The organism is Pseudomonas oryzihabitans, assembly GCF_024652905.1.
Taxonomy (GTDB): domain Bacteria; phylum Pseudomonadota; class Gammaproteobacteria; order Pseudomonadales; family Pseudomonadaceae; genus Chryseomonas; species Chryseomonas benzopyrenica.
On the sequence record NZ_CP102428.1, the window covers coordinates 3,883,604 to 3,939,857 of the forward strand.

Consider the following 56,254-nt stretch of genomic DNA (forward strand, 5'->3'; position numbering starts at 1 on the left):
TCCTGGCCCTGGGCGGTGGCGCGGCAACCCTGGTGGTGGCCACCACCCCGGCGGTGCTGGTGGCCGCGGGCGCGGTGCTGGCCCTGCTGCAACGGCGGACGGCGGCGCCGGCGGCTACCGCCCGCGTGGAGGCTCCCGGTCATGCGTAGCCTGCTGCTGGTCACGTTGCTGATGCTGACCGGCCTGGCCCGCGCGGCTACGGCGGACGGCGATCCGGCCACCGCCACGCCGCCGCCGCTGCAGCTCGAACCCCTGGCGCGCTTCGAGGTAGCCCTCGACGCGCCGGTGTGGGAGCTGGGCCAGACCAGCGACCTGGGCAAGCGGCGCATCATCCCCATCACCGGCGGTCGCTTCGACGGCCAGCGCCTGCACGGCCGGATCCTCGACAACGGCGCCGACTGGCAGGTGGTGACCGCCGATGGCCTGGCCATCATCGACACCCGCTATCTGCTGCAGACCGACGATGGCGCCCTGATCTATCTGCAGACCAAGGGCTATCGCTACGGCCCGCCGGAGGTGATGCGCGAGCTGGCCGCCGGCAAGCCGGTGGACCCGCGGCGCTACTTCTTTCGCGTCACCCTGACCTTCGAGACCGCCGCTCCGGCCTATGCCTGGCTCAACCGCGCCCTAGGCGTGGGCAGCGCCATGCGCCTGGGCAAGGCGGTGGTCTACGACGCCTATCTGCTGCAATAGAGGAGTACCCGATGCCTACCGGAATGAGTGCGCTCTACGACGATGTCCTGCTGCTGGATGGTGTGCGCACGCCCTGGACCGATCTGAATGGCGCTCTGGGGCAGGTATCACCCACCGACCTGGGTATCGCCGTGGCGCGGGCGCTGCTGGCGCGCGGGCATGAGGCCGGGGCGGTGGACTCCGTGCTGGCCGGCTCGGTGGCCCAAGCCAGCTTCGATGCCTATCTGCTGCCACGCCACATCGGCCTCTATGCCGGGGTGCCCGAGGCGGTGCCGGCGCTGCAGGTGCAACGGGTCTGCGGCACCGGCCTGGAGCTGCTGCGCCAAGCCGGTGACCAATTGCAGAGCGGCCAGGCCAGTCGGGTGCTGTGCGTGGCGGCCGAGTCCATGACCCGCAATCCCATCGCCGCCTACACCCATCGCAGCGGCTTTCGCCTCGGCGCGCCGGTGGAATTCCACGACTTCCTCTGGGAGGCGCTCAAGGACCCGGCGGCCGGACTGGACATGATCGCCACCGCGGAGCGCCTGGCGCAGCGCCACGGCATCGCCCGCGAGGCCGTGGATGCCTGGGCGCTGCGCAGTTTCGAGCGCGCCCTGGCGGCCCAGCGTCAGGGCTGGTTCGCGGAAGAGATCGTGCCGGTGGCGGCGGCGCGCTTCGAGGCCGCGGGGCTGGCGCCAAGGGAATTGCGCCTGCCGCGGGGCTGCGCGGTGGTCGAGCATGACAGCCATCCGCGCGAGACGTCGCCGGAGGCCCTGGCGCGGCTGACGCCGGTACATCCGGGCGGCGTCCAGACCGCCGGCAACAGCTGCGCGGTGGCCGACGGCGCCGCCGCCGTGCTGCTGGCGCGGGGCGCGACTGCCGCGTCGGCACGGGCACTGGCCTGGGTGCGCGGCAGTTGCGTGGTAGGCGTGCCGCCGGACGTCATGGGCAGCGGCCCGGTACCGGCCATCCAGGGCCTGCTCGACCGCGCCGGCCTGACCCTGGACGCCATCGACCGCCTGGAGATCAACGAAGCCCAGGGCGCCCAGCTGCTGGCGGTGCAGCAGGCCCTGGAGCTGGATCCGGCGCGCCTCAATGTGCACGGCGGCGCCATCGCCCTGGGTCATCCGCTGGCCGCCACCGGCCTGCGCCTGGCCATCACCCTGGCGCGTCAGTTGCGCGCCGAGGGGCTCAGGTATGGCGTGGCGGCGGTGTGCATTGGTGGCGGGCAGGGGATGGCGGTGTTGCTGGAGAATCCGGGGTGGCGGGGATAGGGCAGAGCACCGGGATTTAGCTCCGTGCCGCACAGCCCCCTCTCCCTTGGGGAGAGGGTTGGGGTGAGGGGATAGGCTCCGGCGTGTTGGGCTTCGCTGCGCTCAACCCAACCTACGAAGCCTCCACCGGCGGCACGACCGGGGGCGGGAAATGGATGGCCACCCGCAGGCCCTGGCCGCCTGCTGCGGTCGCCAGTTCGATGCCGGCGTCGTGGGCGGTAGCGATGTCGCGGACGATGGCCAGCCCCAGACCGGTGCCGTGGATGCCGCTGTCGAGGCGATAGAAGCGCTCGAAGATGCGTTCGCGCTCCGCCTCGGGAATGCCCGGGCCGTCGTCTTCCACCTCCAGTACCGTCGCTCCGGCCTGGCCACGCAGCCGCACCGTGACCTGGCCGCCGCGCGGGGTGTATCTGAGGGCGTTGTCGACCAGGTTGTCGAGCAGGTCGCGCAGCTGAAAGGCGTTGCCCTGCACGGTCTGCGGCTCCAGTTCGTAGCCCAGGTCGATGCCGTGGCCATCGGCCTGGGACAGCTGGCTGGGCATGGCTGCGCCGATCAGCTCGTCCAGCCGCAGGGGTTCGCGTGGCGGACTTTCCAGGCGTGCGGTGGCGGCGCGGGCCAGGGTCAGCAACTGGTTGGTCTGGCGGGTCATGCGCTCGGTGGCGGCCTGGAGTTGCGCCAGGGCCGCGGCGCTTTCAGCATCCCCGGCATGGCGCTGGCGCAGCCACTGGGTCAGGGTGCTGATGCCGGCCAGCGGGGTGCGCAACTGGTGCGCCATGTCATCGAGAAAGGCGCGCTGGTTGCGTGCGCCCTCGCGGATGCGCAGCAGCAGGCCGTTGAGCGCGGTGACGAAGGTGCCCAGTTCGCGAGGCGCACCCTCTTCGCGCAGTGGCGCCAGGTCATCGTAGTGGCGGCTGTCGAGCTGGCGCTCCAGCCGTTCCAGGGGCTTGAGGCCCCGGCGCACCGCCCAGAGCAACTGGGCGGCGATCAGCAGGGCGACCAGGATCTGCACCGCCACCAGGGTCAGCACCATGCGCTGCAGGGCGGCGGTGTGGCGACTCAGGGTCTGGGCCACGCTGGCCACCACCGGTTGCCCGGCTACCGCGCCGAGGCGGCCGACCATGAACACCGAGCGGTCGTTGATGCGGGTGCGCAGGGCGGTGGTATGGCCGTCGCGCATCTCGTCGGTGATCTCCTGGACGGGCATGGCCTCATCGCCGAACAGCAGCTGGCCATCGAGGGTGCGGACCGCCAGCCAGACGTGGTCGTGGCTGTTGTGGCGCAGCAGGTAGTCGGCTTCCGTCGGCAGCCACAGGCGGCCGTTGCCATCCACCTCCAGTTGTTCGAGCAGCAGGATCACCGCATCGGTGAGATCGCCGTCCAGGGCGCTGAACGCCGGTTTGCGGGCGAACTGATAGCTGACCACCGCGCCGGCGAGGTTTACCAGGAGCACCGGCAGCACCAGCCACTTGAGCAGCCGCCGGCGCAGGCTGGGCGCGGTGGCGGTCATGGCGCGGCTTCTTCCAGGCGATAGCCGAAGCCGCGCACGGTACGGATGCCGACCCCGGAGTCGGCCAGTTTCAGCCGTAGCCGCGAGACATAGACCTCCACGGCGTTGTGGGTCAGGTCCTCGCTGCCCCAGGGGGCCAGGGCGTCGATGATCTGCTGCTTGGAGACCACCTTGCCGGCCTGGCGCAGCAGGTGTTCGAGCACCGCCCACTCGCGGGCCGAGAGATCCAGTGAGGTGTCGCCAAGGCGCGCCTGGTGGGCGGCGGTGTCCAGGCGCAAGACGCCAAGGGTGAGGTCGGCGCTGCTCTGGCCACCGGCGCGACGGACCAGCGCCTTGATCCGCGCCACCAGCTCGGGCACGGCGAAGGGCTTGACCAGGTAGTCGTCGGCACCCACCTCGAAGCCATGTACCCGGTCGTCGATGGCGTCGCGGGCGGTGAGCAGCAGCACCGGCTGATCGCTGCCACGCTGGCGCAGGCGGCGGACCACCTCGAAGCCGTCCAGGCCACCGGGCAGGCCGATGTCCAGCACCACCACGGCGAAGCGGGTGGTGCGCAGCCAGGCGTCGGCCTCGGCGCCGGTGCGCAGGAGGTCGACCTGCATGCCATGGCCTTCCAGGACGCGGCGGATACCGTCGGCCAGGGTGGCGTCATCTTCGACGAGCAGGATGTGCATGTAGGGTCCTTGGATTCAACGCGGTTCGGTCGCCGTGCCGCCGATTATGCACAGGCTCTCAGCGCGGCAGGGTGCAGAAATCGCCCAGCGCCCGCACCAGGGCCAGGCGGTGGAGATCATCGGGGCGTGCGGCGGCGAGATGGGCGGCGAGGGCGCGCTCCAGCTGCGCCGGGCAGTCCGCGGCGGCGCGCAATTCGCCGGTGGCGGCGAGACCGCCGAGCAGCCTGGCCTGGAGTTCGTTCAGCTGGGTCCTGAGTGCCGTGAGGTCCGTCGTGCTGGCGGGCAGCGGCTGTTCGTTGCGCCGCCAGGCCTGCAGCAGGCCGTATTGCACCAGCTTGTTGGCTTCCATCTGGGCGGCGAAAAAGATCTGGGCGGTGGCCGGGGAGACGGCGGCGCCAGGCGCGGCCTGAGCGACGTCCTGCAGCACCTGGCGTTCGCGTGTTTCGTCCAGCACCGGCTTGCCGCTGTCGTGCTTGCTGCGGGCCACCTGATCGGCCAGCGTCAGGCGCTGGGCCATGGCGTCCAGCAGGGCCGGCAGCGGTGCCGGCGCGGCCTGGGCGCCGAGGGCGAGACTCAACAACGGCAAGGCGAGCCAGCGAATACCCGACATGACGGACCTCCAGGGCAGGGGAAGGGCACCGAAGCTCGCATGGGCCAGCGGGGTGGTCAAGATTAGCGGGGCAGGGCGGTGTGGCTTTCGTAGGTTGGGCTGAGACGGCCCCATCGTCGAAGCCCAACACGGCGGAGTCGAGCGTATGCCGGCGGCTTCGCGCGGAGCGGCGCCCTCACCCCACCCCTCTCCCCAGGGGAAAGGGGGCAGAGCGGCGTGGGTGGCGTGCCTCTGTGGATGAGGCTAGGCCTCCTGCGTCGCCCGTACCTCGGCGGTCAGGGCCTGGAGGCGGGTGTCGAGGGCGCTCAGGGCGCCGGCGTCGGCGGCAGTGTCCAGGCTCAGGCGCAGGGCGGCCAGCACCAGTAGCTCGATGGCATCACCGCGGCGGCGATCGCCCTGGATGGCGACCAGTTCGTCGCGCAGGCGGGCGGCGGCCTGTTGCAGGGCGGCGCGGTCGCCTTCGGCCACCTTGAAGCGGTAGCGGCGACCGAGCACCTCCACCTCGTCGTTGGCGCCTGCGCCTGCGGTCTTCACTCGACGCTGGCCGCGTGGCGCTGCTCGGCGTCGGCGGCTACGGTCTGCTCCACCGACTGCGCGGAGAGCAGGGCCAGCAGGCCTTCCACGCGCTGGCGGGTGCTGGCGCCGTGTTCTTCCTGCTCCAGCAGACTCAGTTGCAGGGTGTCGTTTTCCTCGCGCGCGGCCAGCAGGGCCTGCTCCAGTTCCTGGGTGCGGGCGGTCAGGCGCTGGTTGCGCTGCAGCAGGTCGCGGATGGCGGTTTCCAGTTCGCTCAGGGTGTTGTCCAGCATGGGCGCGGTCGTCTCTCGTGTCAGGTTCGGGACTGCCAAAGGGGCAGGGATCAGCATTCTAGGCCTCTCACCGACCACCGGCACCCCATTCGTAGCAGGCTAAGCCCTTGTTTTGCCAAGGGGTTCACGGGGGTGGCCGGCGAGCTGACCGGCTGTCAGGCAGTTGTCAGGTTGCGCTAAGGGGGCCGTAAGGCAAGACGCCTTAGCCTGGGCTCATCGCGTCGGCTGTCCTGTCCCGGCGCCCCTCGCTTCGGATGAGCCGCCATGACCGATCTGTCCCAGAGCACCGCCCCGCGTCAGCTGGACGAGCCTTTCCTGCCGTTCTCCCGACCCAGCATCGGCGCCGAGGAAGTGGCCGCGGTGAGCCGGGTGCTGACCTCGGGCTGGATCACCACCGGGCCCCAGGCCAACCTGCTGGAAGAGCGCTTCGCCGATTCGGTGGGCGCCGCCCACGCCGTGGCCCTGTGCTCGGCCACCGCCGCCATGCACGTGACCCTGCTGGCGCTGGACATCGGCCCGGGCGACGAGGTGATCACCCCCTCGCTGACCTGGGTCTCCACCGCCAACATGATCACCCTGATCGGCGCCACCCCGGTGTTCGTCGACGTCGATCGCGACACCCTGATGGTCTCCGCCGAGCAGGTGGCCGCCGCCATCACCCCGCGCACCAAGGCCATCGTGCCGGTGCACTACGCCGGTGCCAGCTGCGACCTGGCCCCGCTGCGCGCCCTGGCCCGCAAGCATGGCGTGGCGCTGATCGAAGACGCCGCCCACGCCGCCGGCACCCGCTACCAGGGCGAGCCCATCGGCCAGCGTGGCACCGCCATCTTCAGCTTTCACGCCATCAAGAACCTGACCTGCGCCGAAGGCGGCATGCTGGTGACCGACGACGCCACCCTGGCCGAGCGGGTGCGCCGCTTGAAATTCCACGGTCTGGCGGTAGATGCCTTCGACCGTCACGCCCTGGGCCGCAAGCCCCAGGCCCAGGTGCAGGAGCCCGGCTTCAAATACAACCTCTCGGACATCCACGCCGCCCTGGCCCTGGTGCAGCTGGATCGCCTGGGCGACATCAACAGCCGCCGGCGGCTGCTGGCCCAGGCCTACACCCAGCGCCTGGCCCAGCTGCCGGTCGCCCCGCTGGCGCTGCCCGACTACGCCCAGACCCACGCCTGGCACCTCTACATCCTGCGCATCTGCCCCGAGCGTTGCGGGCTGGAGCGCGAAGCCTTCATGGCCGGCCTCAAGGCGCGCGGCATCGGCACTGGCATCCATTTCACCGCCACCCACCTGCACCCCTGGTACCGCGAGCGCTGGCCGGAGCTGGCGCTGCCCAACAGCGAATGGAATTCGGCCCGGCTGTGCTCCATCCCGCTGTTTCCCGACATGACCCTCGCCGACGTCGACCGCGTGGTCGGCGCCATCGAAGACCTGCTGGAGAAAGGCGCATGAAGCCCTATGCCATCGACCGGGTATCCGTGGTGATCCCCGTCTACAACGAAGAAGCCAGCCTGCCGGAACTGCTGCGCCGCACCCGCGCCGCCTGCCGCCTGCTGGATTGCCAGGTGGAGATCATCCTGGTCGACGACGGCAGCCGCGACCGCAGCGCCGAACTGCTGCAGCAGGCCGCCAGCGAGCCGGACAGCCCAGTCGTGGCGGTGCTGCTCAATCGCAACTACGGCCAACACTCGGCGATCCTCGCCGGCTTCGAGCAGGCCCGGGGCGATCTGATCATCACCCTGGACGCCGATCTGCAGAATCCGCCGGAAGAGATCCCGCGCCTGGTGCACACCGCCGCCCAGGGCTACGACGTGGTCGGCACCGTGCGCCAGCAGCGCCAGGATTCCTATCTGCGCACCCTGCCGTCGCGGCTGATCAATCGCGCCGTGCAGCGTTCCACCGGCGTCGCCATGCGCGACTACGGCTGCATGCTGCGCGCCTATCGTCGCCAGGTGGTGCAGTCGATGCTGGCCTGCCACGAGCGCAGCACCTTCATCCCGATCCTGGCCAACAGCTTCGCCCGCCACACCACCGAGATCGAGGTGGCCCACGCCGAGCGCGAACACGGGGATTCCAAGTACGGCTTCCTCAAGCTGATCAACCTGATGTTCGACCTGCTGACCTGCATGACCACCACCCCGCTGCGCATGCTCAGCCTGTTCGGCGGTGGCCTGGCCATCTTCGGTTTCCTCTTCGCCGCGCTGCTGCTGGTGCTGCGCGTCACCCACGGCGCCGAGTGGGCGGCCGATGGCGTGTTTTCGCTGTTCGCCGTGCTGTTCATCTTTACCGGCGCCCAGTTCGTCGGCCTCGGTCTGCTCGGCGAGTACCTCGGCCGGGTGTACCACGACGTCCGTGCCCGGCCCCGGTTCCACGTGGAACAAGTGATCCGCGCCGCCACCCTTTCTCCTTCGCCGGCGCCGCTGCGCCAGGTCCAGTAACAGGAAAGCCCCTGATGAAAACCGCCATCGTCTTCGCCTACCACGACATCGGCTGCGCCGGCCTCGCCGCGCTGATCCAGGCCGGCTATCCCATCGCCGCCGTCTTCACCCACCCGGATGACCCGAGCGAGAACCGCTTCTTCGGTTCGGTGGCCCAGCTCTGCGCCCGCCACGGCATCCCGGTGCACGCGCCGGAAGACGTCAACCACCCGATCTGGGTCGAGCGCATCCGCGCCCTGGAGCCGGATTTCATCTTCTCCTTCTACTACCGCAACCTGCTGTCCAACGACGTCCTGGCCTGCGCCAAGCGCGGCGCCTACAACCTGCACGGCTCGCTGCTGCCGCGCTATCGCGGTCGCGCCCCGGCCAACTGGGTGCTGGTCAACGGCGAGACCGAGACCGGTGTGACCCTGCACCGCATGGTCCAGCGCGCCGACGCCGGCGCCATCGTCGCCCAGCAGCGCGTCGCCATCGCCGCCGACGACACCGCCCTGACCCTGCACGCCAAGCTGCGCGAAGCCAGCCAGACGCTGCTGCGCGACAGCCTGCCGGCCCTGGCCGAAGGCCGCCTGACCGAACGCGAGCAGGACGAGAGCCAGGCCACCACCTTTGGCCGCCGCAGCGCCGCCGATGGCGAGCTGGAGTGGAGCCGTCCGGCCGTGGAGCTGAACAACCTGGTGCGCGCCGTGACCCAACCCTATCCGGGCGCCTTCGGCTGGATCGGTGATCGCAAGCTGATCGTCTGGAGCGCCCAGGCGCGTCAGGAAAGCCATGACCAGGCCCCCGGCAGCGTGCTGAGCCTGGAGCCGCTGCGCATCGCCTGTGGCGAGGGTGTCCTGGAAATCCAGGCCGGTCAGCTGGGCGACAACGGCCTCTATCTGTCCGGTCCGCAACTGGCCCGCGAGGCCGGCCTGGTGGCCGGTGCCCGCCTGCACCGCCAGGATCGCCGCGCCAAGCGCCGCACCCGGGTGCTGATCCTGGGCGTCAACGGTTTCATCGGCAACCACCTCTCCGAGCGCCTGCTGGCAGACGGCGAGTACGAGGTCTATGGCCTGGACATCGGCTCCGACGCCATCGAGCGCCTCAAGGCCAATCCGAATTTCCACTATGTGGAAGGCGACATCTCCATCCACACCGAGTGGCTGGAATACCACATCAAGAAGTGCGACGTGGTGCTGCCGCTGGTGGCCATCGCCACCCCCATCGAATACACCCGCAATCCGCTGCGCGTGTTCGAACTGGACTTCGAGGAAAACCTCAAGATCGTTCGCCACTGCGTGAAATACGGCAAGCGCGTGATCTTCCCGTCCACCTCCGAGGTGTACGGCATGTGCCAGGACGAGCGCTTCGACGAAGACCGCTCCAACCTGGTGGTCGGCCCGATCAACAAGCAGCGCTGGATCTACTCGGTCTCCAAGCAGCTGCTCGACCGGGTCATCTGGGCCTACGGCGCCAAGGGTCTGAAATTCACCCTGTTCCGTCCGTTCAACTGGATGGGCCCGCGCCTGGATCGGCTGGACTCCGCGCGCATCGGCAGCTCCCGCGCCATCACCCAGCTGATCCTCAACCTGGTGGAAGGCACCCCGATCAAGCTGGTCGACGGCGGCGCCCAGAAGCGCTGCTTCACCGACGTCGACGACGGCATCGAGGCGCTGTTCCGCATCATCGAGAACCAGGGCGGTCGCTGCGACGGCCAGATCATCAACATCGGCAACCCGGACAACGAAGCGAGCATTCGCGAGCTGGCCGAGGAGCTGCTGGCCCAGTTCGAGGCCCATCCGCTGCGCCACGAATTCCCGCCCTTCGCCGGCTTCCGCGAGGTGGAGAGCAAGAGCTTCTACGGCGACGGTTACCAGGACGTGGCCCACCGCAAGCCCAGCGTGGAGAACGCCCGCCGCCTGATCGACTGGCAGCCGAGCACCGCCATGGCCGCCACCGTCGGCAAGACGCTGGACTTCTTCCTGCGCGAAGCCATGGCGCAGCGGGAGGCCTGATGAAAGCCCTGATCCCGGCCAGCCTGCGCATCGACGTGGACACCTATCGCGGCACCCGCGAAGGAGTACCGCGGCTGCTCGACCTGCTGGACGAAGCCGGGGTCAAGGCCAGCTTCTTCTTCAGCGTCGGACCGGACAACATGGGCCGCCACCTCTGGCGCCTGGTGAAGCCCACCTTCCTGTGGAAGATGCTCAGATCCAAGGCCGCCAGCCTCTATGGCTGGGACATCCTCTTGGCCGGCACCGCCTGGCCGGGCCGCCCCATCGGCCGCGACCTCGGTCACCTGATGCGCGAGACCCGCGCCCGTGGCCACGAGGTCGGGCTGCACGCCTGGGATCACCATGCCTGGCAGGCCCACACCGGCAGCTGGAGCCTGGAGCGCCTGGGCGCGGAATTCGGCCGTGGCCTGCAGGCCCTGGAAGACATTCTCGGCGCCCGGGTCGACTGCTCCGCCGCCGCCGGCTGGCGCGCCGATCCGCGGGTGGTGCTGGCCAAGGAAGCCTTCGGCCTCAGGTACAACAGCGATTGCCGCGGCAGTGCGCTGTTCCGCCCGCGGCTGGGCAACGGCAGCCACGGCACCCCCCAGGTGCCGGTGGACATGCCGACCTTCGACGAGGTGGTTGGCCCGGAGCTGGCCGCCGGTGACTGGAACGACTATCTGCTCAAGCGCTTCCGTCCGGGTGCGCTCAACGTCTACACCCTGCACGCCGAGGTGGAAGGCATCGCCTTCGCCGAGGACTTTCGCGCCCTGCTCAAGGCGGCGCGGGAAGAGGGTGTCCTGTTCCTGACCCTGGGCGACCGCCTGCCGGCCGATCCGCGCCAATTGCCCGCGGGCAACCTGGTGCGTGGCAGCCTGGCCGGACGCCAGGGCTGGCTGGGCGTGCAGGCATGAGTCGGCGCCGCCTGTGGATGCTGCTGCCGCTGGCGCTGCTGGCCTATGCCCTGCCGCTGGCCTGGCGCGGCCTGTGGATTCCGGACGAGTCGCGCTATGCGCAGATCGCCCAGGAGCTCTGGCGGCGTGGCGACTGGGTGGTGCCGCACTTCCTCGGCCTGCCCTATTTCGAGAAGCCCATCGGCGGCTACTGGACCCAGGCCATCGCCCAGGCCTGGCTCGGTGACTCGCTGTTCAGTGTGCGCCTGGTGCCACTGCTGGCCAGTCTGGCCACCGCCGCCCTGGTGGTGCGCCTGACCCGGCTGATCTGGCAGGACCGCCCGCTGGCGCTGCTCGCCGGGGTGGTCTATCTCTCCTGCGTGGCCGTGGCGGGGTTGGCCACCTACGTGACCCTCGACGCCCAGTTCGCCTTCTGGATGGCCCTGGCGCTGCTCGCCCTCTGGCAGGCCCAGGCCGCCGCGACCCGCGGCGCGGCCCTGGTGCAGTGGGCGCTGCTGGGGCTGGCCTGTGGCTGCGGCCTGCTGACCAAGGGCTTTCTCGCCCTGGTGCTGCCGGTGCTGGTGGCCGTGCCCTTCTTCCTCTGGCAGCGGCGCCTGGGCGAGTTGCTCTGCCGCGGTCCCCTGGCGGTGCTGGTGGCGATCCTGGTGGTCGCCCCCTGGGCGCTGCTGGTGGCCCAGCGCGATGCGGACTTCTGGAATTTCTTCTTCTGGCACGAGCACATCCAGCGTTTCGCCGGCCAGGATGCCCAGCACGAGCGGCCGTTCTGGTTCTATGGCCCGGTGCTGCTGCTGGCCATCCTGCCCTGGGCCGGCCTGCTGCCACGTACCCTGGGCCGGACCTGGCAGGAGCGCCGCCATGCTGGTACCGCCTTCCTCGGCATCGCCGTGGTCGGCCAGTTGCTGTTCTTCAGCTTCAGCCGCGGCAAGCTGCCCACCTACCTGCTGCCGACCCTGGCCGCCCTGGTGCCGCTGCTGGCGCGCACCCTGCTGGAGGCGGGCCGCCGCGGCGCCACCGGCGCCCTGCGCCTGAACGGCCTGTGCAATCTGTTGCTGGGTCTGGCCGGCGTTGCCGCCCTGCTGATCTATGGCGGTCACCTCTATGAGAGCGGCGAAGGCCTGACCCGCGCCCTGGCCCTGCTGGCGCCCCTGGCGCTGCTGCTGGCCGGTCTGGCCGCCCTGGTCTGGCCGCGGCGCACCCTGCTGGCGCCGGCCCTGGCGCTCTGGGTGCTGCTGCCGCTGCTGTCCATCGCCCTGCCCAACAGCCTGGTCGACAACAAGCTGCCGAGCAGCTTCATCCAGGCCCAGCTCGGCCACTTCAAGAATGCCGGCCTGCTGGTCAGCAACGACCTCGGCGTGGCCGCTAGCCTGGCCTGGGCCACTCACCGCGACGACGTGGTGCTGGTGGGCGGTCCGGGCGAGCTCAAGTACGGCTTCGCCCGCGAGCCGGCCAGCGGTCGCCTGATCGAAGAGCGCGACCTGGCCGCCTGGCTCGCCGCCCATCGCGACCAGGGTCCGGTGGCCATCCTCTTGCGGGTCGACGGTCCCAGCGATCGCCAGCTGCTCGACAGCCTGCCCGAGCCCGGCGAGAGCATCGCCAGCGAGCGCCTGGTGCTGCTGGTCTATCCGAGGCCGACACCATGACCGCCCTCGACGGCCTGCTGATCGCCGTGGTGATCGGCCTCACCTGCGCCGGCCAACTGGGCCAGAAGCGCGCGGTGGCCGCCGGCAACGCCCTGGCCGCACGACTGCGCTCGCCCTGGCTGTGGGGCGCCCTGGTCTGCCTGGGCCTTGCCCTGCTGGTCTGGTGCGCGGTGCTGCAGCGGGTGCCGGTGGGCGTCGCCTATCCCTTGCTCTCGCTCAACACCCTGGCGGTGACCCTGCTGGCCCGGCTGGTGTTCGGCGAGGCGGTGGACGCCCGCGCCTGGTGCGGCTGCCTGTGCATCGTCGCCGGCGCCGCGCTGCTGGGGGGCCAGCTATGAACGGCCTGTTCCCGCTCGGCCTGAGCATCCTGCTCACCACCCTCGCGCAACTGTCTCTGCGCGCCGCCCTGGTGCGGCTGCCGGCGATGGCCACGTGGCTGAGCACGCCGTCGGCGCTGTTCGGCGCGGCCGGTCTGCTGCTGGCCCTGGGCATCCTCTGCTATGGCCTGTCGCTGCTGGCCTGGTTGGCCGCCCTGGCGCGTCTGCCGCTGGGCCGCGCCTATGCGGCGCTCGGCCTCTCCTATGTCTTCGTCCACCTCGGCGCGGTCTGGTTGCCAGGCGCCGCCGAATCCTTCACCCCCTGGAAAACCCTGGGCGTCGCGCTGGTCGTGGCCGGCGTCGCCCTTGTCGGCGGGCCCCGGGCCAGCGCCGCTCCCACCCTGAGGAATACCCTATGAACATCAGCGTTTTCGGCATCGGCTACGTGGGTCTGGTGCAGGCCGCCGTGCTGGCGGAAGTCGGCCACCAGGTGGTGTGCATGGACATCGATCGCGCCAAGATCGACAAGCTCAAGCGTGGCGAGGTGACCCTCTATGAGCCGGGTCTGGAAGAACTGGTGCGCAGCAACCTGGCCGCTGGCCGCCTGGTGTTCACCCACGAGGCCGCCGAAGCCGTGGCCCATGGCGCCGTGCAATTCATCGCCGTGGGTACCCCGCCGGCCGCCGATGGCTCGGCCGATCTGTCCGCCGTCTTCGCCGTGGCCGAGACCATCGCCCGCCTGCGCCGCGAGCCGCTGATCGGCCAGCCGGTCTCCCGCGATCCGCTCTTGGTGGTGAACAAGTCCACCGTGCCGGTGGGCACCGGCGACCGCGTCCGCGCGCTGATCCACGAGGTGTTCGCCGAAGAGGGTCGCACCCTGCACGTGGAGGTGGTCTCCAACCCGGAATTCCTCAAGGAAGGCGCCGCCATCGCCGACTGCAAGAAGCCCGATCGCATCGTGGTGGGCACCGATTCGCCGGTGGCCCGCGACCTGATGCGCGAACTCTATGCGCCCTTCAACCGCAACCATGACCGCATCCAGTGCATGGACCTGCGCAGCGCCGAGCTGGCCAAGTACGCCGCCAACAGCCTGCTGGCGGTCAAGATCAGCTTCATCAACCAGATCGCCGAACTCGCCGAGCACGTCGGCGCCGACATCGAGGCGGTACGCCAGGCCATCGGCGCCGATCCGCGCATCGGCCACCACTTCATCTACCCGGGCTGCGGCTACGGCGGCTCCTGCTTCCCCAAGGACCTGCAGGCGCTGATCCGCACCGGCGAGGAAAACGCCGTGGAGCTGGATCTGCTGCGCGCCGTGGAGGCCATCAACGTGCGCCAGAAGACCAAGCTGTTCGAGCGCATCAACACCTACTTCGACGGTGACCTGCGCGGCCGTACCTTCGCCCTCTGGGGACTGGCCTTCAAACCCAACACCGACGACATGCGCGATGCGCCCAGCCGGGTACTGATGGAAGCCCTCTGGGCGGCCGGCGCCAAGGTGCGCGCCTTCGATCCGGTGGCCATGGCCGAGGCCCAGCGTCTCTATGGCCATGACGAACGCCTGGCACTGATGGGTACCCCCGAGGCCGCCCTGGCCGGGGCCGATGCCCTGGTCATCTGCACCGAGTGGCAACAGTTCAAAGCGCCGGACTTCGATCTGATCGCCCGCCAGCTCAACCAGCCGCTGATCTTCGACGGGCGCAACCTGTTCGATCCCGAGCGCATGGAGCGCCGCGGCATCGAATACTTCGCCATCGGGCGTGGCGCCGCCCTGGGCGGTCCTCAGGTCACCCGCCGCGTGGATGCCGCCTGATGGTCTCGCCCATGCCCCTGACCCCACGCAGCGCGCCCCTCTACGCGCTGCCGGCGGCCAGTCGCCTGCGCCGTGAAAGCCTGCTGCTCGGGGTGGTCGCCACCCTGATGTTCACCCTCGGCATCTGGAACCAGGCGCCCCAGGGCTTCGACGGTCGCTGGGCGGTCTTCCTCGGCGAGATGTTTCGCCATGGCCCGTCCTTTTTCGCCACCACCTACGGCCAGCCCTATCCGGACTATCCCGGCACCGCCACCTGGCTGAGCTGGCTGGCCGCGCGGGTGATCGGCGCGCCCAATCACCTGGCCAACGTGCTGCCCACCGCCCTGGCCTCGGCCGCGGTGCTGGCGCTGACCTATCGGCTGCTGGCCGACACCCGCCGCGCCTGGGCACTGCTCACGGTGCTCCTGGTGGCCCTGACCCCGCAGTGGCTGGAAAAGGCCCGCGCGGTCTGCCTGGACCAGCTGGTCGCCCTGGTGGTGGTGCTCTGCTTCTACCTGCTCCATAGCGCCGACCGCGACGGCCGCCCGCTGCGCCGCCTGCTGGTGTTGCCGCTGTTCGCCCTGGGCTTCGCCATCCGCGGCCCGTTGGGGCTGATCGAGCCCTGTGGCGTGGTCTGCCTCTACTGGCTGGTGGTCGCCTGGGGCGAGCCGGCGCGCCGCACCTTCGCCCTGCAGCGCCTCTTTGGCTATGGCCTGGCCGGTCTCGCCTTGCTCGCCCTGGGCTGGTGGACGCTGATCCAGCTGGCCCATCACGAGGGCGGGGCGGCTTTCGCCGCCGAGGTCTGGCACATGCAGGTCACCGGCCGGCTGGACGAGAGCGGCAAGCCGTTCTGGTTCTATCTGCAGCTGGGGCTGTATCGCTATCTGCCGGTGCTGCCCCTGGCGCTGCTGGTGCTGCTGGCCGAGCGCCGTCGTCTGCTGACCTGGCCGCACACCGCCCAGCGCCGCCTGCTGCTGGGCCTCGCCGGGAGCGGTCTGCTGATCCTGGTCGGACTGTCCATCCCGCACTTCAAGCGCGCCTACTATGTGGTGCCCATGGTGCCTTTCCTGGCCGCCATCGCCGCCCATGGCCTGCTGCGTGCGGAGAGCTGGTTCCGCCGGGTCGCGCCGCTCTACACGGCGCTGGTACTAGCCCTGCCGGGGCTCGCCCTGATCGCCATGCTGGTCTGCCGTCACCTCTGGCAGCGCCACGGCTACTGGCCGGACGTCTCCCTGGCGCTGCTGGTGCCGGCCTTCGTCCTGCTGCAGATCGCCGCCCTGGTCGGCTGGCGGCGCCTGACCGGCAGTCGCCGGCTGCTTGCCCTGAGCGCCCTGGCGCTGGCCGCTCAGTGGCTGATGCTGGTCACGGTGGTGGAGCCAGCCCAGGACCTGCAGTACGACACCCGCGGTTTCGTCCAGCAGGTAGAGGGTCTGCGTCAGCAGCAGCCGGGTCCGCTGGTGTTCTTTGGTCTCGGCCAGGACAGTTGGGCGATCCGCTACATGATGAACCTGGACCACGACGAGCAGCCGATCTTCATCGCCCGACCCCAGGTCGCGGACCTGGCGCACCTGCCGTCCGGTGCCTGGATCATCCTCGCCCGCGACGACCGTGAACTGCTGGCGGGTACCCCGCTTGCCGACCTGACCCCGGTGCTGGGGCGCCGGCTCAACGGCAATCCCTGCCTGGTGTATCGCCTGCCCTGAGGCCCCCGGAGCCGACTTAGAGCCTGTTCATAATCTCGCGAGCTAGAGCCAAACAAGGCGAAAAGGCTTGAGGAAGCGGAGTTTACAGATCGTAAATGAGCATTCCGAAAGCCTTTTCAACGTGGTTTGGCCGACGCGCAGCAGATTATGAGCAGACTCTTAGCGAGCGGCTCCGGCTTCTCGCGACAATTCCAGGATGCGGTTGCGCCCCTGCTCGGCGACCAGATAATGGCCGTCGCCGCGAGGGATCAGGGTCTGCGCCGAGCGTAGGTGCGAGAGCACCGTGACCAGTCGGCCGTCGGGCTGCACCAGCAGCACCCGGGCGCCGTGGGTGGCGTCTTCGGTGATCCACAGGCCGTCGGCCGAGCACTGCACGAAACCGGGGGCGTCGAGGCCCGTGGCGACCAGGGTGTCTGCACCCCCGGGTTGCCACTGCTTGACCCACCCCTTGGCCTTTTCGGTATAGAACAGCCGGCCATCCGGGCAGCGCGCCACCCCTTCGCCTTCTTCCAGGCCCTCGCGCAGCACCGCCAGGCGGCGTTGCAGCAGGTCGTAGCTGAGCAGGCGACCGCGCGGCAGGTCCTCGATGGCATAGAGGGTCCGGCCATCGGTGGCGATGCCCTCGACATCGTTACCGTCGAACAGGGCGTCGCGGTGCCCGTCGCGCAGGAGAAACACCGGCAGCGGCCCGCCTTCCTGGCTGACCACCAGACCGCCCTGGAACATGACCAGACCATCGGGCTTGGACAGCTCGCCCAGCACCGGCTGGCGCTCGCCCGTGGGCAGCAGCCGCAGCAGACTGCCGCGGCGACTGGAAAATTCCTGGGTCACGAACAGGCTGCCATCGGCATCCAGGGCCAGGGCGCTGACCATGGGGATGTCGGCGGCGAATTCCCGATAGCGCCAGCCCTCGGCCGCACTGACCGGATGGAAATGCCGCCAGGCCGGATAGGCGAAGCCTGCGGCCAGCACGGCGACGCCCAGCGCCAGACCCTGGCGCCAGCCCAGGCGCGGAACACGACGCATGGCGATCTCTCTGTGGCTGAACGATGACCGGGCAGTCTAGCGGCCCGCGCGTGAAGAATCCGTCGCCGGCACCCTGGGTGAGGGGGCCGGCGGGGCGGGGTCTCAGGCGGTGAGGAAGGCCTCGGTCAGCTTGACCCAGTAGCGCGCGCCGACCGGCAGCAGGGCGTCGTTGAAGTCGTAGGCCGCGTTGTGCAGGTTGGCACTGGGGCCGTTGCCGACGAACAGGTAGCAACCGGGTACCTGCTGCAGCATGTAGGCGAAGTCCTCGCTGGCCGGGATGGGCGCGAAGGGATGCAGGGCGTCGGCGCCGAAGTGCTCGACCGCCACCTGGCGGGCGAAGGCGGTGGGACCGTCGTGGTTGACCAGCACCGGATAGCCGCGCTGGTAGTCCAGTTCGGCGGTGGCGCCAAAGCTTTCCGCCTGGGCGCGCACCAGGGCGCCGATGCGCTGCTCCAGCAGGTCGCGGGTGCTGTCCTGGAAGGCGCGGATGGTCAGCTTCATCTCCACCGCGTCGGGAATGACGTTGGACGCCTCGCCGCCGTGGATGCTGCCCACGGTGATCACCGCCGTATCCAGCGGCGCCACGTTGCGCGAGACCACGGTCTGCAGCGCCATCACCGTGGCCGCGCTGGCGACGATGGGATCGACCGCCTTGTCCGGCACCGCGCCATGGCCGCCCTGGCCGCGGATGCGCAGCAGGGCGGTGTCGGACGAGGCCATGGCGGCGCCGTCGACAAAGCAGAACTTGCCGGTGGGCACGCCGGGCATGTTGTGCAGGCCGAACACCTGGTCGCAGGGGAACAGCTCGAAGAGGCCGTCCTGCATCATCTTCAGGGCGCCGCCCAGGCCTTCCTCGGCCGGCTGGAAGATCAGGTGCAGGGTGCCGTCGAAGGCGCGGGTTTCGGCCAGGCAGCGGGCGGCGGTGAGCAGGGTGGTGGTGTGGCCGTCGTGACCGCAGGCATGCATGCGGCCCGGGTGCTGGCTGGCGTAGTCGAGCCCGGTGGTTTCCAGGATCGGCAGGGCGTCCATGTCGGCGCGGATGCCCAGCACCTTGCTGCCGCTGCCGGCGCGCAGGGTGCCGACCACCCCAGTGCCGCCCAGGCCGCGATGGACTTCGTAGCCCCAGCCCGCGAGGGCGGCGGCCACCAGGTCGCTGGTGCGCTGTTCCTGGTAACCCAGTTCGGGATGGCGGTGGATGTCGCGGCGCAGGGCGACCATTTCCGGTAGGTAGCCGGCGATATGACGGGCGGTGGCGTCTTGATCCGCAGCAGTGGCAAGGCTCATGGCGATCTCTCTCAATCCAGGTGGCGTTCGGGATAGCTCAGCAGTGCCAGCCATCCTATCAGCAGCATGACGATCAGGTACCAAGCCGGGGCGAGCGGGCTGCCGGTGGCCTCAATCAGCCAGGTGGCGATGAACTGGGCGGTGCCGCCGAACAGGGTCACCGCCAGGGCGTAGGTCATGGCCAGTCCCGTGGCGCGCACCGGCCGCGGCAGGCCGGCGAGGATCAGCAGCAGCCCGGCGGTCATGTTGACGCTCATGGCGGTGATCACCACGAAGCGGGCGGCGAAGGCCAGGCCCTGAGTGGTGGGGTCATTCAGCCAGACGAAGGCCGGGTAGATGCCCAGCAGGGCCACCGCCAGGCTGACCAGGGCCACCGGCTTGTAGCGCCCGAAGCGATCCAGCAGCAGCCCGGCGGCCAGGGCGGCGGCCATCTGCACGGCGCTAGAGGCCACCCCGGCCAGGTAGGCGCTGGTGGCCGGCAGGCCGACGATGCGGGTCATGTAGGTGGGCATGTAGAACTGCATCAGGTAGGTCAGCAGGGTCGCCGACATCACGATCAGCAGGCCCAGGCCGAAGCGCCGCGGATGCTCGCGCAGGAAGGCGCGCACCGGACCGCCCTCGACCGTGCCGGCGCCGCTCCAGGTCTCGTCCACCTGACGGCGGATATAGAGGCCGACCGGAATGATCAGCAGGCCGACCAGGAAGGGGATGCGCCAGCCCCAGGCATGCAGCTCGGCCTCGGACAGGCTGCGGGTGAGCAGGGCGCCCAGACCGGCGCCGAGCAGGGCACTGCCGCCCTGGCTGATCACCTGCCAGCTGACATGGAAGCCGCGCCGGCCGGGGCTGGCCGACTCCAGCAGCAGGGTGGTGGCGGCGCCGATCTCGCCGCCCGCGGAAAAGCCCTGCAGCAGGCGCCCCACGAGCAGGATCAGCGGCGCGGTGATGCCGATCTGGGCATGGGTCGGGGTAAAGGCGATCAGGGCGCTGCCCAGGCCCATCAGCGAAATGGTCAGCAGCATGGCCTGTTTGCGCCCGTGGCGATCGGCATAGGCGCCCAGCACCATACTGCCCAGCGGCCGCATGACGAAGCCGACGCCAAAGACCCCGACCGCCATCAGCAAGGAGCCATAGGGGGTGTCCGAGGGGAAATAGAGCTGGCCGATGATGGCGGCGAAAAAGCTGAAGACGGTGAAGTCGAACATCTCCAGGCCGTTGCCGAGGCTGGCTGCGGCAATCAGCTTGGCGCGCGAGGGCGGGGCGGTGGTTGCCTGAGCGGCCGGGGTGGAGGACGTCGGAAGAGCCTGGGCCATGGTGCGTTCCTCTGCACTGAGATGAATGCTTAGCTGTGCAAATGTTGGTCCGGTCCATCAAGGCCGCCAGCGAGAGCGATCAGGGCAGGTCCGGAGGCCAGGCCTGCGCCAGGGTGGTGCAGCGCAGGTCCTCTTGCAGCCTAGTCGAACCCGCCACCTTGGCTGGCGGTCTCTCATAAATCCGTCACAATGCCCGGCTAAAGTGCCAGGTCGCGTCTGAGCGTCGCCGGCCCAGGCCCGTCTCCCATCCCCGCGAGGAATCCGGTATGGACATCAAAGGTCCGCTGACCGCTGTGGCGCTCGCCCTGGCGCTAGGTGGCACGACCGCTCGGGCCGAGGGCGTCGACCCGGCCATCCCCGACTACCAGAAGGTGAGCGGAATCTCCGGCAATCTGTCGAGCGTGGGCTCCGACACCCTGGCCAACCTGGTGACGCTCTGGGCCGAGAGCTACAAGCGCCAGTATCCCAATCTCAATATCCAGATCCAGGCGGCCGGCTCGTCCACCGCGCCGCCAGCGCTCACCGAAGGCACCGCCAGCATCGGCCCCATGAGTCGCAAGATGAAGGACGCCGAACTCCAGGCCTTCGAGCAGCGCTTCGGCTACCCGCCCACCGCGGTGCCGGTGGCCATCGATGCCCTGGCGATCTTCGTCAACAAGGACAATCCCCTGCGGCAGCTGACCCTGGAACAGGTCGATGCGATCTTTTCCAGCACCCGGCTGTGCGGCGGTCCGCACGAGATCAAGACCTGGGGCGACCTGGGCCTGACCGGTGACTGGGCCAAGCGCCCAATCCAGAGATTCGGCCGCAACGCGGTATCGGGCACCTACGGCTACTTCAAGGAAGCGGCGCTGTGCCGTGGCGACTTCCGTGCCAACGTCAACGAGCAGCCCGGCTCGGCCTCGGTGGTCCAGGCCATCAGCCAGTCGCTGGGTGGCATCGGCTACTCCGGTATCGGCTACCAGACCGCCAGTGTCCACACCCTGGCGCTGGCCCGGCAAGGCACCACCGACTACGTCGAGGACAACCAGGAAAACACCCTGTCCGGGCGCTATCCGCTGGCGCGTTATCTCTACGTCTATGTCAACAAGGCGCCGAACCGCCCGCTCAATCCCCTGGAAGGGGAATTCCTGCGCCTGATCCTCTCGCGCAACGGTCAGGAGGCCGTGCTCAAGGACGGCTATATTCCCCTACCGGCCCCCGTGGTGCAGCAGGCGCTGAAGACGCTGGGTTACTGAGCGGCCGGCGCTCAACGCCCGCACTGGGCGGGGCGCCCCTGGCCGCCCATTCGCTGTAACCTTTCTGTCACACGACGTGATTAGGCTCTGCGCCATGAAATCCCCGGTACCTCCGTCCCCGCCTGATCCTCGCGGCCCTGCTCGGCTGGACTTCAACACGCCTGCTCTGCGCCGGCGGCGACGTTGGCGGGCGCTGCAGGATCGACTGGTACGGGGCTCGGTGCTGGCCGGCGGCCTGGCCGTGCTGGCCACCATCACCCTGATCTTCTTCTATCTGGCCTATGTGGTGCTGCCGTTGCTACGCGGTGCCAGTCTCGAAGCCGAGCCGCTGTCGCAACCCGCTTGGCTGGCAACGGCTGGGACGCCGCTGCTGTTGGGTGTCGACGAACAGAATCGCCTCGGCCTGCACCTCTCCCAGGGCGGCGAAGCGACGTTCTTTACCCTGGCCGACGGCCAGCCGGTCATCCGCGAGCGCCTGCCGTTGCCGCCTGGCGTCACCATCAGCAGCCAGGCCCAGGATGCCCCCCGTGGGCTGATCGCCCTGGGTCTGTCCGATGGTCGCGTGCTGGTGGCGCACAAGCGCTATGTTTCCCGCTATCCCCAGGGCGAGCGGGTCATCACCCCTGAATTGGACTTCCCCTACGGGCGCGAGCCCCTGGACCTGGGCGCGCCGCGCGCGGCCCTGGAGCGGGTCGCCATCGCTGGCGACGAGGGCCTGCTGGTGCTGGCCGGGGCCCAGGGCAACCGGGTGACGGCGCTGCGTCTCGGCGGGTTGGCGACTCCGGTGACCGGCGACCAGGCCACGCCGGTCCGCACCTCGATCACACTCGGGCCGCTCAATGCCGCAGTCAAGGCCATTCACCTCGATCCTCGCGGCCGCTGGCTCTATACCCTCAATGGCCGCGCCCAGGCGGATGTCTTCGACCTGCATGACGGCAGTCTCAACGGCCACTACAAGCTGCTCGATGCCGCCGACAACGAGGTCACCGCCAGCGCCCAGCTGCTGGGCGGCGTATCGCTGCTGGTGGGTACCGCCAAGGGTGGCGTCAGTCAGTGGTTCATGGTCCGCGGCCAGGATGGCGAACCGGTGCTGAGGCATATCCGCGATTTCCAACTAGGCACGGCGCCCATCGTCCAGCTGGTGCCCGAGCAGCGGCGCAAAGGCTTCGTCGCGCTGGATGCCGCCGGTGAACTCGGGGTCTTCCACAGCACCGCCGGGCGCACCCTGCTGCGTGAGCAGCTCGCCCCCGCCGCCGGGGTGCTGGCGCTGTCGCCGCGCGCCGACCGGCTGCTGCTGGAAGAGAACGGTCGGCTGCTCGGCTTCCGCCTGGATAATCCGCACCCGGAAGTCTCCTGGTCGGCGCTCTGGGGCAAGGTCTGGTACGAGAATTACGAAGCACCGGCGCGGGTCTGGCAGTCCAGCGCCGCCACCGCGGACTTCGAACCCAAGCTGAGCCTGGCGCCGCTGACCTTCGGCACCCTCAAGGCGGCCTTCTACGCGATGCTGTTCGCCGCGCCCCTGGCCATTGCCGCAGCGATCTATACCGCCTACTTCATGGCGCCGCGCATGAGGCGCACGGTCAAGCCGGTCATCGAGCTGATGGAGGCCCTGCCCACGGTGATCCTCGGCTTCTTCGCCGGACTGTTCCTCGCCCCCTTCGTGGAAAATCACCTGCCGGGGCTGTTCAGCCTGCTGTTGCTCCTGCCGCTGGCCATCCTCGCCGCGGGCTTTGGCTGGTCGCGCCTGCCGCTCACGCTACGCGAGCGGATCCCGGAAGGCTGGGAAAGCCTGCTGCTGTTGCCGGTGGTGCTGCTGACCACCGCCCTGGCGCTATGGCTCAGCCCCTCGCTGGAAGGGCTGCTGTTCGCCGGCGACCTGCGCCTCTGGCTGAGCCAGGAGCTGGGCATCGCCTATGACCAGCGCAACGCCCTGATCATCGGGCTGGCCATGGGCTTCGCCGTCATCCCCAACATCTTCTCCATCGCCGAGGATGCCATCTACAGCGTGCCACGCAGCCTGACCCTGGGCTCCCTGGCGCTGGGCGCCACCCCCTGGCAGACCCTGACGCGGGTGGTGCTGCTCACCGCCAGTCCGGGCATCTTCTCGGCGTTGATGATCGGCCTGGGCCGCGCCGTCGGCGAGACCATGATCGTGCTCATGGCCACCGGCAACACCCCGATCATGGATGCCAATCTGTTTGAGGGCATGCGCACCCTGGCGGCCAACATCGCCGTGGAGATGCCGGAATCCGAGGTGGGCGGCACCCATTACCGGCTGCTGTTCCTGGCCGCGCTGGTGCTGCTCAGCTTCACCTTCCTGATGAACACCCTGGCCGAACTGATCCGCCAGCGGCTGAGGAAAAACTATGCGGCCCTCTAGCACCGGCGCGCCGCAGCGGCAGGGCGTTGGACAGCGGCGCTCCCTGGGCGTCTGGCTGCGTGGCGGCGCGCCCGGGGTCTGGCTCAGCGGCGGCGCCGTGGCCATCGCCGTGCTCATGACCCTGGGGCTGATCGGCATCCTCGCCGTGCGCGGCCTGGCGCATTTCTGGCCGGCCGAGGTGGTGCAGGCGCGCTACACGCCGCCGGGCCTGGAAGCGCGCCTGGTGCTGGGCCAGGTGGTGGAACAGGAGACGATCCCGGCCGAGCGGCTGCGCAGCGCCGGGATAGCCCTGCCGCCGGACAGTGGCGAAACCCTGACCCGCGAACTCTTCAAGCTGGGCAATCGCGATCTCTATGGCAGCGACTTCGTCTGGCTGGTCGGCGACTGGCTGCAGGATCGCCAGACCCCGGCCGACGCCCTGGTGCTGGAGCGCCGCGAATGGGGCAACTTCTACGGCTATGCGCTGGAAGTGCGCGAAGAGGGACGCCAGGTGGCCAAGGGCGCCGCGGCGGTGCCCGAACTGCAGCGCCGCCTGCTGCGCGCCCGCGACCTGAGCGAGCGCCTGGAGCGCCTGGAAAAGCAGGACATCGGCGGCGTCAATCATGCCCTGGAGCGGCTGCGCCTGGAGGGCCGCGGCCTGGAGCTGGACGGGCGTCTCGACGCCGCCGCCCAGGCCGACCTCGCCGCCCGCCGCGCCGAGCTCGAAGCCCGTTACGGCGAGCTGGAAGACCAGTTGGCCAGCCTGCGCCAGGAGCGTCGCCGCGACAGCGTGGTGCTGCGCGACGTCGAGGGCCGCACCCTGGAACTCAATCTCGCCCGCATCGTGCGCGCCTATCAGCCCAACGCCATGGGCCTGGGCGCCAAGCTCGGCTTCTATGGCAGCAAGCTGTGGGAATTCCTCAGCGCCGATCCGCGCGAGGCCAATACCGAGGGCGGGGTCTTCCCGGCCATCTTCGGCACCGTGATGATGACCCTGCTGATGGCGGTGATCGTCACCCCCTTTGGCGTCATCGCCGCCATCTACCTGCGCGAGTACGCCCGCCAGGGCCCGCTGACCCGTACCATCCGCATCGCGGTCAACAACCTCGCCGGGGTGCCGGCCATCGTCTATGGCGTCTTTGGCCTGGGCTTCTTCGTCTATGTGCTGGGCGGCTCGCTGGACCAGCTGTTCTTCCAGGCCAGCCTGCCCACGCCGACCTTTGGCACCCCGGGGCTGCTGTGGGCCTCGCTGACCCTGGCGATCCTCGCCGTGCCGGTGGTGATCGTCGCCACCGAAGAGGGCCTGGCGCGCATTCCCCGCAGCATCCGCGAGGGCTCCCTGGCGCTGGGCGCGACCCAGGCCGAGACCCTGTGGAAGGTGGTGCTGCCGCTGGCCAGCCCGGCGCTGATGACCGGGCTCATCCTTGCCGTGGCCCGCGCCGCCGGCGAGGTGGCGCCGCTGATGCTGGTGGGGGTGGTCAAGCTGGCGCCTTCGCTGCCGCTGGACGGCAACTATCCCTATCTGCACCTGGATCAGAAGATCATGCACCTGGGCTTCCACATCTATGACGTCGGCTTCCAGAGCCCCAACGTGGAAGCCGCCCGCCCGCTGGTCTACGCCACCGCCCTGCTGCTGGTGCTGGTGATCGCCGGGCTGAACCTGTCCGCCGTGTTCCTGCGCAACCGGCTGCGCGAAAAGTACCGGCTGCTGGAAGACTAGCGCCCGCGGCCGAGGAGACCCCATGCCTTCCGATTCCTCCATCTTCAGAACCGCCGCCGCCTACGCGGCCAGCGCCCAGCCTGCGGCGAGCGAAGGTGGCGTGGCCCTGTCGGTGCCGCGGCTCAATCTGTTCTACGGCAAGAAGCAGGTCTTGCAGGACATCGCCCTGGAGATCCCGCGCCAGCGCGTCACCGCCTTCATCGGCCCCAGCGGCTGCGGCAAGTCGACCCTGCTGCGCTGCTTCAATCGCCTGAACGACCTGGTGGAAGACTGCCGCATCGACGGCGAGATCCTGCTCGATGGGCAGAACATCTATGCCCGCGGCACCGAGATCGCCGAGCTGCGGCGGCGGGTGGGCATGGTGTTCCAGAAGCCCAATCCCTTTCCCAAGAGCATCTACGAGAACGTGGTCTACGGCCTGCGCATCCAGGGCATCAAGCAGAAGCGGGTGCTCGACGAAGCGGTGGAGTGGGCGCTGCACGGCGCGGCGCTGTGGGACGAGGTCAAGGATCGCCTGCACGAGTCGGCCCTGGGCCTCTCGGGTGGCCAGCAGCAGCGCCTGGTGATCGCCCGCACAATCGCCGTGCAACCCGATGTGCTCCTGCTCGACGAACCCTGCTCGGCGCTGGATCCCATCTCCACCCTCAAGGTGGAAGAGCTGATCCATGAACTGAAACAGCGCTACACCATCGTCATCGTCACCCACAACATGCAGCAGGCGGCGCGGGTGTCCGACTACACCGCCTTCATGTACTTGGGCCAGTTGGTCGAACACGGCGACACCGACACCCTCTTCACCAATCCCGCGAAGCGGCAGACCGAAGACTACATCACCGGCCGCTACGGCTAGTTCCAGGCAGGCCGGTGCCCCACCCGGCGACTCGATCCTCTCAGGCAGGACTGACAGCATGATCAACAAAGAAGGCCACACGCAGCACATCTCCCAGCAATACAACGTCGAACTGGAAGAGGTCCGCAGTCACCTGCTGGCCATGGGCGGTCTGGTGGAAAAGCAGGTCAGCGACGCCGTGCGCGCGGTGATCGATGCCGATGCCGGCCTGGCGCGCCAGGTACGCACCATCGATGACCAGATCGACATCATGGAACGCGGCATCGACGAGGAATGCCTGCGCATCCTCGCCCGTCGTCAGCCGGCGGCCTCCGACCTGCGCCTGATCATCAGCATCTCCAAGTCGGTGATCGACCTGGAGCGCATCGGCGACGAAGCCTCCAAGATCGCCCGCCGCGCCATCGAGCTGACCGAGGACGGCGAGGCCCCGCGCGGCTACGTCGAGGTCCGCCACATCGGCGAGCAGGTGCGCAAGATGGTCCATCAGGCGCTGGACGCCTTCGCCCGCTTCGACGCCGAGCTGGCCCTCTCGGTGGCCCAGTACGACAAGCTGATCGACCGTGAATACAAGTCCGCGCTGCGCGAACTGGCTACCTACATGATGGAAGATCCGCGCTCCATCTCGCGGGTGCTGAGCATCATCTGGGTACTGCGCTCTCTGGAGCGGGTCGGTGACCACGCCCGCAACATCGCCGAGCTGGTGATCTACCTGGTCCAGGGCACCGACGTACGGCACATGGGCCTCAAGCGCATGGCCGAAGAGGTCAATCGGTCGCGCGAATGATCCGCCCGGTCACTCCCCGGGTGGCGCTGCGGAGCCGCCTGCTATGCTGGAAGACTTGGCATGGAGTGACCGATGAGCAAGTTGAACGTACTGGTGGTGGATGATGCGCCCTTCATTCGCGATCTGATCAAGAAGGGTCTGCGCAATCTGTTTCCCGGGCTCGTGGTGGACGAGGCGGCCGATGGTCGCCGCGCCCAGACGATGCTCGGCAAGCAGCGTTTCGACCTCATCCTCTGCGACTGGGAAATGCCCGGCATGACCGGTCTGGAGTTGCTGTCCTGGTTTCGTGCCCAGCCGGACCACCAGGGCGTGCCCTTCATCATGGTCACCAGCCGCGGCGACAAGGAAAACGTCGTCCAGGCCATCCAGGCCGGCGTGTCCGACTACATGGGCAAGCCCTTCTCCAACGAGCAACTGGCGGCCAAGGTCAAGAAGGCCCTGCAGCGCACCGGCAAGCTCGCCGAGTTGCAGGCCGGCGCCCAGCCGCGTCCGGCCACCGGCTTCGCCAATGACTCCCTCGGCGCCCTGACCGCCGGCCGCAGCGATGTGGTCCAGCCCGCCGCCGCACCGGTCGCGGCGCCAGTCGCTTCCTCCAGTGCCGCTCTGCTCACCGGCGCCGCGCCGCCGGCACCTGCCCGCGGCAAGGCGGCCGCCAATTTCGGCCAGGGCCAGCTGCGCCTGCCCAACGCCAGCATGGCCTGCCTGATCAAGGCCATCAGCCTCAAGGAGGCCCTGCTGGTGGTCCGCCGCGGCGATCCGCTGCCGCAGATCCTGGAAACCGCCGTGCTCGACCTGGAGCAGGGCGAAGACGGCAACGACGTGGCGCGCCTCAACGGCTATCTGCATTCCCTCGCCGCGCTGGAAGCGACGCCGGCCAGCGAGTGGGTGCAGGTCAACTTCCGCTTCATCGACCGGGACCCGGCCAAGCTCGACTACCTGTCGCGGCTGATCGCCAAGGGCACCGCCCAGCGGCACTACGTGCCGGGCGCCTGAAGAGGGCGACGCCATGAGGGGGCTGGCACGGAGACTGCTTCGCGCTCAGGTATCGCGGATTTCTGACGCCCTGCCCATGCCCCTTGCCCGTCACCTGCTGCTGCTGTCGTTGACCCTTGCGGGTCCCGCCCTGGCGGCGCCCATCTACAAGTACGTCGATGCCAATGGCGTGGTCACCTACACCGACAAGGCGCAGAAGGGCGCCAAGGTGATGACCTTCAGCGACGACCCCATCGAGCGGCTGGACCAGCGGGTCAAGTTGCAGCCGCGGCACTATGCCGGCGGCACGGTGCTGGAGGTGCGCAACGACAGCTTTCTGCCGGTGACCGTCACCCTGCGCCTGTCGGCGCTGCAGAATGTCAGCGGGGTGGGCGAGGCGCCGATCCGCAAGGTCCTGCCGGCGCGCAGCCTGACCCGCCTGGCGACCCTGATCGCGCCGGATCCCAGTCGTCCGCAGCGCTACACCCCCCAGCTCACCACCCTGATGGGCAGTGTCACCCCAGTCTTCGCCTCCGGTTTCGCCTATCCGCTGCCCTGGCTGGGCGGGCCCTTCAACGTCAGCCAGGGCGCCGGCGGTGGTTTCAGCCACAACACGCCCAAGAGTCGCTATGCGGTGGACATCGCCATGCCCGAGGGCACGCCCATCGTGGTCTCGCGCGCCGGCCAGGTGGTGGAGGTGGAGAACGCCCAGGACGGTCGCGGCAACCACCCCTCCGGCAACTTCGTGCGCATCCTCCACGACGACGGCACCATGAGCGTCTACCTGCACTTGCAGCGCGGTTCGATCAAGGTCACCGAGGGTCAGTGGGTACGCACCGGCCAGGCCCTGGCCGCTTCAGGCAACACCGGGCGCAGCACCGGGCCGCACCTGCACTTCGTGGTCCAGCGCAACACCGGCGAGGCGGTCGAATCCATTCCCTTCCGCTTCGCCCAGGCGGTGGACAGCTTGCCCAACTTCGCCGTCGGCGGACCTTAAGAGCCTGTTCAAAGGCTGCTGCGCGTCGGTCGAACGGCGTTGAAAAGCCCCTGGAAGGCCAGCCCCGCCTGGGCGGCCCCGTCGCCATGCTCATTTACCATCGGTAAACCCGAGCGCGGGTCCGATCCGCTTCCTCAGGCCTCTTCGTGGGTCGCCTAGGCGTTGTTTGGCTCTGGCTCGCGAGCCTTTGAGCAGGCTCTTACCCTCGTCCAGTTTCAGCCCTGGGCGTCGAGGTACTCGCTCGGCGACACTCCCAGCACCCGGCGAAACATCCGGGTAAAGGCCGAGGGCGAGGCGTAGCCGAGATCCAGGGCCACCCGGGTCACCGGCTCGCCGGCGGCCAGCCGCGGCAGGGCCAGCATCAGCCGGGTGTGCTGGCGCCAGGTGGAAAAGCTGGTGCCGGTTTCCTTGAGGAACAGTCGGGCCAGGCTGCGCGAGCAGAGGTGCAACTGCTGCGCCCAGGTCGCCAGGGCCGTATCGTTGGCCGGATCGGCGTGCAGCGTGGTCTGGATGGTCTGCAGCCGGCGATCGGCCAGCGCCGGCAGGTGCAGGGCCGTCTCTTCGAGAAACACCAGTTCCGCCAGCATCAGCGCCCGCACATGGCTGCCCAGCTCGGCCTCGCCATAGGAGGTACCGCCGCGTCGCAGGCAACGCAGCAATTCGCGCAGCAGCGGCGAGATGAGCACCATGCGGGTGGCCGCCTCGGGGCAGGGCAGGCCGCTCGGCAATTCGATGATCACCACCTGCAGGGTGGCCTCGCCGTTGGCCCGCGCCTGGTGCTCGACGCGGGGCGGAATCCAGATCGCCTGCTTGGGCGGAACGTACCAGACCCCTTCGTGGGTGGTGACCTCCAGCACGCCGTTGACCGTGTACATCAGGTGCGCCTGATCGTGCACATGCGGCGGCCACGCCTGGCCGTGGGCGAAGGTGCCAAGCTGGGATACCAGCGGCCCGGCGGGCGGGATAGGCGCATCCGCAGCCACGCTTCGCGTCGGGTCGATTGTCTGTTCCTGCATAGCGGCTGTCCGTTTCGGTTGGGCAGGGTCAAGGTGCCAGGACCTAACCTGCAGCACTATGGCCGGAGCATTGGGCGCGCCCAAGGGGCGATCCCCCTGCACGCCGAAAACCTGCCTCTTGCGGGAGTGTCGCACAGAACACCCGCCGCTTGGCTGACCTGCCTGAACCATCAGGCCTGTATTTGAACTACCGTCCGATCGGTGGCAGCGTGGCACAGGGATTTGAGTGCCACGCTTTTTTATTCGCGACGATGCTTTGCCAGCGGCTTCACAAAGCCGCGGTTTGACCATCGCCCGCCTCGCGCGGCTTTGTTAGGTTCTGTCCTTGCCCATCATGGTGGCCCTATGCCATGGACCGACGCCTGACCGCCCTGATCACCTGCCTGACCCTCGCCCTGGCCGTACCTGCCGTTGCGCCGGCTGCCGAAAAGGCGACCCTGACCAAGACCTCCGCCAAGAGCCCGGCCCGCAAGGGGCAGGTCAAGCTCAAGGTCCGCAACGGCAGCGAAGGTCGCATCTTCGAAGTCCGCAACGATTTCGACGTGCCCGTGCGTGTCGAACTGCGCCTGCAACGCACCGTCAACGTGGCCGGTGCCGAGCGCCCGATCCGCCAGGTCATCGAGCCGCGCTCCACGGTGCAGCTAGCGGTGATCCGCAAGCGCCAGCAGGGCTTTCCCATGCACTTCGACCAGGCCTTCAGCTATAGTCCGCAGCTGCCGGTCGGCACCCTGCCGTCGCTGGCGACGAATGTCGCGAGTGGTGCCGACAACGGCATCGGCTATGGTTACGCCTGGCCCTGGCGGCAAGGGGTCTACTACGTGACCCAGGGCGCCGGGGGCGATTTCAGCCACAACACGCCCAAGGGGCGCTATGCGGTGGACATCGCCATGCCCGAAGGTACGCCGATCAGCGCCGCTCGCGCCGGCACGGTGATCGACGTCGAAAACGGCCAGTTCGGCCATGGTCCCAACCCCTCCGGCAACTTCGTGCGCATCGCCCACGAGGACGGCAGCCAGAGCGCCTACCTGCACCTGCGCCGAGGTTCGGTCAAGGTGCGACCCGGGGAGCGGGTGGAGATCGGCACGCCCCTGGCGGAGTCGGGCAACACCGGTCGCAGCACCGGTCCCCATCTGCATTTCGTCGTCCAGGCCCACACGGGCGGTGAAATGGTCTCCATTCCCTTCCGTTTCGTGCGGCCGCTGGCGGCCCTGCCCAACATGGCGCTGGGCGACCGCTGAGTCCGCGCTTCCGGGCGTTCCAGACAGGCTGACGCCACCGGGCCCATCCAGGGCCCAGGCACCCTGTCGCCTGTAGAAATCCCTTGGCAGGACCAGGCTTGGTGGCGTTATGCTATCACCACGTTATTTCCTCCAGGGCGCGGGCTCTACCGCGGCCTTTCCTTCCTTCAGGCTCTGGATGCCGCCCTTATGAAAGGATTCCTGGCCGCCCTGTGCGCCGGTGGGCGCAATCGGGCTTTGCACCTGCTGGTCCTGTTGCTGATCGCCCTCGACGGTCAGGCGCAGGTGCTGCGCCTCGACGATCCGGCGCGCAGTTACGATCCCCGACCGGCACTGGAGATTCTCAAGGCGCCCGCCAGTCTGACCTTTGCCGAGGCAGCCGCGCGCCCAAGCGGTGGCGAGGACGGCTGGCATGCGCCCGATGAACTGGAAATGCTGCTCCATGACGGCCGCCAGGGCCTCTGGCTGCGCTTTGCCATCCAGAGTCGCGACGACCAGGCCTGGTGGCTGATTCCGACCTGGCCGGTGCTGGATCGCCTGGACCTGCGCACCCGCGGAGCCGATGGTCGCTGGAGCCCGCTGCAGCGCAGCGGCCTGGCGCTGCCGGCGACGCAACGGGCGCTGCCCGGGCGCCAGCTGATGTTCGCCCTGGCGCCGACCGCCGGCGCCGTGGAGGAGGTCTACCTGCGGCTGGATTCGCGGGAGACCTTTATCCTGCCGCTGCGCCTGGTCACCCCGGCCACCTATCTGCGCGAGGCCCAGCAGGATGCCTGGCTGGTCGGCAGCTTCTTTGGCTGCCTGATCACCATCCTGCTGCTGACCCTCACGCTGTGGGGTTTCGGCCGCCGCTCGGGTTTTGGCTGGTATGCCCTCTATCTGCTCAGCGTCATCGGCTATCAGGCGGTCACCAGCGGCTATGGCGCCTGGCAACTCTGGCCGGAGAGCCCGGCCTTCGCCCTGCGTGCGCACCTGGCCTTCGCCGCCCTGTGCTTTCTGAGTGGCGGGTTGTTCGTGCGCTATCTGCTCAGTCTCTATCACGGCGGCCGCTGGATCGACTTTGGCAATCGTCTGCTGATCGGCTACTGGAATGTGGCGCTGGTCGTCACGCTGATCTGGCCGCACCTGCTGAGCTTCCAGGAAATGCTCGGCATGATGGCGCTGAGTTGCCTGGGCCTGCTGGGCACCACCACCTACCTGGCGCTGCGCGGCAGCCGCATGGCGTTGTGGTTCAGCGCCGCCTGGGCCCTGCTGTTGCTGGGCAGCGCGATCCAGCTGCTGGCTGTGGCCGGCTGGCTGGCCGCCGACAGTCCGGCTTTCCATGGGCAGATAGCCGGTTTCACCCTGGGCTTCGTGATGCTGTCGCTGGGGCTCACCGAGGGCCTGAGTCTGCAGCGGCGGGCGCGAATCGAGGCCCAACGGCAGGCCCTGGAAGCCTCCAACGCCCTGGCCCGCGAGCGCGAAGCCTCCTTTGTCGAGCTGGAATTGCGGGTGGCGCTGCGCACCGTGGAGTTGCAGCAGGCCAAGGCCAGCCTCGAGCGGCTGAATCGCGAACTCTTGCACCAGAGCCAGACCGATTCCCTGACCGGGCTCGGCAATCGCCGGCATTTCGAGCGGGTCTTCCAACAGGAGATCCGCCGCGCCATCCGTGCCGAACTGCCGCTGGCGGTGCTGCTGGTGGACCTCGATCACTTCAAGGCGGTCAACGACACCCATGGCCACACCCTGGGCGACGAATGCCTGAGGTGCGTGGCCGAGGTGTTGCGCCAGCACGTCCAGCGCGCGGGGGAGGTGGCGGCGCGCTATGGCGGCGAGGAATTCGTCATCGCCTTGCCCGGCAGCGACCGGGCGGCGGCCGAGCTCCTGGCCGAGCGTATCCGCCAGGAGGTGGCGGGGCTGGAGTTGCAGACCGAGCAGGGGCGCTTGCGACCGTCGGTCAGCATCGGTGTCGCGGTGAGCGTGCCGAGCAATCTCGAGCACGGCCTGGGCCTGCTGGAAGACGCCGACCGGGCGCTCTATGCAGCCAAGCGAAATGGGCGAAATCGCGTCTGCCTGAGCGACGGTCTGCCGGAACTGGGCAGCGGACGCGGCTGAGGCCGCGTCGCCTCAGCGCTCCTCCGGCTGGCGCCGGCGGACGTCCTTGGGATCCAGCTTGATGACCTTGGCCAGGACGATCTTGGGACCCTTCATCTTCTTGACGATGATGCGCAGGCCTTCGGCCTCTAGCACCGTCTCCTCTTCGGGAACGCGCTTGAGGCTGTCGTAGATCAGGCCGGCCAGGGTCTCGGCCTCGACGTGGTCCAGGTCGATGCCCAGCAGGCGCTCGACCTTGAACAGCGGGGTGTCGCCACGCACCAGCAACTTGCCCGGCTGATAGGCGACCACGCCGCGTTCGGTCTTGCGGTGTTCGTCCTGGATGTCGCCCACCAGCACCTCGAGCACATCCTCCATGGTCAGGAAGCCGATGACCTTGTGGTCGGCTTCCTCCACCAGCACGAAGTGCGCGCCGCCGCGACGGAACTGCTCCAGCAGGTCGGACAGCGGCATGTGCTTGGTCACCCGCTCCAGCGGATGCACCAGGTCGTCGAGGTCGAAGGAGGCGGCTTCGCTGTCCAGGCCGGCGATGGCCAGGAGCAGGTCCTTGATGTGCAGCACCCCGGTAAAGGTCTGGCTATCTTCGTCATAGACCGGGTAGCGACTGTACTTGGAGCGGCGGATCTGGGTGAGGATCTCCTCCAGGCTGGCCTTGCTGTCCAGGTAGATGAGGTCTTCGCGGGAATTGGCCCAGTCCACCACCTCCAGCTCGCCCAGCTCCACGGCCGAGGCCAGCACCCGGGCGTCCGGGTCGGTGGCGCGGTTGGAGTGCAGGATCAGCTTGAGTTCGTCGCGGCTGTAGTGGTGTTCGTGGTGCGCGCCCGGCTCGCCCTGGCCGGCGATGCGCAGGATGCCATTGGCACTGGCGTTGAGCAGCCAGATGGCCGGGTACATCAGCCAGTAGAAGAGGTACAGCGGCACCGCCGTCCACAGCGACAGCAGATCGGGCTTGCGGATCGCCCAGGACTTGGGCGCCAACTCGCCGACCACGATGTGCAGGTAGGAGATGATGAAGAAGGCCGAGAAGAAGGCGACGCCGTGGATCACCTCGGGGCTGCGGACGCCGGCGGCGCCGAGCAGGGGTTCGAGCAATTCGGCGAAGGCCGGCTCGCCGACCCAGCCCAGGCCAAGGGAGGCCAGGGTGATGCCGAGCTGGCAGGCGGAAAGGTAGGCGTCGAGCTGGTTATGCACCTTCTTGAGGATGCGCCCGCGCCAGCCGTGCTTCTTGGCGATGGCCTCCACACGGGTGGCGCGCAGCTTGACCATGGCGAACTCGGCGGCGACGAAGAAGCCGTTGAGCAGCACGAGGAAGAAGGCGAAGAACACGAGGCCGAGATCGGCGAACAACGTCGAGGCGAGACTGGTGGAAGGGTCCATTAGGGCCGGGAGCTGGAAAAAGGTCGGCTAAGCATGGGGGCGGGGCAGGGCAGTTGCAAGATGTTACGCCTGCCGAGGGGACGGGGGCGTGCTGCGGGCTGACGGACAGCGGCTCTGGCACTGACCTTTGCCGGCGGGACCTTTTATCTAGGTCCAGCCTTCCAGACGCATGGTCGCCCGCACCAGCCGCTGCTCTTCCTGCTCGATCTCGCGCAGACTGTCCCTCACGCTGTGGATATGCTCGCGGGCGGCGGCATGTGCTTCGTCGGGCAGGCGTCCACTCACCGCGGCATAGAGGCGGGCGTGCTGGGCATCGATCTCGCGGCGTTGCGGCGGGCGATGGTAGAGATTGGCGATGCAGGCGAATACCGAGCCCAGCAGCAACTCGTTGAGCGACTGCAGGGTGTGCACCAGCACCGGATTGTGCGAGGCCTCGCTGATCGCCAGATGGAAGGCGTGGTCGAGGCGGGCATGGGTTTCCGCCGGCAGGCTGGCCGGATCCTGGCAGGCGGCGCAGAGCTCCTCGTAGCGCCGCCCGATTAGTACCAGGTCGGCGGTGGTGGCGCGCAGCGCGGCCAGGCGCGCGGCTTCGCCCTCCAACAGGGCGCGTACCTCCAGCAGATCGTAGAGGGTACGCGGCTGGCTGCTGAACAGGTGCAGCAGGGGATTCTCCGCCGCCGGCGCCGCCAGGCGGGCGACGAAGCTGCCCTGGCCGTGGCGCGTTTCTATGATGCCGCGGGCGCGCAGCAGGCCCAGGCCTTCGCGCAGGGCGGTCCGGGAGACACCGAGCTTGTCGCACAGGCGCCGCTCGGACGGCAGCGGCTGGCCGACCTTGAGCACCCCGTCCACCACCAGACGTTCGATCTGCTGACTGACGTTCTCGGCGACGGGAAGGCGGGGGGCGGGTGCAGACATGGATGTTCCTGCTGGTATGACCACGAGATTCAGCTCTAGTGAGCCACCGGCCGGGTTCGCCGTCAAGCAGGCTGAAAGCGGGTAATCCTTTGGTCGAAGAGTATGAAAAAACTGGTATGACCAGTGGTTTGGGCGATGGACTCGCCGTCAAGTCTCGGGGTACAACGAAGCCTTTCCAGCCAGAACAACAACAATGGCGGTTACCCGATGAGCCTGGTCTACGACGAACGTCTCGACGGCGCCTTGCCCCGCCCGGACAAGGCGCAACTGCTGCAGCGGTTGCGCGCTGCGCTGCCCGAGCACTGCCTGCTGCACGACAGGGAAGACCTCAAGCCCTACGAATGCGACGGCCTGGCGGCCTATCGCACCACGCCACTGCTGGTGGTGCTGCCGGAAACGGTGGAGCAGGTGCAGGCGACCCTGCGTCTCTGCCATGAGCTGAACGTGCCCCTGGTGGCGCGCGGTGCCGGCACCGGGCTTTCCGGCGGCGCCCTGCCACTGGAGCAAGGCGTGCTGCTGGTGATGGCGCGCTTCAATCGCATCCTCGACGTGGACCCCGATGGCCGCCGTGCCCGGGTCCAGCCTGGAGTGCGCAACCTGGCCATCTCCCAGGCCGCGGCACCCCACGACCTCTACTACGCCCCCGATCCCTCGTCGCAGATCGCCTGCTCCATCGGCGGCAACGTGGCCGAGAACGCCGGTGGCGTGCACTGCCTGAAATACGGCCTGACCGTGCACAACGTGCTGGCGGTGGAGATCGTCACCCTGGAGGGCGAACGCCTGACCCTGGGCAGCGCTGCCCTGGACAGCCCCGGCTTCGACCTGCTGGCGCTGTTCACCGGCTCCGAGGGCCTGCTCGGCGTCGTGGTGGAGGTGACCGTCAAGCTGCTGCCCAAGCCGCCCTGTGCCCGGGTGGTGATGGCCAGCTTCGCCGACATCGAGCGTGCCGGCGCCGCGGTGGCCGACATCATCGCCGCCGGCATCATCCCCGGTGGGCTGGAGATGATGGACAACCTGACCCTGAGAGCCGCCGAGGACTTCATCCACGCCGGCTACCCGGTGGACGCCGCGGCCATCCTGCTCTGCGAGCTGGACGGGGTGGAAGCCGACGTGGCCGCCGACATCGAGCGCGTCAGCAGCCTGCTGGCGGCCGCCGGTGCCACCGAGATCCGCCTGGCCCGCGACGAGGCCGAGCGGCAGAAATTCTGGGCCGGGCGCAAGAATGCCTTTCCCGCGGTGGGGCGGCTGTCGCCCGACTACTACTGCATGGACGGCACCATCCCACGCCGCGCCCTGCCCGAGGTGCTGCGCGGCATCGAGGCGCTGTCCGCGGAATACGGCCTGGCGGTGGGCAACGTCTTCCACGCTGGCGACGGCAACCTGCATCCGCTGATCCTCTTCGATGCCAACCGGCCCGGCGAATTGGAGCAGGCCGAGGCCCTGGGCGGGCGCATTCTCGACCTCTGCGTGGCGGTGGGCGGCACCATCACCGGCGAACACGGGGTGGGTCGCGAGAAGATCAACGCCATGTGCACCCAGTTCCAGCCGGGCGAGCTGACCTTCTTCCATGCGGTGAAGGCGGCCTTCGACGCCCCCGGGCTGCTCAATCCCGGCAAGAACGTGCCGACCCTGCACCGCTGCGCCGAATTCGGTGGCCTGCACGTGCATCACGGCCAGTTGCCCCACCCCGAACTGGAGCGTTTCTGATGGACAGCCTGGAACTGCTCCTCGATCAGGTCCGAGAGGCCCTGGTCCGTCGCCAGCCGCTGCGCATCCATGGCGGCGATACCAAGGCTCATCTGGGTCGTCCGGTGGACGGCGAGCCGCTGGACGTCAGCGGCCATCGCGGTCTGGTGCACTACGACCCCACCGAGCTGGTGGCCACGGTGCGCACCGGCACGCCGCTGGCCGAACTCAATGCCGCCCTGGCCGAGCAAGGCCAGATGCTGCCTTGCGAACCGCCGCAACTGGGGGAGGGCGCCACGGTCGGCGGCACCCTGGCCTGCGGCCTCTCCGGTCCGCGCCGGCCCTGGGCCGGCAGTCTGAGGGACTTCGTCCTGGGCACGCGGTTGATCACTGGCACTGGCGAACACCTGAGATTTGGCGGCGAGGTGATGAAGAACGTTGCCGGCTACGACGTCTCTCGCCTGCTGGCCGGCAGCCAGGGTTGCCTGGGGGTGGTCACCGAGGTGTCCTTCAAGGTCCTGCCCAGGCCGCGCTGCACCCAGAGCCTGAGTCTGGAACTGGACGCCGAACGCGCCCTGCAGCGCCTCGCCGTCTGGGGTCGCGAAGCCCTGCCGATCTCGGCGGCCTGTCATGACGGCCAGCGGCTGCAGCTGCGCCTGGAGGGCGGCGAGGGCTCGGTGCGCTCGGCCGTCGATCGCCTGGGCGGTGAAGCCCTGGGCGAGGCCTTCTGGGACGAGCTCAACGAACAGCGGCTGGCCTTCTTCGACGACCCCAGGCCGCTGTGGCGGCTGTCGGTACCGGTCAATACCCCGCTGCTGGAGCTGCCCGGCAGCCTCTTGCTGGACTGGGGCGGTGCCCAGTACTGGCTCAAGAGCGATGCCCCGGCCACGGTCCTGCGCGAGATCGCCGAGCGCGCCGGTGGTCATGCCCTCTGCTATGCGCCGGACGCCGAGCGTGAGGCCCAGCATCCGCTGCCCGCCGCGCTGCTGGACTACCACCGCCGCCTCAAGGCCCGCCTGGACCCCCAGGGGATCTTCAATCCGGGTCGGCTGTACGCCGGGCTCTAAGGGAGCGACCTATGCAAACCAATCTGAGTCCTGCCGCCCGCGAATTGCCCCGCGCCGCCGATGCCGAGCGGGTGCTGCGCAGCTGCGTGCATTGCGGCTTCTGCAACGCCACCTGCCCGACCTACCAGCTGCTCGGCGACGAGCTGGACGGGCCCCGCGGGCGCATCTACCTGATCAAGGGCATGCTCGAAGGCGGCGAGGTCAGCGAAAAGACCCGCGAGCATCTCGACCGCTGCCTGACCTGCCGCAATTGCGAGACCACCTGTCCGTCGGGCGTCTCCTACCACGAATTGCTCGACATCGGCCGCGCCGAGGTGGAACGTCGGGTGCCGCGGCCACTAGGCCAGCGCCTGCTGCGTGCCGGACTGCGCCAGGTGCTGCCGCAGCCACGGCTGTTCGGGGTGCTGCTGAAAGGCGGCCAGACCCTCAAGCCGCTGTTGCCGGCCAGCGTCCAGGCCAAGCTGCCAGCGCGCATCGCCGCCCCGGGTGTGCGCCCGGCACCGCGCCATGCCCGGCGCATGCTGATCCTCGAAGGCTGCGTGCAGCCAGGGCTGTCGCCCAATACCAATGCCGCCACCGCGCGGGTGCTGGATCGCCTCGGCATCAGCCTGGACGCCGCGCCCCGCGCCGGGTGCTGCGGCGCGGTGGACTATCACCTCAATGCCCAGGAGGCTGGCCTCGATCGTGCCCGGCGCAATATCGACGCCTGGTGGCCGGCCTTGCAGGGCGGCGCCGAGGCCATCATCCAGACCGCCAGCGGCTGCGGCGCCTTCGTCAAGGAGTACGCCAGCCTGCTCAAGGACGACCCGGCCTATGCCGCCAAGGCCCGCGAGGTCTCGGCGCGCACCCGCGACCTGGTGGAGGTGCTGCGCGAGCTCCCGCTGGAAGAGCTGCGGCTGAAGGACACGCCGCGGCTGGCCTTCCACTGCCCCTGCACCCTGCAGCACGCCCAGCGCCTCGGCGGCGCCGTGGAGGGCGTCCTGCAGCGCCTCGGCTTTCCGCTGGCGCCGGTGCCGGACGGTCACCTCTGCTGCGGTTCGGCCGGCACCTATTCGCTGACCCAGCCGGACTTGTCGCGGCGGCTGCGTGACGCCAAGCTCGATGCCCTGGAAAGTGGTCACCCCGAGGTGATCGCCACCGCCAACATCGGTTGCCAGAGCCATCTCGACGGCGCTGGGAGAACTCCCGTGCGCCACTGGATCGAAATCCTCGACGCGGCCCTGGCCGCTCCGACTCAACCCTGAACCCTGGAGGCCCCATGAAGACCAAAGCCGTGCTCACCCTTGCCGAGATCGACACCCTGCTGGCCGCCGGGCGCGCCGAAGCCGAGCGCCAGGGCTGGGCCGTGTGCATCGCCGTGGCCGACGACGGCGGCCATCCGCTGGCGCTGTTGCGCCTCGACGGCGCCGCGCCCAACAGCGCCTACATCGCTCCGGAAAAGGCCCGCAGCGCCGCCCTGGCGCGCAAGGAGTCCAAGGTGCTGGAGGAGATGATCAACAACGGCCGCACCGCCTTTCTCAGCGCGCCGCTGATGCAGGGCATGCTCGAAGGCGGGGTGCCCATCCTGGTGGACGGCCAGGTGGTGGGCGCGGTCGGCGTCTCCGGCGTCAAGGCGCCGGAAGATGCGCAGGTCGCCAAGGCCGCCATCGCCGCCCTCGGCTGATCGCCTGCCCACGATCTGCTGCACGTCGGCCAGGCTGTGTTGAAAACCGCCTCGGAATGCTCATTTACCTTTCGTAAACTCCGCTTCCTCGGCTGTTTTCGCCTTGCCTGGCTCTAGCTCGCGAGATCGTGGACAGGCTTCCATTTAATTTTCATGTCTCAAGGAAAGCCATCATGACCGACCGCACTACCCTGGGCCGCCTGCAGGTGGCCACCGAGCTGCAGCGCTTCATCGACGAGGAAGTACTGCCCGGCACCGGCCTCGACACCGCCGCCTTCTGGTCGGGCGTGGACAAGCTGGTGCACGAGCTGGCACCGCGCAATCGGGAACTGCTGGCCGAGCGTGATCGCCTGCAGGTGGAACTGGACAACTGGCACAGCGCCCATCCCGGTCCGGTCACCGATCTGTCCGCCTACCAGAGCTTTCTGGAAAGCATCGGCTATCTGCAGCCGGTGCCCGGTCAGGTGCAGGCCTCGACCTCCGGCGTCGATCGTGAGATCGCCGAGCAGGCCGGTCCGCAGCTGGTGGTGCCGGTGCTCAACGCCCGCTACGCCCTGAACGCCGCCAATGCCCGCTGGGGCTCGCTGTATGACGCCCTCTACGGTACCGACGCCCTGCCCGAGACCGATGGCGCCGAGCGCGGCAAGGGCTACAACCCCGCCCGCGGCGCCAAGGTGGTGGCCTTCGCCCGCCAGGTGCTGGACGGCGTGGCCCCCCTGGCCGGCGGTTCGCACCGGGACGCTACCGCCTACCGGGTGCAGGACGGTCGCCTGGTGGTGGACCTCAAGAGCGGCACCAGCGAACTGGCCGATCCGGCGGCCTTCGTCGGCTACCAGGGCGACGCCGCCGCGCCGTCCGCGGTGCTCTTGCGCCATAACGGCCTGCACCTGGAGATCCAGATCGACCGCGACAGCGCCATCGGCAAGACCGACGCCGCCGGGGTCAAGGATCTGCTCATGGAAGCCGCGGTCAGCACCATCATGGACCTGGAGGATTCCATCGCCGCGGTGGACGCCGCCGACAAGGTGCTGGCCTATCGCAACTGGCTGGGCCTGATGAAGGGCGATCTGGCAGAAGAAGTAAGCAAGGCTGGCGAGACCTTTACCCGCCGCCTCAACCCCGACCGCGAGTACCAGGGCGCCGACGGTCAGCCACTGACCCTGCACGGTCGCTCGCTGCTGTTCATCCGCAACGTCGGCCACCTGATGACCAACCCGGCAGTGCTGCTGGAAGACGGTCGCGAGATCCCCGAAGGCATCCTCGATGCCCTGGTCACCGTGACCATCGCGATGCACGACCTCAAGCGCCAGGGCAACTCGCGCAGCGGCTCGGTGTACATCGTCAAACCCAAGATGCACGGCCCGGCCGAGGTGGCCTTCGCCGTGCAGCTGTTCGACCGCGTCGAGGTCCTGCTGGGGCTGCCGGCCAACACCGTCAAGCTGGGCATCATGGACGAGGAGCGCCGCACCAGCGTCAACCTCAAGGCCTGCATCGCCGCCGCCGCCGCGCGGGTGGCCTTCATCAACACCGGCTTCCTCGACCGCACCGGTGACGAGATGCACACCGCCATGCTGGCCGGGCCCATGCTGCGCAAGGGCGACATGAAGACCTCGAAGTGGATCACCGCCTACGAGCGCAACAACGTGCTGGTGGGCCTGGCCTGCGGTCTGCGCGGCAAGGCGCAGATCGGCAAGGGCATGTGGGCCATGCCCGACCTGATGGCCGCTATGCTGGAACAGAAGATCGGTCATCCCAAGGCCGGCGCCAATACCGCCTGGGTACCGTCGCCCACCGCCGCCGTGCTGCACGCCCTGCATTACCACCAGGTCAACGTCCAGCAGGTGCAGCAGGAGCTGGAACGCAGCGACGTCGACGCCGCCCGTGGCGAATTGCTCGCCGGGCTGCTCAGCGTGCCGGTGGCCGAGTCGCCGGACTGGTCCGCCGAAGCCATCCAGCAGGAACTGGACAACAACTGCCAGGGCATCCTCGGTTACGTGGTGCGCTGGGTCGACCAGGGCGTGGGCTGCTCCAAGGTGCCCGACATCCATGACGTCGGCCTGATGGAAGACCGCGCCACCCTGCGCATCTCCAGCCAGCACATCGCCAACTGGCTGCACCACGGCGTGGTCAGCGCCGAACAGGTGGACGAGACGCTGCAGCGCATGGCCAAGGTGGTGGACGGCCAGAACGCCGGCGACGCGCTCTACGAACCCATGGCCGGCCACTTCGACAGCTCCTACGCCTATCGCGCCGCCCGTGACCTCATCTTCAAGGGTCGCGAACAGCCCAGCGGCTACACCGAGCCGCTGCTGCACGCCTGGCGGTTGAAGAAGAAAGCCGGGGTCTGATCCGGCTAGGGCTCCCGTCCGGCGCGGGCGGGAGCCGCTTCTGCAGGGAGCGCTGCCGGTGGTCCTCCGACCACCGCCTCTTCCCTTGCCACTGGCGAATTTTTATACTATCGGGTCCCCCGTTCCCGGGATCATCATCGCCACGAGGAAGACCATGGCCCGCGTTACTGTCGAAGACTGCCTGGACAACGTAGACAACCGATTCGAGCTGGTCATGCTCGCCACCAAGCGCTCGCGCCAGCTGGCCACCGGCGGCAAGGAGCCCAAGGTACCGTGGGATAACGACAAGCCCACCGTCGTCGCCCTGCGCGAGATCGCCGAAGGCCTGGTCGACGAGGAAGTCATCCGTCTGGACGACATCGTCGAAGAAGAGCCGCTGTTCGCCGCCTTCGAAGTCAACGAAGAAGCGGACGGCGAGGCCCTCTAAGCCATGGCCGCCGAGCCTGCCTATGGTGACGTCCCCCCGACCGGCATCGACCTGCTGGCCGAGCGACTGGCGGACTACCTGACCCCCGACCAGGTCAATCTGGTCCGGCGGGCCTATTACTACGCCGAGCAGGCTCACGATGGGCAGCGCCGCCGTAGCGGCGAGCCCTATGTCACCCATCCGCTGGCCGTCGCCAACATCCTCGCCGACATGCACATGGACCATCAGAGTCTGATGGCGGCCATGCTGCACGACGTGATCGAGGACACCGGCATCGCCAAGGAAGCCCTCGCCGGCCAGTTCGGCGAGACGGTGGCGGAGCTGGTGGACGGGGTCAGCAAGTTGACCCAGATGAAGTTCGAGACCAAGGCCGAGGCCCAGGCGGAGAACTTCCAGAAGATGACCATGGCGATGTCCAAGGACATCCGCGTCATCCTGGTCAAGCTGGCCGACCGGCTGCACAACATGCGCACCCTGGACGCCATGCCGCCGGACAAGAGCCGGCGCATCGCCAAGGAAACTTTGGAAATCTACGCGCCCATCGCCAACCGGCTGGGCATGCACGATTTCTACGTGGAATTCGAGGACCTGGGTTTTCGCGCCATGCATCCGATGCGCGCCGAGCGCATCCAGCGGGCGGTCAAGACCGCGCGGGGCAATCGCCGCGAGATCCTCGGCAAGATCCAGGAATCCCTGGCCAACTGCCTGGCCCGCGACGGCCTGGACGGCGAGGTGGTCGGCCGTGAAAAGCACCTGCACAGCATCTACCAGAAGATGCGCGGCAAGCGTAAGTCGTTCAACGAAATCATGGACGTCTACGGCTTCCGCATCATCGTCGACAAGGTCGACACCTGCTACCGGGTGCTCGGCGCGGTGCACAATCTCTACAAGCCGTTCCCGGGGCGCTTCAAGGACTACATCGCCATCCCCAAGGCCAACGGCTACCAGTCCCTGCACACCACCCTGTTCGGCATGCACGGCGTGCCCATCGAGATCCAGATCCGCACCCGCGAGATGGAAGAGATGGCCAACAACGGCATCGCCGCCCATGGCCTGTACAAGGCCGGGGGCGACGAGCCGCGCGCCAGCCACCTGCGCGCGCGCCAGTGGGTGAAGGGCATCCTCGAGTTGCAGCAACGTGCGGGCAACTCCCTGGAATTCATCGAGAACGTGAAGATCGACCTCTTTCCCGACGAGGTCTACGTCTTCACCCCCAAGGGTCGCATCATGGAGCTGCCCAAGGGCTCCACGGCCGTGGACTTCGCCTATGCGGTGCACACCGACGTGGGCAACAGCTGCATCGCCTGCCGCATCAATCGTCGCCTGGCGCCGCTGTCGCAGCCGTTGGGCAGTGGCGAGACGGTGGAGATCGTCACCGCCCCCGGTGCCCGGCCCAATCCGGCCTGGCTCAACTTCGTGGTCACCGGCAAGGCGCGCACCAATATCCGCCATGCGCTCAAGCAGCAGCGTCGCTCCGAGTCCATCAGCCTCGGCGAGCGGCTGCTGAACAAGGCGCTGTCCGGTTTTGGCACCCAGCTGTCGAAGATCTCGCCGATGCGCATCCTCTCGGTACTCGGCGAGTACAAGGGCGTGGTACTGGAAGACCTGCTCGAAGAGATCGGCCTGGGCAATCGCATGGCCTATGTGGTGGCGCGGCGCCTGGTGTCCGGCAGCGAGCAGGAAGAGCCGCTGGAACCCCAGGCCAGCACCACGCCCCAGGGGCCGCTGGCCATCCGTGGCACCGAAGGCCTGGTGATCAGTTACGCCAAGTGCTGCACGCCGATTCCGGGCGATCCCATCGTCGGCCACCTGTCGGCCGGCAAGGGTATGGTGATCCACCTGGAAAACTGTAGGAACATCGCCGAATTCCGCCACAACAGCGAAAAATGCATCGTGCTCAACTGGGCCAAGGACGTCACCGGCGAATTCAGCGTCGAGTTGCGTGTCCAGCTGGAGCACCAGCGCGGCCTGATCGCCATGCTGGCCAACAACGTCACCGCCGCGGACGCCAACGTCGAGAAGATCGGCATGAACGAGCGCGACGGCCGAGTCAGCGTGGTTCAGCTGGTGGTCAGCGTGCGCGACCGTGTCCATCTGGCGCGGGTGATCAAGAAGCTGCGGACGCTCAAGGGCGTGGCTGGTATCACTCGGGTTCGTAGCTGAGGTTGCAGTGGGTCGCCACGGGCTTGCAGAATCGAGCCTTTCCCGCACAGGAGCGACCCATGAGCAAGCAAGTGATCCACACCGACAAGGCGCCTGCCGCCATTGGTACCTATTCCCAGGCGATCAAGGTCGGTGACACCGTCTATCTCTCCGGGCAGATCCCGCTCAATCCCACCAGCATGGAGCTGGTAGACGGCTTCGAGGCCCAGGTGGTCCAGGTGTTCGAGAACCTCAAGTCCGTGGCTGAGGCCGCCGGTGGTTCGCTGGCCGACATCGTCAAGCTGAACATCTTCCTGATCGACCTTTCGCACTTCGCCACCGTCAACGAGATCATGGGTCGCTACTTCCAGCAGCCGTATCCCGCCCGCGCCGCCATCGGCGTGGCCGCGTTGCCCAAGGGCTCCCAGGTGGAAATGGACGGGGTGTTGGTGCTGGGCTGATCCCGACACAGAACTCGTAGATTGGGCTGAGCACAGCGAAGCCCAACAACGGAACATGCTGTCAGCCCCGCCTTGTTGGGCTTCGACGATGGAGCCGTCTCAACCCAACCTACGAAGGTAGGGAGGCATTGCAGCCGTGCCGGTGCGCCGTAACGACCGCTCCTACAGCAGCATCAATCTTCTGTAGGAGCGGCCCATGGCCGCGATGGCCTAAACGGGCAACGATCGCGATAGCCCCAAAAGAAAAAAGCCGACCGTCTCGCGACGGTCGGCTTTTTCATGCCTGCCTGAATCAGGCCGGGATGGACTTGATCTTCGGCATCCGCGCCCAGCAACGGTGCTTGGCGATGGCGGCGAAGAAATCCTGCTGCACCGCCTTGAAGTCACCGCCGGTGAGCAGTGCCTCGTCGGGGCTCAGGTAGACCGCCTTGAGCAGCTGCTCGGCTTCGCCGGTGAGGGCGATGGCCTTGAGGTGCTTGTAGGCTTCCAGCAGGTAGTGCTTGATCACGCCGTCGTCGAGCATGGCCTTGACGCTCTCGGCGCCGCCCGGCACATAGACTGCGTCCAGGGCTACCGAAGGCATGCCCTCGGCCGAGCCGTCCACGGCCACTTCACTGCCATCGGCGGCCTTGACCGGGCCGGCGGTGGGGCCGAGCACCTTCACATGGGCGCCTTCGGCCTTGAGTGCCTGCTTGATGGCGTCCACTTCACTGGCGATGACGCCGTCACCCACCAGTACCGCCACCTTGAAGCCCTTGATGTTGCCGGACAGCAGGTTGAGCTGGCTCAGCGCCGGCGACTTGTCGATGGAGATCTGGCGCGGTTGCACGGTGGGTGCGGTGGGCGGCGTCACGCCGATCTTCTTGGCGACCTTCTGCGCCAGGTCCAGATCGATGTTGGCGAGGATCTCGTTGACCTGACGCTCACGGATCCACATGCGCTCGACCTTGCCCAGCTCGAAGCTGTAGGCATCGGCGACGTGGGCCTGCTCGGCTTCCGACAGGCTGTTGTAGAACAACGTGGCCTGGGAGAAGTGGTCGCCGAAGGACTCGCTGCGCTCGCGCACCTTGTAACCGTCGATGCGCTCGTAATAGCTCTCGAAGCCGCCATCCTGGGGTGCTGGCGGCGTTTCCTTGGGCCAGCCACCGTCGATGGAGTTGGGCTCGTAGGAGGCACGGCCCTTGTCGATGGTCATGCGGTACTTGGCGTCACGCTGGCCATTGTGGTTCGGCACCACCGGGCGGTTGACCGGCAGTTCATGGAAGTTCGGCCCACCGAGGCGGCTGATCTGAGTGTCGGTGTAGGAGAACAGCCGACCCTGCAGCAGGGGGTCATTGCTGAAGTCGATGCCGGGCACGATGTGGCCGGGGCAGAAGGCCACCTGCTCGGTTTCGGCGAAGTAGTTGTCCGGGTTGCGGTTGAGCACCAGCTTGCCCAGGGGCGTGATGGGTACCAGCTCCTCGGGAATGATCTTGGTGGCGTCGAGGATGTCCCAGTCGAACTTGTGCTCGTCTTCCTCGGGGATGATCTGCACGCCGAATTCCCACTCGGGATAGTCACCGGCCTCGATGGCTTCCCAGAGGTCGCGGCGGTGGGCATCGGTGTCCTTGCCCGCCAGCTTCTGGGCTTCGTCCCACACCAGGGAACGCACGCCACCGGCGGGTTTCAGGTGGATCTTGACGAAGACGCCCTTGCCGGCGGTATTGATCATGCGGAAGGTGTGGATGCCAAAGCCCTGCATGCTGCGCAGGTTCACCGGGATGGCACGGTCGGTCATGGTCCAGAGCACCATGTGCGCCGACTCGGGCACCAGGGAGACGAAGTCCCAGAAGGTGTCGTGGGCGCTGCCGCCCGTGGGTATCTCGTTGTGCGGCTCGGGCTTCACCGCATGGACGAAGTCGGGAAACTTGATGGCGTCCTGGATGAAGAAGACCGGCATGTTGTTGCCGACCATGTCCCAGTTGCCTTCCTCGGTGTAGAACTTGATGGCGAAGCCGCGCACGTCGCGCACGGTATCGCCCGAGCCTCGCGGGCCCTGCACGGTGGAGAAGCGCACGAACACCGGGGTCTGGTGGTTGGGGTCGCGGAAGAGGGCGGCCTTGGTCAGGTCGGACCAGTTCTGGTAGGGCTGGAAGTAGCCATAGGCACCGGTGCCGCGGGCATGGACGATGCGCTCCGGGATGCGCTCGTGGTCGAAGTGGGTGATCTTCTCCCGCATGATGAAGTCTTCGAGCAAGGAGGGTCCGCGGGTGCCGGCGCGCAACGAATTCTGGTTGTCGGCGATCTTCACGCCGTGGTTGGTGCGCAGTGCCTGGCCGGTGGCATCGGAGCGGAACTGCTCCAGCTGCTCGAGTTTCTTCGAGGTGTTCTGGCGATCCAGGGTATCGGTACCGGCGAGTTCACTCTTGGGGGGCGTAGCCATGGAAAGTCCTCATCAGGCGCCTGTAGGGCGCTCTTTGCGTCCCCTACGGAATGTGGGGCGAATTCAGGCAGTCCTCTAGTGACTCGCGGTCCAGAGCCGGTGTTCCGTTTGGCTGATGCGAAGCGACGGGCTGTGCGCCTGGCGCTTGGTCATTGTCTGGGCTGGCCATATGCCTTTATTGGCGTAATACCCGACAACAAGTGCTAAGCAGATATAAGCGCGCACGTTAAACTGCGCGGCTGGATCACCATCCTGTTGTCTGACGTTACCCACAAGGTTTTTCCATTGATCGAATTCCACGCTGTCCACAAGACGTACCGCACGCGCGGTCGCGAGGTCGCGGCGCTCCAGCCGGTCGACCTGAGGATCGAAGCCGGCGAGATCTTCGGCCTGATCGGCCATTCGGGTGCCGGCAAGAGCACCCTGTTGCGCCTGATCAACCGCCTCGAAGCTCCCAGTGGCGGTCGCCTGCAGGTCGATGGCGCCGAGGTCACCACCCTGGGCGCGACCGAGCTGCGCGATTTCCGCCGCCGCATCGGCATGATCTTCCAGCACTTCAACCTGCTCTCGTCCAAGACCGTGGCGGCCAACGTGGCCCTACCGCTGGAACTGGCCGGCGGCCGTTCGCGGGCGCAGATCGCCCAGCGGGTCGAGGAGCTGCTGGCGCGGGTCGGGCTGTCCGACCAGGCGCGCAAGTACCCGGCGCAACTGTCCGGCGGCCAGAAGCAGCGCGTCGGCATCGCCCGCGCCCTGGCCACCGAGCCGAAGATCCTGCTCTGCGACGAGGCCACCAGCGCCCTCGATCCCCAGACCACCGCCCAGGTGCTGCAACTGCTGGCCGAGCTCAATCGCGAGCTGGGCCTGACCATCGTGCTGATCACCCACGAGATGGACGTGATCCGCCGCGTCTGCGACCGCGTCGCCGTGCTCGACGGCGGCGCCGTGGTGGAGCAGGGCACCGTGGCCGATGTCTTCCTGCATCCGCAGCACCCCACCACCCGCCGCTTCGTGTTCGAAGCCGAGCACCAGGACGAGGCCGAACTGGCCGACGCCTATGCCCATGTCGAAGGGCGCATCCTGCGCCTGACCTTCCGCGGCGAAGCCACCTATGCACCGCTGCTGGGCCATGTCGCCCGGGAGACCGGTGTGGACTACAGCATTCTCGGCGGTCGCATCGACCGCATCCGGGACGAGCCCTATGGCCAGCTCACCATCGCCCTGGTGGGCGGTGACCTGGACGCCGCCCTGGCTCGCTTCCAGGCCGCCGACGTCACCGTGGAGGTCCTGCGCTGATGGACGAACTCTTCAGCAACATCGACTGGGCCGAGATCTGGCAGGCGACCCAGGACACCCTGGCCATGCTTGGCTGGTCCATGCTCTTCACCCTGATCCTCGGCCTGCCGCTGGGCGTGCTGCTGTTTCTCACCAGCCGCCGCCAGTTGCTGGAGCAGCCGCTGGTCTACGGCATCCTCTCCTTCGTGGTCAATGTGCTGCGCTCGGTGCCCTTCATCATCCTGCTGATCCTGATGATCCCCATCACGGTCTGGCTGATCGGCACCTCCCTGGGCGTCGAGGGCGCCATCCCGCCGCTGGTGGTGGGCGCCGCGCCCTTCTTCGCCCGGCTGGTGGAAACCGCCCTGCGCGAGGTCGACCGCGGCATCATCGAGGCGACCCAGGCCATGGGCGCCAGTCTCTGGCAGATCGTCACCCGCACCCTGTTGCCCGAGGCCCTGCCCGGGCTGATCGCGGCCACCACCGTCACCGCCATCGCCCTGGTGTCCTACACCGCCATGGCCGGGGTGATCGGCGGCGGCGGCCTCGGCGATCTGGCCATTCGTTTCGGCTACCAGCGCTTCCAGACCGACGTCATGGTGGTCACGGTGCTCTTGCTGCTGGTGCTGGTCCAGGTACTGCAGATGGTCGGCGATCGGCTCGTCGCCCATTTCAGTCGTCGTTGATTCAGGCTTCATCCACTCGAAGGTTTTGCACAAGGAAAATCCCAGATGTCGCTGAAACGTACCCTGCTGTCCCTGGCCTTCGGCCTAGGTGTTGCCACCGCCGCCCAGGCCGCCGAGACCCTGACCGTTGCGGTCAATCCGGTTCCCCATGCGGAGATCCTGGAATTCATCAAGCCGCAGCTGGCCAAGGAAGGCGTGGACCTGAAGATCAAGGTCTTCACCGACTACATCCAGCCCGATCGCCAGACCGATCAGAAGCAGGTGGATGCCAACTACTTCCAGACCAAGCCCTATTACGCCAGCTACCAGAAGAGCAACCCGAGCAGCGACCAGGTGCCGGTGGTGGCGGTGCACGTCGAGCCCTTCGGTGCCTACTCGCAGAAGATCAAGGACATCAAGGAACTCAAGGACGGCGCCACCGTGGCCATCCCCAACGATCCGAGCAACTCCGGTCGTGCGCTCCTGCTGATCGCCAAGCAGGGCCTGATCACCCTCAAGGATCCGAGCAACGTCACCGCCACCCCGCGTGACGTCGTCGAGAATCCCAAGCACCTGAAGTTCAAGGAGCTGGAAGCCGCGACCCTGCCGCGCGTGCTGAACCAGGTCGACCTGGCGCTGATCAACGCCAACTACGCCCTGGAAGCCAAGCTGGTGCCGACCAAGGACGCCCTCTTCATCGAGAGCGGCGAGTCGCCCTATGCCAACCTGCTCTATACCCGCGCCGACAAGGCCAATGACCCGGCCATTCAGAAGCTGGCCAAGGCCCTGACCACTCCCGAGGTGAAGCAATTCATCGAGAAGAAGTACCAGGGCGCCGTCGTGCCCGCGTTCTAAGAACCTCGCTCCAGCTGCCGCCGGCGCCCCCAGAGGCACCGGCGGTTCCACCCCGCCTTAGGAAACTGCCATGAAGAAACTGCTCGCCACCGCCGCCCTGTTGGCCGCCAGCCTGACCGCCCACGCCGCCGAGACCCTCAGCGTCGCCGCCACCCCGGTGCCTCACGCGGAGATCCTCGAATTCGTCAAACCCCAGCTGGCCAAGGAAGGGGTGGACCTGCAGATCAAGGTCTTCACCGACTATGTGCAGCCCAATCTGCAGGTGGCCCAGAAGCGTCTGGACGCCAATTTCTTCCAGCACCAGCCCTACTTGGATGAATTCAACAAGAGCCGTGGCACCGACCTGGTGACCGTCGCCCAGGTGCACGTCGAGCCTTTCGGCATCTACTCGCAGAAGATCAAGAAGCTCGACGAAGTCCGCGAAGGCGCCGTCGTGGCCATCCCCAGCGACGCCACCAACGGCGGTCGCGCCCTGCTGCTGCTGGAGAAGGCCGGCCTGATCAAGCTCAAGGACAGCGCCAACATCCTCGCCACGCCCAAGGACATCGCCGAGAATCCCAAGAAGCTCAAGTTCAAGGAGTTGGAAGCCGCGACCCTGCCGCGCGTGCTGAATCAGGTCGACCTGGCGCTGATCAACACCAACTACGCCCTGGAAGCCAAGCTCAACCCGACCCAGGACGCCCTGCTGCTGGAAGGCAAGGAATCGCCCTACGCCAATATCCTGGTCGCCCGTCCGGACAACAAGGACAGCGACGCCGTGCAGAAGCTGGCCAAGGCGCTGAACACCCCGGCGGTGAAGCAGTTCATCGAAGAGAAGTACAAGGGTGCCGTGGTGCCCGCGTTCTGATCGTGGTTAGAAATGAAAAACGCCGGCCCAGTGCCGGCGTTTTTCATGGGCTGCTCAGGTCGGCTCGGTGACCGTCGCCGGTGCGCTGCCTCGGCGCCCAACGATCACCAGCAATACCGCGGCGCCGGCCGCCATCAGCAGCGGCAGGGCATGGCCGGTGAGCCATTGGCTGGCGGCGCCGGTGACCAGCGGACCGACCAGGCAGCCGAGGCCCCAGAGCTGGGCGATGCAGGCGTTGGCGCTGACCAGCTCGGCGTCACGGTAGCGCTCGCCCACCAGGATCAGTGCCAGGGTGAAGAGGCCGCCGGCGGTGGCGCCGAACAGCACCAGCAGCGGCCAGACGCCCGGGGTGTGCAGCAGCAGTGGCAAGGCCAGGCTGACCGCCAGCAGCCCCAGGGTGCAGCCTAGGAACAGGCCCTGGCGCGAGAGGCGGTCGGCGAGCAGGCCCAGGGGCAGCTGCAGCAGAGCATCGCCCACCACCACGGCGCTGACCATGTACAGCGCCAGTTGCTGGCCGAAGCCCTGGTTGAGGGCATAGACCGGCAGCAGGGTAAGGATCATCGCCTCGAAGCAGGCGAACAGCGCTACCGCCCAGGCGATGGCCGGAGCGCCGCGGCAGAAGTCCAGCAGCGCCTGCCAGGCGGCGGTGTGGCCGCCGGCGGCTGGGGCGCCTTGGCGACCGAGCAGCAGGGCGGCGCCACCGAGCATGAGCAGGGCGCCCAGCCAGAAGCCCTGGTCACCCTCGGTACCGAGCGCGCCCAGCAGCAGCGGACCGGCCAGTTGGCTTAGGGCGTAGCTGCTGCCGTAGAGGGCCACCAGGCGACCCCGCCAGCGATCGGTGATGACCTGGTTCATCCAGCTTTCGCCCAGCACGAAGACCAGGGTGAGGATGGCGCCGAGCGCCAGGCGCAGAAGCAGCCACAGGGGGTAGCTGGGCAGCAGCGACAGCAGAATCAGCGAGGCGGCACCCGTCACCAGGCATAGCTGCATCAGTCGTGGCGTGCCGACTCGTGAAGCGAGGCGCCCGGCCAGGCTGGCGCCGGTCAGGATGCCAATGGCCGGCGAGGCGGCCATGACACCGATGGCGAAGCTGCCATAGCCCCAGCCCTCCAGGCGCAGCGAGACCAGCGGCATCGACAGGCCGATGGCCAGGCCCACGCTGATGACACTGCCCAGTACGGCGAAATAGATGGCCCAGGGCATGGGGGAGGGTGAGGAAGTCATGGGCTTAGCCTAGCTGATGAACGCGGACGACGGACAGTCGTCAAGAGCCGCTATAGAGCCACCGGCAGCGGCCTGGGTTCTGGCACGGTTGGCCTTTGCCAGGCTTTCGCGTAGCGTGCGCGCTACCTGAAGCCGGTTGAGAGATAACAGAACATGCGGAAATGGCAGTGCATCGTGTGCGGCTATATCTATGACGAAGCCCTGGGCTGGCCGGACGACGGCATCGCTCCCGGAACGCGCTGGGAAGATGTGCCCGAGGATTGGTTGTGCCCGGATTGCGGCGTGGGCAAGGGTGACTTCGAGATGATCGCCATCGGCTGATCGGCTCCGCGTGCGCCACGCGGACACAAAAAAGGCATCGCACGAGCGATGCCTTGTGGCTGCAGCGGCCATCCCTGCCGCCTCATCCTCAGCCTTCGATGCTGTCCTTCAGTGCCTTGCCCGGCTTGAACGCCACCGTGTTGCTCGCACGAATCTTGACCGGCTCGCCGGTCTGGGGATTCTTCCCCATGCGAGCACCGCGATGACGCGGCAGGAAGGTACCGAAGCCGACCAGCGTCACGCTGTCCTTGCGGTGCAGCGCATTCGCGATCTCGTCCAGCAGCGTGTTGAGCACAACGTTGGCTTGTTCCTTAGGAAGTCCGACTTTTTCTGCAATCACAGTCGCCAATTCAGGCTTGCGCATAGCTACCTCTCGTGGAGTCATTTTTAGCCGTGTGGGCGTCGCATGGCTTTCCTGGCAAAGCGATTACCCCCGGGATAGAGGGTGGCCCGACACAAAGATCGTTGGTGCGACAAAAGTCGAACCAGATAGCGTTATAAGGCAAAGCCGAGAAGAGCGAAAGTTAATTAGCAGACTATTAGCCGTTGGTAGGATGACTGACCCCGGCTTCGGCCTTTATCCGCTGATTTGCGCACTATTTGTGGACAGATTGTCCACAATATGACCAATGGCGAGGCCGTCCAGATTTTAGCGAGATGCTCTGGCAAGCCACTGTTGGGTCGAATGGAGCGTCTTGATGTCAAGGCGTCTTTGCATCATTTCGTTACCAAAACGGCCGGATGGCGGAGCGACCAGAAGGCTCCGCCATCGCTAGCAAACCGGCGCCTAGGTCGACATCACCGTTTGCCCGGCGGAGGCCTGACCTTCCAGGCGCCGCTCCAGTGCCTTGGGCTCGATCACCAGGCGCATGCCATTGCTGGCCTGAGTGCGGCCCCAGTCTTCCAGCAGCTCCATGCAGGCGTGGTCGATATAGGAGACGCGTTCCAGGGGCACGTGCAGGGTGGTGCCCGGCTTGACCTGCTCCAGCACCTTGGTCAGCTGGGGCACGCGCAGGAAGGTTGCGGCGCCCACCAGGCGCAGGTCGGCCTGGTCCGGCTGGTCTTCGCGATAGGTCAGGCTGACCTTGAGCTGTGCCGCCTTGACCGCCAGGAAGGCGATCGACAGACCGAAGCCCACCAGCACCCCGGTCAGCAGATCGGTGGCGACGATCATCAGCGCGGTCAGGGCATAGATGGCCATGGGCGCGCGGCCATAGCGCTTGAGTCCGGTCAGCGACTTGGGATCGGCCAGCTTGACGCCGGTGAACACCAGTACGCCGGCCAGGCTCGCCACCGGTACCAGCTTGAGCACGAAGGGCAGGGCGGCGACGAAGGCCAGCAGCCAGAGGCCGTGGAAGATGGTGGAGGCGCGACTGGTGGCGCCGGCCTGGACATTGGCCGAGCTGCGCACGATGACGCCGGTCATGGGCAGCGCCCCGACGGCGCCGCAGAGCAGGTTACCGATGCCCTGGGCACCCAGTTCGCGGTCGAAGTGCGAGCGCGGCCCGTTGTGCATGCGGTCCACCGCGGCGGCCGAGAGCAGGGTCTCGGCACTGGCGATGAAGGCCAGGGCGAGGGCGGCTACCACCAGCTCGGCGTTGGCTAGCATGCCAAGATCGGCGAAGGTCACCCAGTCGATGGCATCGGCCAGGTTGTTGGGCACTTCGACCCGGCGGATGTCCAGCGCCAGCCAGAGACTGGCCAGGGTCGCCAGGGTCACGCCGATCAGCGCGCCGGGCAGGAAGCGTAGCGGCTGTGGGCGGAATTTCTCCCACAGCCACATGCTGGCGATGGTCAGCAGGCCGATCAGCGCCGCCTGGGCGCCGCTGCCACTGCCGTTCCACTGGCCGGCCGCGGTGAGGGCGGCGCCCGGGAAGGCCAGCAGATTGGACAGGCCCGACGCCGCTGGTTTGGCGTCCAGCATGACGTGCAGCTGCGAGAGCACGATGAGGATGCCGATGCCCGCGAGCATGCCGTAGACCACCGCTGGCGAGGTGACGCGGAACCAGGCACCCAGCCGGGTGAGACCGGCGACGAGCTGCATGAGACCGGCCAGTAGCAGTACCGGGCCCAGGGCCTCGAGGCCGTGCCGGTTGATCAGGTCGAACACCAGCACCACCAGGCCGGCGGCCGGACCACTGACCTGCAACGGCGAGCCGGCGAGAAAGCCGACCACTAGGCCACCGATGATGCCGGTGATGATGCCCTTGGCCGGTGGCATGCCGGAGGCGATGGCGATCCCCATGCACAGCGGCAGGGCGACCAGAAACACTACGAGTGAGGCCAGGGCGTCGCGCGACAGGTTGCGCCCCGGGGTCTGTTGATTGCCAAGCATGGTCCTGGTCCTCCAGCGACTAGGAAAAAGGTGCCCGCGCGTCATATCACGTCATATGACACGGTGCGGGATTCAGGCGGCTAGCGGAAAGGGTGGGCGATCCCGATGGAGCCCCAGGTAGGATCGTCCGGCGCGGTGCGCTGTTATAGGGACGGGTCCAGGGACCCGTCTCCGGGCGGCCAGCCGGCGAACCGGATGACCGCGGTGGATCAGGCCTGCTGCAGGCGCGGACGCGGGGTGGCGACTGGCATGTTTTCGCCATCCAGGGGCAGGAAGCGTTCCTGCTGGGCGTCGTAGGCCTTGATCTCGCTGGTCTCGATGGAATAGACCCAGCCGTGGATCTGCAGCTGACCACTGGCCAGACGCGAAGCCACCGAGGGGTGGGTGCGCAGGTGTACCAGCTGGGCCACTACGTTTTCCTCGGTCAGGAAACCCAGGGTGCCGCCGTGGCCGCAGTCGCAATGGCTATGGTCTTCGACCACGGTACGGGCGACCTCGGCATGGCGCAGCCAGACCTTTACCGTCGGCATCTTTTCCAGCGGATCGGGATTGAGTACGGCTTTCATGGCGCCGCAGTCGGAGTGGCCGCAGATGATGATGTGCTTCACGCCCAGGGCCACGACCGCGTATTCGATGGCGGTGGATACGCCGCCGTTCATCTGGCCGTAGGGGGGGACCACGTTGCCGACGTTACGGGTCACGAACAGATCGCCTGGCGAACTCTGGGTGATCAGTTCCGGGACGATGCGCGAGTCGGCGCAGGTGATGAACATGGCCTTGGGCGACTGTGCACTGGCGAGTTTCTTGAACAGCGCTTCCTGTTCGGGAAAGACATCCTGGCGGAAACGCTTGAAACCATCGACCAGCTGCAGGAGGGCCTCGTCGGGTGCGCCGAAGGTATCCGTGTTGTCGCTCATCTGTTTCTGACCTCTCTCAAGTACGCAATGGCAGCGGCAAGCGCTGGTTAGTGGCTAGACGCCCCCTGGCATCGCTTCGATACGCCCCGGCCATCTCGGGCTCTGGTG

At 67.9% G+C, this 56,254-nt stretch carries 50 protein-coding genes (1 of these 50 only partly in view); 34 read left to right on the forward strand and 16 right to left on the reverse strand.

Features of this window, described 5'->3' with window-relative positions; all coding sequences use genetic code 11:
* The 3 genes in view from mhpT to NRG74_RS18060 are tightly spaced (at most 23 nt apart) and all read left to right on the forward strand, a layout consistent with a single transcriptional unit that may run on beyond the window.
* A protein-coding gene (mhpT, locus tag NRG74_RS18050) for a 3-(3-hydroxy-phenyl)propionate transporter MhpT (RefSeq protein WP_257704977.1) crosses the window boundary here: on the forward strand, nt 1-149 show its 3' portion. 1,084 nt of this gene lie to the left of the window's left edge; only the last 149 of its 1,233 coding nucleotides appear in the window; its start codon lies off the left edge, out of view; it ends in the stop codon at nt 147-149.
* Nucleotides 142-693, forward strand: a complete 552-nt coding sequence (locus tag NRG74_RS18055; protein WP_093253140.1) for a DUF3237 domain-containing protein — start codon at nt 142-144, stop codon at nt 691-693. Before mhpT ends, NRG74_RS18055 begins: the two co-directional genes overlap by 8 nt.
* Before the next feature lie 23 nt (nt 694-716).
* The gene (locus tag NRG74_RS18060) at nt 717-1,946 is read left to right on the forward strand and encodes a thiolase family protein (protein ID WP_437181199.1); all 1,230 of its coding nucleotides are present in this window, start codon (nt 717-719) and stop codon (nt 1,944-1,946) included.
* Nucleotides 1,947-2,058: 112 nt separating this feature from the next.
* Here NRG74_RS18060 and NRG74_RS18065 read toward each other — a convergent pair whose 3' ends face one another.
* From NRG74_RS18065 to NRG74_RS18085, 5 genes are all read right to left on the reverse strand, one after another.
* On the reverse strand, nt 2,059-3,453 hold the full coding sequence (locus tag NRG74_RS18065) for a sensor histidine kinase (RefSeq protein WP_257704979.1): 1,395 nt from the start codon (nt 3,451-3,453) through the stop codon (nt 2,059-2,061).
* Nucleotides 3,450-4,127, reverse strand: coding sequence for a response regulator transcription factor (locus NRG74_RS18070; protein ID WP_017639264.1), 678 nt, complete (start codon nt 4,125-4,127; stop codon nt 3,450-3,452). Before NRG74_RS18070 ends, NRG74_RS18065 begins: the two co-directional genes overlap by 4 nt.
* A gap of 58 nt (nt 4,128-4,185) precedes the next feature.
* Nucleotides 4,186-4,737: a chorismate mutase gene (locus NRG74_RS18075; protein WP_257704980.1), complete on the reverse strand. Its 552-nt coding sequence runs from the start codon at nt 4,735-4,737 to the stop codon at nt 4,186-4,188.
* Nucleotides 4,738-4,980: 243 nt separating this feature from the next.
* Nucleotides 4,981-5,271, reverse strand: coding sequence for a cell division protein ZapA (gene zapA / locus NRG74_RS18080; protein WP_257704981.1), 291 nt, complete (start codon nt 5,269-5,271; stop codon nt 4,981-4,983).
* On the reverse strand, nt 5,268-5,543 hold the full coding sequence (locus NRG74_RS18085) for a hypothetical protein (protein WP_017639267.1): 276 nt from the start codon (nt 5,541-5,543) through the stop codon (nt 5,268-5,270). The genes zapA and NRG74_RS18085 overlap by 4 nt, the downstream gene beginning before the upstream one ends.
* Nucleotides 5,544-5,843: 300 nt before the next feature.
* Between NRG74_RS18085 and arnB the strand changes: the two genes are divergently transcribed.
* Genes arnB through NRG74_RS18130 form a run of 9 tightly spaced genes read left to right on the forward strand, consistent with a single transcriptional unit; the run spans nt 5,844 to nt 16,317 of the window.
* On the forward strand, nt 5,844-6,992 hold the full coding sequence (arnB, locus tag NRG74_RS18090) for a UDP-4-amino-4-deoxy-L-arabinose aminotransferase (protein WP_257706613.1): 1,149 nt from the start codon (nt 5,844-5,846) through the stop codon (nt 6,990-6,992).
* A complete protein-coding gene (gene arnC, locus NRG74_RS18095) occupies nt 6,989-7,978 on the forward strand; it encodes an undecaprenyl-phosphate 4-deoxy-4-formamido-L-arabinose transferase (protein ID WP_068384540.1) in 990 nt (329 codons plus the stop codon). The genes arnB and arnC overlap by 4 nt, the downstream gene beginning before the upstream one ends.
* Before the next feature lie 14 nt (nt 7,979-7,992).
* Nucleotides 7,993-9,972 carry a bifunctional UDP-4-amino-4-deoxy-L-arabinose formyltransferase/UDP-glucuronic acid oxidase ArnA gene (gene arnA, locus NRG74_RS18100; protein WP_437181158.1) on the forward strand — a complete coding sequence of 660 codons (1,980 nt, stop codon included), beginning with the start codon at nt 7,993-7,995 and terminating at the stop codon, nt 9,970-9,972.
* 11 nt (nt 9,973-9,983) lie between these two features.
* Nucleotides 9,984-10,865, forward strand: a complete 882-nt coding sequence (gene arnD / locus NRG74_RS18105; protein ID WP_064307823.1) for a 4-deoxy-4-formamido-L-arabinose-phosphoundecaprenol deformylase — start codon at nt 9,984-9,986, stop codon at nt 10,863-10,865.
* Nucleotides 10,862-12,505, forward strand: a complete 1,644-nt coding sequence (gene arnT, locus NRG74_RS18110) for a lipid IV(A) 4-amino-4-deoxy-L-arabinosyltransferase (RefSeq protein ID WP_257704982.1) — start codon at nt 10,862-10,864, stop codon at nt 12,503-12,505. Before arnD ends, arnT begins: the two co-directional genes overlap by 4 nt.
* Entirely contained in the window at nt 12,502-12,843 is a 342-nt protein-coding gene (locus NRG74_RS18115) for an EamA family transporter (RefSeq protein WP_184289557.1), read from the forward strand. The genes arnT and NRG74_RS18115 overlap by 4 nt, the downstream gene beginning before the upstream one ends.
* Nucleotides 12,840-13,241: a 4-amino-4-deoxy-L-arabinose-phosphoundecaprenol flippase subunit ArnF gene (gene arnF, locus NRG74_RS18120; RefSeq protein ID WP_257704983.1), complete on the forward strand. Its 402-nt coding sequence runs from the start codon at nt 12,840-12,842 to the stop codon at nt 13,239-13,241. Before NRG74_RS18115 ends, arnF begins: the two co-directional genes overlap by 4 nt.
* On the forward strand, nt 13,238-14,635 hold the full coding sequence (locus tag NRG74_RS18125) for a UDP-glucose dehydrogenase family protein (protein ID WP_257704984.1): 1,398 nt from the start codon (nt 13,238-13,240) through the stop codon (nt 14,633-14,635). The genes arnF and NRG74_RS18125 overlap by 4 nt, the downstream gene beginning before the upstream one ends.
* On the forward strand, nt 14,635-16,317 hold the full coding sequence (locus tag NRG74_RS18130) for a glycosyltransferase family 39 protein (protein ID WP_257704985.1): 1,683 nt from the start codon (nt 14,635-14,637) through the stop codon (nt 16,315-16,317). The genes NRG74_RS18125 and NRG74_RS18130 overlap by 1 nt, the downstream gene beginning before the upstream one ends.
* A 159-nt stretch (nt 16,318-16,476) precedes the next feature.
* On the opposite strand, the gene NRG74_RS18135 is transcribed toward NRG74_RS18130, so the two are convergent.
* The 3 genes from NRG74_RS18135 to NRG74_RS18145 all read right to left on the reverse strand — a co-directional run bounded on the left by NRG74_RS18135 (nt 16,477) and on the right by NRG74_RS18145 (nt 19,937).
* Complete coding sequence (locus tag NRG74_RS18135; protein WP_257704986.1) at nt 16,477-17,343, reverse strand: hypothetical protein; 867 nt, start codon at nt 17,341-17,343, stop codon at nt 16,477-16,479.
* A 102-nt stretch (nt 17,344-17,445) separates the two neighbouring features.
* On the reverse strand, nt 17,446-18,627 hold the full coding sequence (locus NRG74_RS18140; RefSeq protein WP_017639278.1) for a M20 aminoacylase family protein: 1,182 nt from the start codon (nt 18,625-18,627) through the stop codon (nt 17,446-17,448).
* An 11-nt stretch (nt 18,628-18,638) separates the two neighbouring features.
* Nucleotides 18,639-19,937, reverse strand: coding sequence for an MFS transporter (locus tag NRG74_RS18145; protein ID WP_257704987.1), 1,299 nt, complete (start codon nt 19,935-19,937; stop codon nt 18,639-18,641).
* 266 nt (nt 19,938-20,203) lie between these two features.
* Between NRG74_RS18145 and NRG74_RS18150 the strand changes: the two genes are divergently transcribed.
* The 7 genes from NRG74_RS18150 (at nt 20,204) to NRG74_RS18180 (ending at nt 28,857) form a co-directional block, all read left to right on the forward strand.
* Complete coding sequence (locus NRG74_RS18150) at nt 20,204-21,175, forward strand: PstS family phosphate ABC transporter substrate-binding protein (RefSeq protein WP_257704988.1); 972 nt, start codon at nt 20,204-20,206, stop codon at nt 21,173-21,175.
* Between the two features lie 94 nt (nt 21,176-21,269).
* Nucleotides 21,270-23,555 carry an ABC transporter permease subunit gene (locus tag NRG74_RS18155; RefSeq protein WP_257704989.1) on the forward strand — a complete coding sequence of 762 codons (2,286 nt, stop codon included), beginning with the start codon at nt 21,270-21,272 and terminating at the stop codon, nt 23,553-23,555.
* On the forward strand, nt 23,542-25,254 hold the full coding sequence (gene pstA / locus NRG74_RS18160) for a phosphate ABC transporter permease PstA (RefSeq protein ID WP_257704990.1): 1,713 nt from the start codon (nt 23,542-23,544) through the stop codon (nt 25,252-25,254). The genes NRG74_RS18155 and pstA overlap by 14 nt, the downstream gene beginning before the upstream one ends.
* Nucleotides 25,255-25,276: 22 nt before the next feature.
* Nucleotides 25,277-26,104, forward strand: a complete 828-nt coding sequence (gene pstB / locus NRG74_RS18165; protein WP_017639283.1) for a phosphate ABC transporter ATP-binding protein PstB — start codon at nt 25,277-25,279, stop codon at nt 26,102-26,104.
* A gap of 58 nt (nt 26,105-26,162) precedes the next feature.
* On the forward strand, nt 26,163-26,888 hold the full coding sequence (phoU, locus tag NRG74_RS18170) for a phosphate signaling complex protein PhoU (protein WP_007161478.1): 726 nt from the start codon (nt 26,163-26,165) through the stop codon (nt 26,886-26,888).
* Nucleotides 26,889-26,960: 72 nt separating this feature from the next.
* The gene (locus NRG74_RS18175; protein ID WP_017639284.1) at nt 26,961-27,881 is read left to right on the forward strand and encodes a response regulator; all 921 of its coding nucleotides are present in this window, start codon (nt 26,961-26,963) and stop codon (nt 27,879-27,881) included.
* A gap of 76 nt (nt 27,882-27,957) precedes the next feature.
* Nucleotides 27,958-28,857, forward strand: a complete 900-nt coding sequence (locus tag NRG74_RS18180) for a peptidoglycan DD-metalloendopeptidase family protein (protein ID WP_017639285.1) — start codon at nt 27,958-27,960, stop codon at nt 28,855-28,857.
* 215 nt (nt 28,858-29,072) lie between these two features.
* Here NRG74_RS18180 and NRG74_RS18185 read toward each other — a convergent pair whose 3' ends face one another.
* On the reverse strand, nt 29,073-29,873 hold the full coding sequence (locus NRG74_RS18185; protein ID WP_026083646.1) for a helix-turn-helix transcriptional regulator: 801 nt from the start codon (nt 29,871-29,873) through the stop codon (nt 29,073-29,075).
* Nucleotides 29,874-30,223: 350 nt separating this feature from the next.
* On the opposite strand from NRG74_RS18185, the gene NRG74_RS18190 reads away from it, so the two are divergent.
* Complete coding sequence (locus NRG74_RS18190) at nt 30,224-31,111, forward strand: M23 family metallopeptidase (protein WP_093253219.1); 888 nt, start codon at nt 30,224-30,226, stop codon at nt 31,109-31,111.
* A 189-nt stretch (nt 31,112-31,300) separates the two neighbouring features.
* Nucleotides 31,301-33,202: a sensor domain-containing diguanylate cyclase gene (locus NRG74_RS18195; RefSeq protein ID WP_257704991.1), complete on the forward strand. Its 1,902-nt coding sequence runs from the start codon at nt 31,301-31,303 to the stop codon at nt 33,200-33,202.
* A 12-nt stretch (nt 33,203-33,214) separates the two neighbouring features.
* Here NRG74_RS18195 and NRG74_RS18200 read toward each other — a convergent pair whose 3' ends face one another.
* Together NRG74_RS18200 and glcC are read right to left on the reverse strand one after the other, a co-directional pair.
* Nucleotides 33,215-34,579 carry a hemolysin family protein gene (locus NRG74_RS18200; protein ID WP_051226129.1) on the reverse strand — a complete coding sequence of 455 codons (1,365 nt, stop codon included), beginning with the start codon at nt 34,577-34,579 and terminating at the stop codon, nt 33,215-33,217.
* A gap of 147 nt (nt 34,580-34,726) precedes the next feature.
* Entirely contained in the window at nt 34,727-35,494 is a 768-nt protein-coding gene (gene glcC / locus NRG74_RS18205; protein WP_064307733.1) for a transcriptional regulator GlcC, read from the reverse strand.
* Between the two features lie 207 nt (nt 35,495-35,701).
* Between glcC and glcD the strand changes: the two genes are divergently transcribed.
* From glcD to NRG74_RS18245, 8 genes are all read left to right on the forward strand, one after another.
* Nucleotides 35,702-37,201 (forward strand): glycolate oxidase subunit GlcD, encoded by a 1,500-nt coding sequence (gene glcD / locus NRG74_RS18210; protein ID WP_093253229.1) that lies wholly within the window; start codon nt 35,702-35,704, stop codon nt 37,199-37,201.
* Entirely contained in the window at nt 37,201-38,247 is a 1,047-nt protein-coding gene (gene glcE, locus NRG74_RS18215; RefSeq protein WP_257704992.1) for a glycolate oxidase subunit GlcE, read from the forward strand. Before glcD ends, glcE begins: the two co-directional genes overlap by 1 nt.
* An 11-nt stretch (nt 38,248-38,258) precedes the next feature.
* A complete protein-coding gene (gene glcF / locus NRG74_RS18220) occupies nt 38,259-39,491 on the forward strand; it encodes a glycolate oxidase subunit GlcF (protein WP_257704993.1) in 1,233 nt (410 codons plus the stop codon).
* Nucleotides 39,492-39,505: 14 nt separating this feature from the next.
* Nucleotides 39,506-39,910, forward strand: a complete 405-nt coding sequence (locus tag NRG74_RS18225) for a heme-binding protein (RefSeq protein ID WP_017639294.1) — start codon at nt 39,506-39,508, stop codon at nt 39,908-39,910.
* A 173-nt stretch (nt 39,911-40,083) separates the two neighbouring features.
* Nucleotides 40,084-42,258, forward strand: coding sequence for a malate synthase G (locus tag NRG74_RS18230; RefSeq protein ID WP_257704994.1), 2,175 nt, complete (start codon nt 40,084-40,086; stop codon nt 42,256-42,258).
* Between the two features lie 154 nt (nt 42,259-42,412).
* Nucleotides 42,413-42,685, forward strand: a complete 273-nt coding sequence (gene rpoZ, locus NRG74_RS18235; protein ID WP_007161465.1) for a DNA-directed RNA polymerase subunit omega — start codon at nt 42,413-42,415, stop codon at nt 42,683-42,685.
* A gap of 3 nt (nt 42,686-42,688) precedes the next feature.
* A complete protein-coding gene (gene spoT, locus NRG74_RS18240; protein ID WP_257704995.1) occupies nt 42,689-44,848 on the forward strand; it encodes a bifunctional GTP diphosphokinase/guanosine-3',5'-bis pyrophosphate 3'-pyrophosphohydrolase in 2,160 nt (719 codons plus the stop codon).
* A 59-nt stretch (nt 44,849-44,907) separates the two neighbouring features.
* Nucleotides 44,908-45,288, forward strand: coding sequence for a RidA family protein (locus tag NRG74_RS18245; RefSeq protein ID WP_064307739.1), 381 nt, complete (start codon nt 44,908-44,910; stop codon nt 45,286-45,288).
* A gap of 292 nt (nt 45,289-45,580) precedes the next feature.
* Here NRG74_RS18245 and katE read toward each other — a convergent pair whose 3' ends face one another.
* Nucleotides 45,581-47,710 carry a catalase HPII gene (gene katE, locus NRG74_RS18250; RefSeq protein ID WP_257704996.1) on the reverse strand — a complete coding sequence of 710 codons (2,130 nt, stop codon included), beginning with the start codon at nt 47,708-47,710 and terminating at the stop codon, nt 45,581-45,583.
* A 285-nt stretch (nt 47,711-47,995) separates the two neighbouring features.
* Here katE and NRG74_RS18255 point away from each other — a divergent pair, with 285 nt between their 5' ends.
* The 4 genes from NRG74_RS18255 to NRG74_RS18270 all read left to right on the forward strand — a co-directional run bounded on the left by NRG74_RS18255 (nt 47,996) and on the right by NRG74_RS18270 (nt 51,349).
* Nucleotides 47,996-49,003, forward strand: coding sequence for a methionine ABC transporter ATP-binding protein (locus tag NRG74_RS18255; protein ID WP_257704997.1), 1,008 nt, complete (start codon nt 47,996-47,998; stop codon nt 49,001-49,003).
* Nucleotides 49,003-49,668 (forward strand): methionine ABC transporter permease, encoded by a 666-nt coding sequence (locus NRG74_RS18260; RefSeq protein ID WP_017639302.1) that lies wholly within the window; start codon nt 49,003-49,005, stop codon nt 49,666-49,668. Before NRG74_RS18255 ends, NRG74_RS18260 begins: the two co-directional genes overlap by 1 nt.
* A gap of 51 nt (nt 49,669-49,719) precedes the next feature.
* Entirely contained in the window at nt 49,720-50,502 is a 783-nt protein-coding gene (locus NRG74_RS18265; protein WP_371913873.1) for a MetQ/NlpA family ABC transporter substrate-binding protein, read from the forward strand.
* A 70-nt stretch (nt 50,503-50,572) separates the two neighbouring features.
* On the forward strand, nt 50,573-51,349 hold the full coding sequence (locus NRG74_RS18270) for a MetQ/NlpA family ABC transporter substrate-binding protein (RefSeq protein ID WP_044341151.1): 777 nt from the start codon (nt 50,573-50,575) through the stop codon (nt 51,347-51,349).
* 54 nt (nt 51,350-51,403) lie between these two features.
* Here NRG74_RS18270 and NRG74_RS18275 read toward each other — a convergent pair whose 3' ends face one another.
* Nucleotides 51,404-52,552: an MFS transporter gene (locus tag NRG74_RS18275; protein ID WP_257706615.1), complete on the reverse strand. Its 1,149-nt coding sequence runs from the start codon at nt 52,550-52,552 to the stop codon at nt 51,404-51,406.
* A gap of 174 nt (nt 52,553-52,726) precedes the next feature.
* Here NRG74_RS18275 and NRG74_RS18280 point away from each other — a divergent pair, with 174 nt between their 5' ends.
* Nucleotides 52,727-52,894, forward strand: a complete 168-nt coding sequence (locus NRG74_RS18280; RefSeq protein ID WP_007161456.1) for a rubredoxin — start codon at nt 52,727-52,729, stop codon at nt 52,892-52,894.
* Nucleotides 52,895-52,982: 88 nt separating this feature from the next.
* Here the strand turns inward: NRG74_RS18280 and NRG74_RS18285 are convergent, their stop codons facing one another.
* The 3 genes from NRG74_RS18285 to NRG74_RS18295 form a co-directional block, all read right to left on the reverse strand.
* Complete coding sequence (locus tag NRG74_RS18285; RefSeq protein WP_017639309.1) at nt 52,983-53,258, reverse strand: HU family DNA-binding protein; 276 nt, start codon at nt 53,256-53,258, stop codon at nt 52,983-52,985.
* A 423-nt stretch (nt 53,259-53,681) separates the two neighbouring features.
* The gene (locus tag NRG74_RS18290; RefSeq protein ID WP_068384581.1) at nt 53,682-55,229 is read right to left on the reverse strand and encodes a SulP family inorganic anion transporter; all 1,548 of its coding nucleotides are present in this window, start codon (nt 55,227-55,229) and stop codon (nt 53,682-53,684) included.
* A 209-nt stretch (nt 55,230-55,438) separates the two neighbouring features.
* On the reverse strand, nt 55,439-56,146 hold the full coding sequence (locus tag NRG74_RS18295; protein WP_017639311.1) for a carbonic anhydrase: 708 nt from the start codon (nt 56,144-56,146) through the stop codon (nt 55,439-55,441).
* Nucleotides 56,147-56,254 lie beyond the last annotated feature (108 nt).

Coding starts and splice junctions, on each gene's coding strand:
- NRG74_RS18285 (WP_017639309.1), bottom strand. CDS start 53,258: ATGCGCAAGCCTGAATTGGCGACTGTGATTGCAGAAAAAGTCGGACTT.
- NRG74_RS18055 (WP_093253140.1), top strand. CDS start 142: ATGCGTAGCCTGCTGCTGGTCACGTTGCTGATGCTGACCGGCCTGGCC.
- NRG74_RS18200 (WP_051226129.1), bottom strand. CDS start 34,579: ATGGACCCTTCCACCAGTCTCGCCTCGACGTTGTTCGCCGATCTCGGC.
- NRG74_RS18225 (WP_017639294.1), top strand. CDS start 39,506: ATGAAGACCAAAGCCGTGCTCACCCTTGCCGAGATCGACACCCTGCTG.
- NRG74_RS18290 (WP_068384581.1), bottom strand. CDS start 55,229: ATGCTTGGCAATCAACAGACCCCGGGGCGCAACCTGTCGCGCGACGCC.
- pstA (WP_257704990.1), top strand. CDS start 23,542: ATGCGGCCCTCTAGCACCGGCGCGCCGCAGCGGCAGGGCGTTGGACAG.
- rpoZ (WP_007161465.1), top strand. CDS start 42,413: ATGGCCCGCGTTACTGTCGAAGACTGCCTGGACAACGTAGACAACCGA.
- NRG74_RS18270 (WP_044341151.1), top strand. CDS start 50,573: ATGAAGAAACTGCTCGCCACCGCCGCCCTGTTGGCCGCCAGCCTGACC.
- NRG74_RS18150 (WP_257704988.1), top strand. CDS start 20,204: ATGGACATCAAAGGTCCGCTGACCGCTGTGGCGCTCGCCCTGGCGCTA.
- NRG74_RS18125 (WP_257704984.1), top strand. CDS start 13,238: ATGAACATCAGCGTTTTCGGCATCGGCTACGTGGGTCTGGTGCAGGCC.
- NRG74_RS18175 (WP_017639284.1), top strand. CDS start 26,961: ATGAGCAAGTTGAACGTACTGGTGGTGGATGATGCGCCCTTCATTCGC.
- NRG74_RS18195 (WP_257704991.1), top strand. CDS start 31,301: ATGAAAGGATTCCTGGCCGCCCTGTGCGCCGGTGGGCGCAATCGGGCT.
- NRG74_RS18145 (WP_257704987.1), bottom strand. CDS start 19,937: ATGGCCCAGGCTCTTCCGACGTCCTCCACCCCGGCCGCTCAGGCAACC.
- arnC (WP_068384540.1), top strand. CDS start 6,989: ATGAAGCCCTATGCCATCGACCGGGTATCCGTGGTGATCCCCGTCTAC.
- NRG74_RS18275 (WP_257706615.1), bottom strand. CDS start 52,552: ATGCCCTGGGCCATCTATTTCGCCGTACTGGGCAGTGTCATCAGCGTG.
- NRG74_RS18060 (WP_437181199.1), top strand. CDS start 717: ATGAGTGCGCTCTACGACGATGTCCTGCTGCTGGATGGTGTGCGCACG.
- NRG74_RS18075 (WP_257704980.1), bottom strand. CDS start 4,737: ATGTCGGGTATTCGCTGGCTCGCCTTGCCGTTGTTGAGTCTCGCCCTC.
- glcF (WP_257704993.1), top strand. CDS start 38,259: ATGCAAACCAATCTGAGTCCTGCCGCCCGCGAATTGCCCCGCGCCGCC.
- glcD (WP_093253229.1), top strand. CDS start 35,702: ATGAGCCTGGTCTACGACGAACGTCTCGACGGCGCCTTGCCCCGCCCG.
- NRG74_RS18085 (WP_017639267.1), bottom strand. CDS start 5,543: ATGCTGGACAACACCCTGAGCGAACTGGAAACCGCCATCCGCGACCTG.
- NRG74_RS18115 (WP_184289557.1), top strand. CDS start 12,502: ATGACCGCCCTCGACGGCCTGCTGATCGCCGTGGTGATCGGCCTCACC.
- pstB (WP_017639283.1), top strand. CDS start 25,277: ATGCCTTCCGATTCCTCCATCTTCAGAACCGCCGCCGCCTACGCGGCC.
- glcC (WP_064307733.1), bottom strand. CDS start 35,494: ATGTCTGCACCCGCCCCCCGCCTTCCCGTCGCCGAGAACGTCAGTCAG.
- arnF (WP_257704983.1), top strand. CDS start 12,840: ATGAACGGCCTGTTCCCGCTCGGCCTGAGCATCCTGCTCACCACCCTC.
- katE (WP_257704996.1), bottom strand. CDS start 47,710: ATGGCTACGCCCCCCAAGAGTGAACTCGCCGGTACCGATACCCTGGAT.
- NRG74_RS18135 (WP_257704986.1), bottom strand. CDS start 17,343: ATGCGTCGTGTTCCGCGCCTGGGCTGGCGCCAGGGTCTGGCGCTGGGC.
- arnT (WP_257704982.1), top strand. CDS start 10,862: ATGAGTCGGCGCCGCCTGTGGATGCTGCTGCCGCTGGCGCTGCTGGCC.
- glcE (WP_257704992.1), top strand. CDS start 37,201: ATGGACAGCCTGGAACTGCTCCTCGATCAGGTCCGAGAGGCCCTGGTC.
- NRG74_RS18295 (WP_017639311.1), bottom strand. CDS start 56,146: ATGAGCGACAACACGGATACCTTCGGCGCACCCGACGAGGCCCTCCTG.
- NRG74_RS18130 (WP_257704985.1), top strand. CDS start 14,635: ATGGTCTCGCCCATGCCCCTGACCCCACGCAGCGCGCCCCTCTACGCG.
- NRG74_RS18260 (WP_017639302.1), top strand. CDS start 49,003: ATGGACGAACTCTTCAGCAACATCGACTGGGCCGAGATCTGGCAGGCG.
- NRG74_RS18065 (WP_257704979.1), bottom strand. CDS start 3,453: ATGACCGCCACCGCGCCCAGCCTGCGCCGGCGGCTGCTCAAGTGGCTG.
- NRG74_RS18185 (WP_026083646.1), bottom strand. CDS start 29,873: ATGCAGGAACAGACAATCGACCCGACGCGAAGCGTGGCTGCGGATGCG.
- NRG74_RS18190 (WP_093253219.1), top strand. CDS start 30,224: ATGGACCGACGCCTGACCGCCCTGATCACCTGCCTGACCCTCGCCCTG.
- NRG74_RS18070 (WP_017639264.1), bottom strand. CDS start 4,127: ATGCACATCCTGCTCGTCGAAGATGACGCCACCCTGGCCGACGGTATC.
- NRG74_RS18140 (WP_017639278.1), bottom strand. CDS start 18,627: ATGAGCCTTGCCACTGCTGCGGATCAAGACGCCACCGCCCGTCATATC.
- spoT (WP_257704995.1), top strand. CDS start 42,689: ATGGCCGCCGAGCCTGCCTATGGTGACGTCCCCCCGACCGGCATCGAC.
- NRG74_RS18280 (WP_007161456.1), top strand. CDS start 52,727: ATGCGGAAATGGCAGTGCATCGTGTGCGGCTATATCTATGACGAAGCC.
- arnA (WP_437181158.1), top strand. CDS start 7,993: ATGAAAACCGCCATCGTCTTCGCCTACCACGACATCGGCTGCGCCGGC.
- NRG74_RS18180 (WP_017639285.1), top strand. CDS start 27,958: ATGCCCCTTGCCCGTCACCTGCTGCTGCTGTCGTTGACCCTTGCGGGT.
- NRG74_RS18155 (WP_257704989.1), top strand. CDS start 21,270: ATGAAATCCCCGGTACCTCCGTCCCCGCCTGATCCTCGCGGCCCTGCT.
- NRG74_RS18230 (WP_257704994.1), top strand. CDS start 40,084: ATGACCGACCGCACTACCCTGGGCCGCCTGCAGGTGGCCACCGAGCTG.
- phoU (WP_007161478.1), top strand. CDS start 26,163: ATGATCAACAAAGAAGGCCACACGCAGCACATCTCCCAGCAATACAAC.
- NRG74_RS18245 (WP_064307739.1), top strand. CDS start 44,908: ATGAGCAAGCAAGTGATCCACACCGACAAGGCGCCTGCCGCCATTGGT.